Annotated in this window: 58 protein-coding genes, 3 tRNA genes and 1 pseudogene (1 of these 62 running past the window's edge); 46 read left to right on the top strand and 16 right to left on the bottom strand. The window is 52.2% G+C overall.

The window, feature by feature from the left end; genetic code table 11:
• From hisA to hisB, 3 genes are all read right to left on the bottom strand, one after another.
• Positions 1 to 536, bottom strand: the 5' portion of a protein-coding gene (hisA, locus tag INT33_RS13170) for a 1-(5-phosphoribosyl)-5-[(5-phosphoribosylamino)methylideneamino]imidazole-4-carboxamide isomerase (protein WP_192537748.1). Its footprint begins 211 nt before the window's first position; the window shows 536 of its 747 coding nt (coding positions 1–536); the start codon lies at positions 534 to 536; its stop codon lies off the left edge, out of view.
• Positions 537 to 547: 11 nt separating this feature from the next.
• Complete coding sequence (hisH, locus tag INT33_RS13165) at positions 548 to 1,189, bottom strand: imidazole glycerol phosphate synthase subunit HisH (RefSeq protein WP_192537747.1); 642 nt, start codon at positions 1,187 to 1,189, stop codon at positions 548 to 550.
• A gap of 64 nt (positions 1,190 to 1,253) precedes the next feature.
• Positions 1,254 to 1,847, bottom strand: a complete 594-nt coding sequence (gene hisB / locus INT33_RS13160; RefSeq protein ID WP_192537746.1) for an imidazoleglycerol-phosphate dehydratase HisB — start codon at positions 1,845 to 1,847, stop codon at positions 1,254 to 1,256.
• A gap of 204 nt (positions 1,848 to 2,051) precedes the next feature.
• Here hisB and INT33_RS13155 point away from each other — a divergent pair, with 204 nt between their 5' ends.
• The 21 genes from INT33_RS13155 to INT33_RS13060 all read left to right on the top strand — a co-directional run bounded on the left by INT33_RS13155 (position 2,052) and on the right by INT33_RS13060 (position 18,662).
• Entirely contained in the window at positions 2,052 to 2,534 is a 483-nt protein-coding gene (locus INT33_RS13155; RefSeq protein ID WP_192537745.1) for an acetyl-CoA sensor PanZ family protein, read from the top strand.
• Between the two features lie 9 nt (positions 2,535 to 2,543).
• Entirely contained in the window at positions 2,544 to 4,883 is a 2,340-nt protein-coding gene (locus INT33_RS13150; protein WP_193092093.1) for an AsmA family protein, read from the top strand.
• A gap of 114 nt (positions 4,884 to 4,997) precedes the next feature.
• The gene (mutY, locus tag INT33_RS13145) at positions 4,998 to 6,092 is read left to right on the top strand and encodes an A/G-specific adenine glycosylase (RefSeq protein WP_192537743.1); all 1,095 of its coding nucleotides are present in this window, start codon (positions 4,998 to 5,000) and stop codon (positions 6,090 to 6,092) included.
• Between the two features lie 55 nt (positions 6,093 to 6,147).
• Entirely contained in the window at positions 6,148 to 6,423 is a 276-nt protein-coding gene (locus INT33_RS13140; protein ID WP_193092092.1) for an oxidative damage protection protein, read from the top strand.
• 156 nt (positions 6,424 to 6,579) lie between these two features.
• Positions 6,580 to 6,655: transfer RNA gene (locus INT33_RS13135), tRNA-Phe, on the top strand.
• A gap of 5 nt (positions 6,656 to 6,660) precedes the next feature.
• Positions 6,661 to 6,735 (top strand) — tRNA-Gln (locus INT33_RS13130).
• A gap of 72 nt (positions 6,736 to 6,807) precedes the next feature.
• Positions 6,808 to 6,883, top strand: a tRNA-Thr gene (locus INT33_RS13125).
• A 55-nt stretch (positions 6,884 to 6,938) separates the two neighbouring features.
• Positions 6,939 to 7,802 (top strand): ParA family protein, encoded by an 864-nt coding sequence (locus INT33_RS13120; protein ID WP_319643929.1) that lies wholly within the window; start codon positions 6,939 to 6,941, stop codon positions 7,800 to 7,802.
• Positions 7,789 to 9,210: a replicative DNA helicase gene (dnaB, locus tag INT33_RS13115; protein ID WP_193092091.1), complete on the top strand. Its 1,422-nt coding sequence runs from the start codon at positions 7,789 to 7,791 to the stop codon at positions 9,208 to 9,210. The genes INT33_RS13120 and dnaB overlap by 14 nt, the downstream gene beginning before the upstream one ends.
• On the top strand, positions 9,207 to 10,046 hold the full coding sequence (locus INT33_RS13110; protein WP_193092090.1) for a hypothetical protein: 840 nt from the start codon (positions 9,207 to 9,209) through the stop codon (positions 10,044 to 10,046). The genes dnaB and INT33_RS13110 overlap by 4 nt, the downstream gene beginning before the upstream one ends.
• On the top strand, positions 10,043 to 10,273 hold the full coding sequence (locus tag INT33_RS13105) for a hypothetical protein (RefSeq protein ID WP_193092089.1): 231 nt from the start codon (positions 10,043 to 10,045) through the stop codon (positions 10,271 to 10,273). The genes INT33_RS13110 and INT33_RS13105 overlap by 4 nt, the downstream gene beginning before the upstream one ends.
• Positions 10,266 to 10,490 (top strand): type II toxin-antitoxin system HicA family toxin, encoded by a 225-nt coding sequence (locus tag INT33_RS13100; RefSeq protein WP_193092088.1) that lies wholly within the window; start codon positions 10,266 to 10,268, stop codon positions 10,488 to 10,490. Before INT33_RS13105 ends, INT33_RS13100 begins: the two co-directional genes overlap by 8 nt.
• Positions 10,490 to 10,810, top strand: coding sequence for a hypothetical protein (locus INT33_RS13095; RefSeq protein WP_193092087.1), 321 nt, complete (start codon positions 10,490 to 10,492; stop codon positions 10,808 to 10,810). The genes INT33_RS13100 and INT33_RS13095 overlap by 1 nt, the downstream gene beginning before the upstream one ends.
• The gene (locus INT33_RS13090; protein WP_193092086.1) at positions 10,803 to 11,351 is read left to right on the top strand and encodes a hypothetical protein; all 549 of its coding nucleotides are present in this window, start codon (positions 10,803 to 10,805) and stop codon (positions 11,349 to 11,351) included. Before INT33_RS13095 ends, INT33_RS13090 begins: the two co-directional genes overlap by 8 nt.
• A 333-nt stretch (positions 11,352 to 11,684) precedes the next feature.
• Entirely contained in the window at positions 11,685 to 12,392 is a 708-nt protein-coding gene (locus INT33_RS13085) for a DUF2786 domain-containing protein (RefSeq protein ID WP_193092085.1), read from the top strand.
• Positions 12,393 to 12,448: 56 nt separating this feature from the next.
• On the top strand, positions 12,449 to 14,371 hold the full coding sequence (locus INT33_RS13080; protein WP_193092084.1) for a ParB family protein: 1,923 nt from the start codon (positions 12,449 to 12,451) through the stop codon (positions 14,369 to 14,371).
• Entirely contained in the window at positions 14,368 to 14,997 is a 630-nt protein-coding gene (locus INT33_RS13075) for a DUF2857 domain-containing protein (RefSeq protein ID WP_193092083.1), read from the top strand. The genes INT33_RS13080 and INT33_RS13075 overlap by 4 nt, the downstream gene beginning before the upstream one ends.
• On the top strand, positions 14,985 to 16,352 hold the full coding sequence (locus INT33_RS21575) for an STY4528 family pathogenicity island replication protein (RefSeq protein ID WP_407648092.1): 1,368 nt from the start codon (positions 14,985 to 14,987) through the stop codon (positions 16,350 to 16,352). The genes INT33_RS13075 and INT33_RS21575 overlap by 13 nt, the downstream gene beginning before the upstream one ends.
• Before the next feature lie 134 nt (positions 16,353 to 16,486).
• Positions 16,487 to 17,317 (top strand): PFL_4669 family integrating conjugative element protein, encoded by an 831-nt coding sequence (locus tag INT33_RS13070; protein WP_193092082.1) that lies wholly within the window; start codon positions 16,487 to 16,489, stop codon positions 17,315 to 17,317.
• A 347-nt stretch (positions 17,318 to 17,664) separates the two neighbouring features.
• Positions 17,665 to 18,159, top strand: coding sequence for a DUF3158 family protein (locus INT33_RS13065; protein ID WP_193092081.1), 495 nt, complete (start codon positions 17,665 to 17,667; stop codon positions 18,157 to 18,159).
• 89 nt (positions 18,160 to 18,248) lie between these two features.
• The gene (locus tag INT33_RS13060; protein WP_193092080.1) at positions 18,249 to 18,662 is read left to right on the top strand and encodes a single-stranded DNA-binding protein; all 414 of its coding nucleotides are present in this window, start codon (positions 18,249 to 18,251) and stop codon (positions 18,660 to 18,662) included.
• Between the two features lie 345 nt (positions 18,663 to 19,007).
• Here the strand turns inward: INT33_RS13060 and INT33_RS21360 are convergent, their stop codons facing one another.
• The 3 genes and pseudogenes from INT33_RS21360 to INT33_RS21175 all read right to left on the bottom strand — a co-directional run bounded on the left by INT33_RS21360 (position 19,008) and on the right by INT33_RS21175 (position 19,700).
• The gene (locus INT33_RS21360) at positions 19,008 to 19,385 is read right to left on the bottom strand and encodes a winged helix-turn-helix domain-containing protein (protein ID WP_407648093.1); all 378 of its coding nucleotides are present in this window, start codon (positions 19,383 to 19,385) and stop codon (positions 19,008 to 19,010) included.
• A pseudogene (locus INT33_RS21355) lies at positions 19,371 to 19,532 on the bottom strand (response regulator); the annotation flags it as partial. The gene INT33_RS21360 and the pseudogene INT33_RS21355, both read right to left, overlap by 15 nt.
• Before the next feature lie 12 nt (positions 19,533 to 19,544).
• Positions 19,545 to 19,700, bottom strand: a complete 156-nt coding sequence (locus tag INT33_RS21175; RefSeq protein ID WP_226940185.1) for a response regulator — start codon at positions 19,698 to 19,700, stop codon at positions 19,545 to 19,547.
• A 185-nt stretch (positions 19,701 to 19,885) separates the two neighbouring features.
• On the opposite strand from INT33_RS21175, the gene INT33_RS13050 reads away from it, so the two are divergent.
• Together INT33_RS13050 and INT33_RS13045 are read left to right on the top strand one after the other, a co-directional pair.
• Positions 19,886 to 20,332, top strand: a complete 447-nt coding sequence (locus INT33_RS13050) for a hypothetical protein (protein ID WP_226940184.1) — start codon at positions 19,886 to 19,888, stop codon at positions 20,330 to 20,332.
• Positions 20,333 to 20,335: 3 nt separating this feature from the next.
• Complete coding sequence (locus INT33_RS13045; RefSeq protein WP_193092079.1) at positions 20,336 to 22,597, top strand: ATP-binding protein; 2,262 nt, start codon at positions 20,336 to 20,338, stop codon at positions 22,595 to 22,597.
• 178 nt (positions 22,598 to 22,775) lie between these two features.
• Here INT33_RS13045 and INT33_RS13040 read toward each other — a convergent pair whose 3' ends face one another.
• The 4 genes from INT33_RS13040 to INT33_RS13025 form a co-directional block, all read right to left on the bottom strand.
• A complete protein-coding gene (locus INT33_RS13040; RefSeq protein WP_193092078.1) occupies positions 22,776 to 24,191 on the bottom strand; it encodes a sigma-54-dependent transcriptional regulator in 1,416 nt (471 codons plus the stop codon).
• Between the two features lie 349 nt (positions 24,192 to 24,540).
• On the bottom strand, positions 24,541 to 25,047 hold the full coding sequence (locus INT33_RS13035; protein WP_193092077.1) for a hypothetical protein: 507 nt from the start codon (positions 25,045 to 25,047) through the stop codon (positions 24,541 to 24,543).
• Between the two features lie 62 nt (positions 25,048 to 25,109).
• The gene (locus tag INT33_RS13030) at positions 25,110 to 25,790 is read right to left on the bottom strand and encodes a hypothetical protein (RefSeq protein ID WP_226940183.1); all 681 of its coding nucleotides are present in this window, start codon (positions 25,788 to 25,790) and stop codon (positions 25,110 to 25,112) included.
• 81 nt (positions 25,791 to 25,871) lie between these two features.
• Positions 25,872 to 26,687 carry a CsgG/HfaB family protein gene (locus INT33_RS13025; protein ID WP_193092075.1) on the bottom strand — a complete coding sequence of 272 codons (816 nt, stop codon included), beginning with the start codon at positions 26,685 to 26,687 and terminating at the stop codon, positions 25,872 to 25,874.
• Positions 26,688 to 27,657: 970 nt separating this feature from the next.
• Between INT33_RS13025 and INT33_RS13020 the strand changes: the two genes are divergently transcribed.
• The 4 genes from INT33_RS13020 to INT33_RS13005 all read left to right on the top strand — a co-directional run bounded on the left by INT33_RS13020 (position 27,658) and on the right by INT33_RS13005 (position 32,607).
• Positions 27,658 to 29,670, top strand: coding sequence for a DNA topoisomerase III (locus INT33_RS13020; RefSeq protein ID WP_193092074.1), 2,013 nt, complete (start codon positions 27,658 to 27,660; stop codon positions 29,668 to 29,670).
• Positions 29,671 to 30,431: 761 nt separating this feature from the next.
• Positions 30,432 to 31,025, top strand: a complete 594-nt coding sequence (gene pilL2 / locus INT33_RS13015; RefSeq protein WP_193092073.1) for a PFGI-1 class ICE element type IV pilus protein PilL2 — start codon at positions 30,432 to 30,434, stop codon at positions 31,023 to 31,025.
• Positions 31,026 to 31,126: 101 nt separating this feature from the next.
• Entirely contained in the window at positions 31,127 to 31,840 is a 714-nt protein-coding gene (locus tag INT33_RS13010; RefSeq protein ID WP_193092072.1) for a hypothetical protein, read from the top strand.
• 20 nt (positions 31,841 to 31,860) lie between these two features.
• A complete protein-coding gene (locus INT33_RS13005; protein WP_193092071.1) occupies positions 31,861 to 32,607 on the top strand; it encodes a TIGR03759 family integrating conjugative element protein in 747 nt (248 codons plus the stop codon).
• Between the two features lie 201 nt (positions 32,608 to 32,808).
• On the opposite strand, the gene INT33_RS13000 is transcribed toward INT33_RS13005, so the two are convergent.
• Positions 32,809 to 33,381, bottom strand: a complete 573-nt coding sequence (locus tag INT33_RS13000; protein WP_193092070.1) for a hypothetical protein — start codon at positions 33,379 to 33,381, stop codon at positions 32,809 to 32,811.
• Between the two features lie 36 nt (positions 33,382 to 33,417).
• Here INT33_RS13000 and INT33_RS12995 point away from each other — a divergent pair, with 36 nt between their 5' ends.
• From INT33_RS12995 to INT33_RS12975, 5 genes are read left to right on the top strand one after another with little or no spacing between them, the layout of a single operon-like run.
• Complete coding sequence (locus INT33_RS12995) at positions 33,418 to 34,116, top strand: lysozyme family protein (protein ID WP_193092069.1); 699 nt, start codon at positions 33,418 to 33,420, stop codon at positions 34,114 to 34,116.
• A gap of 15 nt (positions 34,117 to 34,131) precedes the next feature.
• Positions 34,132 to 34,734, top strand: a complete 603-nt coding sequence (locus INT33_RS12990) for an integrating conjugative element protein (RefSeq protein ID WP_226940182.1) — start codon at positions 34,132 to 34,134, stop codon at positions 34,732 to 34,734.
• 12 nt (positions 34,735 to 34,746) lie between these two features.
• The gene (locus INT33_RS12985) at positions 34,747 to 35,298 is read left to right on the top strand and encodes a hypothetical protein (protein WP_193092068.1); all 552 of its coding nucleotides are present in this window, start codon (positions 34,747 to 34,749) and stop codon (positions 35,296 to 35,298) included.
• Positions 35,295 to 37,475, top strand: a complete 2,181-nt coding sequence (gene traD / locus INT33_RS12980) for a type IV conjugative transfer system coupling protein TraD (RefSeq protein ID WP_193092067.1) — start codon at positions 35,295 to 35,297, stop codon at positions 37,473 to 37,475. The genes INT33_RS12985 and traD overlap by 4 nt, the downstream gene beginning before the upstream one ends.
• Positions 37,465 to 38,163, top strand: coding sequence for a TIGR03747 family integrating conjugative element membrane protein (locus INT33_RS12975; RefSeq protein WP_193092066.1), 699 nt, complete (start codon positions 37,465 to 37,467; stop codon positions 38,161 to 38,163). Before traD ends, INT33_RS12975 begins: the two co-directional genes overlap by 11 nt.
• 39 nt (positions 38,164 to 38,202) lie before the next feature.
• Here INT33_RS12975 and INT33_RS12970 read toward each other — a convergent pair whose 3' ends face one another.
• Together INT33_RS12970 and INT33_RS12965 are read right to left on the bottom strand one after the other, a co-directional pair.
• Positions 38,203 to 38,574, bottom strand: coding sequence for a CCDC90 family protein (locus INT33_RS12970; protein ID WP_193092065.1), 372 nt, complete (start codon positions 38,572 to 38,574; stop codon positions 38,203 to 38,205).
• Between the two features lie 118 nt (positions 38,575 to 38,692).
• The gene (locus tag INT33_RS12965; protein WP_193092064.1) at positions 38,693 to 38,968 is read right to left on the bottom strand and encodes a hypothetical protein; all 276 of its coding nucleotides are present in this window, start codon (positions 38,966 to 38,968) and stop codon (positions 38,693 to 38,695) included.
• A gap of 340 nt (positions 38,969 to 39,308) precedes the next feature.
• Between INT33_RS12965 and INT33_RS12960 the strand changes: the two genes are divergently transcribed.
• From INT33_RS12960 to INT33_RS12895, 14 genes are all read left to right on the top strand, one after another.
• Positions 39,309 to 39,662 (top strand): integrative conjugative element protein, RAQPRD family, encoded by a 354-nt coding sequence (locus INT33_RS12960; protein WP_193092063.1) that lies wholly within the window; start codon positions 39,309 to 39,311, stop codon positions 39,660 to 39,662.
• A complete protein-coding gene (locus tag INT33_RS12955) occupies positions 39,662 to 39,913 on the top strand; it encodes a TIGR03758 family integrating conjugative element protein (RefSeq protein ID WP_193092062.1) in 252 nt (83 codons plus the stop codon). The genes INT33_RS12960 and INT33_RS12955 overlap by 1 nt, the downstream gene beginning before the upstream one ends.
• 79 nt (positions 39,914 to 39,992) lie before the next feature.
• Positions 39,993 to 40,364: a TIGR03745 family integrating conjugative element membrane protein gene (locus INT33_RS12950; protein WP_193092061.1), complete on the top strand. Its 372-nt coding sequence runs from the start codon at positions 39,993 to 39,995 to the stop codon at positions 40,362 to 40,364.
• 34 nt (positions 40,365 to 40,398) lie between these two features.
• Positions 40,399 to 40,779 (top strand): TIGR03750 family conjugal transfer protein, encoded by a 381-nt coding sequence (locus INT33_RS12945; protein WP_193092060.1) that lies wholly within the window; start codon positions 40,399 to 40,401, stop codon positions 40,777 to 40,779.
• On the top strand, positions 40,776 to 41,414 hold the full coding sequence (locus tag INT33_RS12940; RefSeq protein ID WP_193092059.1) for a PFL_4703 family integrating conjugative element protein: 639 nt from the start codon (positions 40,776 to 40,778) through the stop codon (positions 41,412 to 41,414). The genes INT33_RS12945 and INT33_RS12940 overlap by 4 nt, the downstream gene beginning before the upstream one ends.
• Positions 41,411 to 42,244 carry a TIGR03749 family integrating conjugative element protein gene (locus tag INT33_RS12935; RefSeq protein ID WP_319643928.1) on the top strand — a complete coding sequence of 278 codons (834 nt, stop codon included), beginning with the start codon at positions 41,411 to 41,413 and terminating at the stop codon, positions 42,242 to 42,244. The genes INT33_RS12940 and INT33_RS12935 overlap by 4 nt, the downstream gene beginning before the upstream one ends.
• Positions 42,234 to 43,667, top strand: a complete 1,434-nt coding sequence (locus INT33_RS12930; RefSeq protein ID WP_193092058.1) for a TIGR03752 family integrating conjugative element protein — start codon at positions 42,234 to 42,236, stop codon at positions 43,665 to 43,667. Before INT33_RS12935 ends, INT33_RS12930 begins: the two co-directional genes overlap by 11 nt.
• Positions 43,630 to 44,142, top strand: coding sequence for a TIGR03751 family conjugal transfer lipoprotein (locus tag INT33_RS12925; RefSeq protein ID WP_193092057.1), 513 nt, complete (start codon positions 43,630 to 43,632; stop codon positions 44,140 to 44,142). The genes INT33_RS12930 and INT33_RS12925 overlap by 38 nt, the downstream gene beginning before the upstream one ends.
• Positions 44,143 to 44,163: 21 nt before the next feature.
• Positions 44,164 to 47,085: a conjugative transfer ATPase gene (locus INT33_RS12920; protein WP_193092056.1), complete on the top strand. Its 2,922-nt coding sequence runs from the start codon at positions 44,164 to 44,166 to the stop codon at positions 47,083 to 47,085.
• A gap of 236 nt (positions 47,086 to 47,321) precedes the next feature.
• A complete protein-coding gene (locus INT33_RS12915; RefSeq protein WP_226940181.1) occupies positions 47,322 to 47,822 on the top strand; it encodes a TIGR03757 family integrating conjugative element protein in 501 nt (166 codons plus the stop codon).
• Positions 47,819 to 48,814 (top strand): TIGR03756 family integrating conjugative element protein, encoded by a 996-nt coding sequence (locus INT33_RS12910; RefSeq protein ID WP_456065541.1) that lies wholly within the window; start codon positions 47,819 to 47,821, stop codon positions 48,812 to 48,814. The genes INT33_RS12915 and INT33_RS12910 overlap by 4 nt, the downstream gene beginning before the upstream one ends.
• 17 nt (positions 48,815 to 48,831) lie before the next feature.
• Positions 48,832 to 50,277, top strand: a complete 1,446-nt coding sequence (locus tag INT33_RS12905) for an integrating conjugative element protein (protein WP_226940180.1) — start codon at positions 48,832 to 48,834, stop codon at positions 50,275 to 50,277.
• Positions 50,277 to 50,639, top strand: a complete 363-nt coding sequence (locus INT33_RS12900; protein WP_193092055.1) for a hypothetical protein — start codon at positions 50,277 to 50,279, stop codon at positions 50,637 to 50,639. Before INT33_RS12905 ends, INT33_RS12900 begins: the two co-directional genes overlap by 1 nt.
• Complete coding sequence (locus tag INT33_RS12895) at positions 50,639 to 52,168, top strand: conjugal transfer protein TraG N-terminal domain-containing protein (protein ID WP_193092054.1); 1,530 nt, start codon at positions 50,639 to 50,641, stop codon at positions 52,166 to 52,168. The genes INT33_RS12900 and INT33_RS12895 overlap by 1 nt, the downstream gene beginning before the upstream one ends.
• A gap of 113 nt (positions 52,169 to 52,281) precedes the next feature.
• Here INT33_RS12895 and INT33_RS12890 read toward each other — a convergent pair whose 3' ends face one another.
• The 3 genes from INT33_RS12890 to INT33_RS12880 form a co-directional block, all read right to left on the bottom strand.
• Positions 52,282 to 52,773, bottom strand: coding sequence for a hypothetical protein (locus INT33_RS12890; RefSeq protein WP_193092053.1), 492 nt, complete (start codon positions 52,771 to 52,773; stop codon positions 52,282 to 52,284).
• 510 nt (positions 52,774 to 53,283) lie between these two features.
• Complete coding sequence (locus INT33_RS12885; RefSeq protein WP_193092052.1) at positions 53,284 to 54,699, bottom strand: aspartate ammonia-lyase; 1,416 nt, start codon at positions 54,697 to 54,699, stop codon at positions 53,284 to 53,286.
• A gap of 25 nt (positions 54,700 to 54,724) precedes the next feature.
• On the bottom strand, positions 54,725 to 55,471 hold the full coding sequence (locus INT33_RS12880; protein WP_193092094.1) for a Na+/H+ antiporter NhaC family protein: 747 nt from the start codon (positions 55,469 to 55,471) through the stop codon (positions 54,725 to 54,727).
• Between the last annotated feature and the right edge of the window lie 70 nt (positions 55,472 to 55,541).

Below are 55,541 nucleotides of genomic sequence, written 5' to 3'. Positions count from 1 at the left end.
TTAACCCCTTGCATCATGCCGTCGCGAGCGATATCGGTGTACACGATGCTGGAAACGCCGTCATCGGCAAAGCGCTTGGCCAGATCCACTGCCTTCACGGTAGAGACTTCCGCCCAGCCGTCGGTGGCCACAAAGCCGTCTTTAGCGTCCAGCCCGACAATCACATGGCCGGGGAAGGCGCGGCACATCTCGCCCACAAACGCGGGTTCTTTAACGGCCTTGGTGCCAATGATCACGTAAGACACGCCTGCATTCAGGTAATGCTCGATGGTCTCGGCATTGCGGATGCCGCCGCCAATTTGAATAGGCAGGTTGGGATAGGCACGTGCTATAGCCGTGACGGCATCGCCATTCACCGGCTTGCCTTCAAAAGCGCCGTTCAGGTCGACCAGGTGAAGGCGGCGTGCACCGGCTTCTACCCAGCGGGCGGCCATTGCAACCGGGTCATCGCCGTAAGAGGTCGCATCGTCCATACGCCCTTGTTTCAACCGCACACATTGGCCGTCTTTGAGATCGATCGCAGGAATTACCAACATAAATAAACCTCTTAGGGCGTCCAGGTGACAAAGTTTTCGAGTAAGCGCAGGCCTGCTCGGGAGCTTTTTTCCGGGTGAAACTGTACGGCAAAGGTGGCATCACGGCCAATCGCCACGTGGGCGCCTACCTTGCCATAATGTGTGGTGCCAAATACCTGGGCATCGTCGGCAGCATTCACGTAGTAGCTGTGTACGAAGTAGAAGTGCTCGTTATTATCGATACCGGCCCACAGCGGGTGATCATGGTGCTGCTCAACCAGATTCCAGCCCATGTGGGGTACTTTCAGGCGCTGCTCGTGTTCGTCGCGCATGTCGGTGGGGAACTTATCAACGCTGCCTTTGAAAAAGCCCAGACAATCAACGCCGCCGTTCTCTTCACTGCGCTCCAGGAGCATTTGCTGGCCTACACAAATTCCCAGTAGAGGCTTTGCCTGACGCGTCAGCATATCATCAACCAGGCCTCGCAAATCGGTGCGTTCAAGCTCGCCTACGCAGTCGCGGATGGCGCCCTGGCCTGGCAATACCAAACGCGTGGCGCCTAAAATGCGCCGCGGATCGCGGGTAATAATGACGTTTTCATGGGTAACGTGTTCGAGCGCCTTCGCGACAGAATGTAGGTTTCCCATCCCGTAGTCGATTACAGCAATGGTCATGAAGCGCTCCTTAATCGAGTGAACGAACAGTTGCTTGCACTGTTGCCTATCCTACAGCGCGCCATTATAGGCTCCCTTTGGTGGAAGGCATCTGCCCCGCCATACGTGGGTCTTCGGCGACAGCCATACGCAGAGCACGCCCAAAGGCTTTAAAAATTGTTTCGGCCTGATGGTGAGCATTAAAGCCTTTAACGTTGTCGATATGCAGCGTTACGCGGGCATGGTTGACGAAGCCCTGGAAGAACTCCCAAAACAGCTGGGTATCCATGCGGCCTATCGTATCGCGAGTGAAGTCGACATTCATATAAAGACCGGGCCGACCTGAGAAATCAATCACCACGCGCGAGAGCGCTTCATCAAGCGGTACATATGCATGCCCATAACGATAAATGCCGCGCTTATCGCCAATCGCTTCGTTAAATGCCTGGCCTAATGTAATTCCCAGGTCTTCAACGGTATGGTGGTCATCAATATGCAAGTCGCCCGTCGCCTGGATATCAAGGTCTATCATCCCATGGCGCGCAACTTGATCAAGCATATGATCTAGAAAGGGAACGCCAGTTTCGCAGCGAAGATGGCCTTCGCCATCCAGATTGACGCTGACAGTAATCTGGGTTTCATTCGTATCACGGCTAACCGTGGCAATACGCGCTGCCATGTTGTATCTCCTGCGCTCTAGCGCATTCTGAGGGTAAGGCGATGGGCTACATTGTCTCACCACCGTATAATCAGGACGTAAATCTGTGGCAAAGCGACCATTATAGAGAATCGGTGCACTCATCCGCTACAATGCGCGAAAGGTAGCCGCCGTTTAGGGCATTAAAAACTGCAGCCTGTCTGCTTTGGCGAAGAGGAATTCACCATGCCGGTGACACTAGAGCACGTCGACTTGGCTCGTTGGGACGCCGATGAGCAAGTGCGCCTCGACCTGATACGCATTTATGAAGATGCGCCCAAAGAGCGGGTGCCTGCCCAAGACGTCCTGCCGTTTATTGAGCAGCATCTGAATGCTCACCATTTTTTTGCCTGTGCCCACTTTAATGATCATTTATTGGGGGCGGCGGCTATTCAAGAGGGTCCCGACCGGGCCTGGTGGCTCTCTGAGCTATGCGTTCGCAAAATCACCCGCCGCCGGGGCGTAGGCTCGCGGTTGATGGCACTGCTCGGAGAGCAGGCCAAGCAGGAAGAGCGTAAGCTGCGCATTGAAACCACGCACCTACCGCTGGCCGATCAGGTTCTGCTTTCCAAGCTTGGCTACCGCCCTGGCACCAATGCCGAAGGGCCAACATCAGGCAAGCCGCTAATTAGCAATTTTGTTGAGCTAGACCCACAAGGGAAAGGGTGAGGTAATGCGATGAAACAGTTATTACGTATTTTGCTGGCTGCTGTCGGTATTCTCGGCATTGTGGCAGTGGCGGCGGTGGTCTATGTCACCACCTTTCTGGATCCCGAGGACTTCAAGCCGCGCCTGACATCGGTGGTGGAAGAACACACCGGGCTGCATCTGGCGCCTGAAGGGCCGATCACCTGGTCATTCTACCCGCGTATTGGGGTGAGCGTGGAGCAAGCCCGCGCTTGGCTGCCGGAGCAGTCTGAAGAGGACACCTCGTTTGCTGCCATCAATCGTGCTGAAGTCAGCGTTGCCTTTGCACCTCTGCTGCGCGGGGAAATTGCCATTGATGGCTTAACGCTGGATGGTATGCGCTTGAACCTGGAGCGAGACGCCGAAGGAGAAGGTAACTGGGAGCCCTTGCTTGAGCGTCTGGCTGAAAGCGGCGACGAAACGGCGGAAACGGTCCTGGCCCCGGCTAGTGCCGGGCCGCATGCCGATGCGGGCAGCCTATCGGTGGTGCTGAATATTGCCAGTGTCGAAGTCAGAAACGCCGATATCCGCTTCCGTGATGTCCAAAGCCAAGCGCTGTGGCGCCTTCAGTCGCTTAATGTTTCAGGCAGCAACGTCAATCCGGTAAGTCCTTTCCCGTTAAAGACCATGTTTACCTTAACCAAGCATAACCGCCTGGATGCCGAAGCGCTGGAGCGCCCACCTGAGCTAACCAGTGATATTGATCTTGAAACACGCATGCGTCTCCAGCTTGCTGAAGACCGCGTAGTGCTGGAAAACACCCGGCTAAACACCCAAACGCGTATGGGAGCAGAGGGTGAACCACAGCGGCTTAGCTTAAAAGCCGCTGAAATGATCGCCCGCATGGATGAGAAGCAGCTAAGTATTAGCGAAGGCGTTTTAGAGGCGGGTCTGCAGAATGCAGAAAAATGGCAAGGTAGCCTGGCGCTAGCGCTCGCCTTTGGCCTGGAAAGCAACTGGCAGGCGCAAACGGCGCAGCTGAAAGATTTTCAGCTCACCGGGCCTGACGGACTGCGCATGAGCGGCCACCTTAATGTTGAGCAGATGTTCGATGCGCCCGAGTACCGTGGGCAGATTACGGCCGCGCCCTTTACGCTACGTCCCTGGCTAACGCGTACAGGCATTGAGCTTAATACCACCAGCGAAGCCGCCCTTAGCGATATTGCCATGACCAGCCCCATTGAGGGCAATGCAGAGCAAGTGTCGTTATCCAGCCTGTCGTTGGTTGTCGACGACAGTACCTTTACGGGGCAGGTGTCGGCCGCTCTGAATGGCTCGCAGGTAGCGTTTGACCTGGAAGGTGATCAGCTTGACATCGACCGTTATCTTCCTGGTCCCACGACCGCCCAGCAGGCCAGCTCGGGCTTGCTACGCAAAGCGTTTGCTCAGAGCTCGAATACCTTGCTGCCTCAGGTTTGGTTGAGTGAACTGTCACTTAACGGCGATTTAAGCGTTGAATCCTTTTTAATGGGCGGCCTGACCTTTAACAATACCCGCCTGCAGCTGCGTGGTGAGGACGGTCTTCAAGAGCTAACGGCGTTTGAGTCCCAGTTCTATGGTGGAGAGCTTAATGCCACGGGGCAGCTGGATGCCCGTGAGCGAGTGATGGAGTGGGCGCTTGCCCCCACCGTTAACAACGTACAAATGGCGTCACTCATCGAAGCCATCAGCAACGATGAGGATCCTTCACCGCTAAGAGGGCGCCTGCATTTGGATGGTGAGCTGACCTCACGGGGTAACAGCCGTGAAGCGTTAACCAGCAACCTTAATGGGCAGCTCAATGCCCGCCTTAATGAGGGCGCTATTTTAGATATCAATATTTCTCAGCAGATGTGTGAGCTGGTCGCCCAGTTGGAAGGCGAAGGCACGCTGCGTGATTGGCATACCGACACGCGTTTTGAGCGCTTCGACGCGACGTTCCAGGTACGCAATGGCGTGGTAACCAGTGATAACCTGTTGATTAAGCTTCCGGGAATTGATGTGAACGGTGAGGGCGAGCTCGATTTCAACAGCCTGAACTTCGATACCCGTGCTAACGCGCGCTTGGTGGATACCGCTGACGCCGCATGTAAGGTGAATCCACGTTTGGAGCAGTTGCCGCTACCGGTACGCTGCGAAGGCCATCTTGGCGGTGCCACCAATGAGTGGTGCCGTTTCGACCGCTCTGCCTTTCAAACCGCTGTGGTTGACCTGCTGCGTAATGAAGCCGGTAATCGCGTAGCAGACGAGCTGGAAGAGCGTGTAGAAGGCTCTTTGGACAAAATAGATGAGCGCCTTGGCGAAGGTGCCGGTCAGGAACTTCGTGAAGGCATCCGTCGTCTATTTAACTGAGCATTCATGCAAGACACTCTGCGCCGGCCTCAATGCCGGCGCTTTTTTATTGCCCCATGATTAATTGGCACGCTGCGCCAAGTATTTTACGAACGCTCTATCGAAGGAAACCGCATGGCTGATATGCCCACTCCCAGGCTTACGGCAGAAGAGTTCTATCGTCGCCTGATCGCCTGGTTCGACGAGTATGGCCGTCATGATCTGCCCTGGCAGTCGCCCCGCAGCGCTTACCGCGTGTGGGTGTCAGAAATCATGCTCCAGCAAACCCAGGTAACGACGGTTATCCCTTATTTCGAACGCTTTATGGCGCGCTTCCCTACGCTTGAGTCGCTAGCGCTGGCCCCTCAGGACGAAGTGCTGCACTTATGGACAGGGCTTGGCTATTACGCTCGAGCTCGCAACCTACACAAGGCCGCTCAGTTGGCGCTGGAAGAGCACAGCGGCGAGCTGCCAACTACAAGTGTTGAAGCGCTCACCGCGTTGCCGGGCATTGGCCGCTCAACGGCGGGTGCGATAATTGCCCAAAGTACCGGCCAGCGAGCGGCGATTCTGGACGGCAACGTCAAACGCTCGCTAACGCGACTGCACGCTATCCCTGGCTGGCCTGGTAAGCCAGAGGTAGAGCGTAAGCTATGGACGCTTGCCGAATACTACACGCCGTCTAACCGCCTGGCGGACTTCACTCAGGCGATGATGGATTTTGGCGCCACGCTATGTAAGCGTAGCAAGCCTGACTGCAAGGTCTGCCCGTTTAATGATGTTTGTCTGGCATATGCCCAGGGCGAACCTCAGCGCTACCCGGAGTCCAAGCCTAAAAAAGCCCTGCCTACCCGCAGCACTATCATGCTGCTGCTACAGGATAGCCAAGGGCGGGTCTGGTTAGAGCAGCGCCCGCCTAGCGGATTATGGGGCGGCTTATGGAGCCTGCCGCAATTTGAAAAACACAGCGAGCTCAATGACTGGCTGGAGATGCATGCCGTATCGCCCAAGCGCCAACCCACCATGCCCAGTTTTCACCATACCTTTAGCCATTTTCGCCTTGAAATTACCCCTCAGCCGGTTTCGTGCGATAGGCTGAGCGAGGTACGTGAAAGCGGCGTATGGTATGACGTTGAAAATCCGCGTGAGCTGGGCTTGGCAGCCCCTGTAAAAGCGCTGCTTAGCCAACTAACGCCCTTTACGCTTAACTTAACGCCAGGACGCGTATAGGTGCCTGGGCCTGTAGATCACAACTCGATCAAGACCAATCCAATAAGGAGCATCCATGAGTAACACGGTTTTTTGCCGCAAGTACCAAAAAGAGCTGCCGGCTCTCCCGTTCCCGCCGCTACCCGGCAAGCAGGGCCAGGAGATTCAAGCAACCGTTTCCAAACAGGCCTGGGAAGAATGGCAGGCACTGCAGACTCGGCTGATCAATGAAAAGCATCTTAATATGCTCGACCCGGAAGCCCGTGCGTACCTGATGGAGCAAATGCAGCGCTTTCTGGATAACGAAACAACCGATCAGGCGGAAGGTTATGTGCCGCCTACGCAAGCGTAAACGAACACTCAGGCTGGCAGAAAACGCAGGAATTACGGGCGTTTCAGCCCTGCGCCGTTAGTCGTAAAGTTAGCCTAAGCGACGGTTAGAAAAGAAAGTTTCACAAAGGTGTTGACGAAAAGCTGAATTTTTAGTTTAATACGCACCGTTGGCAAGGGCCAGATAGCTCAGTTGGTAGAGCAGGGGATTGAAAATCCCCGTGTCGGCGGTTCGATTCCGTCTCTGGCCACCAAACGTTGGGGTATCGCCAAGTGGTAAGGCACCGCTTTTTGGTAGCGGTATTCCCAGGTTCGAATCCTGGTACCCCAGCCATTGCCAACAAGATTTCTTGTTGACTGATTAGCTTAACCGCAACCCAGTCATTTTCTCAAGAAAATGTGAAGCGCCGACATAGCTCAGTTGGTAGAGCAACTGACTTGTAATCAGTAGGTCCCGGGTTCGACTCCTGGTGTCGGCACCAAGCGCGCAATCATCGACTTCCTCTTGTTCTGTTTCTTCAGGATGGGAGTTTTGTCGTGAGCGTGATTCTAGCTGTGTTATCGACCAAAGGTGGGGTCGGAAAAACCACCACTACCGCTAACTTAGGCGGGCTATTAGCCGATGCAGGCTTTCGAGTGCTGCTTGTCGATCTTGATAGTCAGCCGTCCCTATCAAGTTATTATTCCCTGGCCAGAGAGGCCCCAGGCGGCGTTTATGAGCTGATGGCTCTCAGCGAAACGCGCCTAGATCGGATTGTTTCCACCACCACTATCGATGGGTTGGATCTCATCGTATCGAATGACTATCAAGGGCAACTCCCTCAGCTGCTGTTGAATGCTCCAGATGGTCGCTTTAGGCTCTCGCATCTACTCAGCACAGGCTCGCTGGCAGACTACGACGTCATTCTCCTCGATACGCAAGGTGCGCGCTCCATTACCCTTGAAGCCGCCGTCCTAGCTTCCGATCAAGCGCTATCACCCATCACGCCTGATGTATTGTCTGCACGGGAATTCGTGCGTGGTACTCTGGGTATGTTCGATGAGCTCGAACGACTGACGGCATATACCTCGCTGTCGGTTCCTCCGCTATCACTTCTGCTTAACCGGCTTGATGAGACTCGCAATTCACAACAAGTCGCGCAAAGCCTACGCAGTATGCTCAGCAACGACATACGCGTTACGGTGCTAAATAATGCCTTCCGAATGTTGTCGGCGTTCAAGTTAGCAGGCGCGGCCGGTGAGCCGATTCATCGTTATGAACCCGTAAAACCCTACCGTCGAGTCACGCCTGCAGGTGCTGACCTAATTAAAGCTGTTGCCTGTGAGTTGCATTCAGATTGGGCGGATGCAATTAAAGAGATGCCCTCACAGCATGGGGGGGCTTCCGATGTCAGGCACTAATGCAGCTAATGAAATTATACCGTTACCTCATTATGAAGCTTCACTTCATGAGGTGCTTCCACCGCATAGCATTGAGGCTGAACAGTCGGTGTTAGGTGGGGTGATGCTCGATAATCACGCCTGGGATGAGGTATCGGATCAACTGACGGCAGACATGTTTTATCGTCCTACGCACAGGATGGTATTTGATGCCATGCGTACGCTGGCTAGTGATGACTCGCCATTGGACGTGGTGACGGTTTCTGAGGTTTTAGAGGCTCGTCACCAGTTGGATGCTGTTGGCGGCCTTGGGTCACTTGCTGAGCTAGCGCGCAATACGCCGTCGTCAAAAAATATTGTTGCGTACGCCAATATTGTTCGCGATCGCTATCAGCTTCGAATCCTTGCACAGACCGCCTCTGACATGAATCGCCAGGCACTTAACCCTCGTGGGCAGACTGCCGAGTCGATTATCGAAGCGGGGGAGCAAGCCCTTTTCCAGATCGTTGAGAAGCGTGGTGGCCAAGAGCTCAGCAGTGTCACCGATATGCTCAACCGCGCTGTCGATAAGATTGATGCCGCCTGCCAAAGCGATGGTGGTGTTACAGGTGTTCCGACGGGGTATCCAGATCTGGATCGTATGACAGCTGGCCTGCAGCCGAGCGATCTGATCGTTATTGCCGGACGGCCGAGCATGGGGAAGACGGCCTTCGGACTCGGGCTGTGTGAAAACGCTCTGTTCTCTAAAGCAGCCTCCGCTTCTGGGCCTGTCTTCGTGTTCTCACTCGAAATGCCGGAAGATCAGTTAATGCTGCGTTGGCTGGCTAGCATTGGGCGTATATCCCTTCAGAAACTGCGGACCGGTGATCTGAAGGGAGAAGATTGGTCGAAACTGGCTGCCGCGACGCTGCGCATAAAGGAACTGGAAGGCAGGCTGTTTGTTGATGACGCTGCTGGGATTTCAGCGTCGACCCTCAAGGCACGAGCTCGCCGCTTAGCTCGCCGTCACGGAACCCCCTCTCTAATTCTGGTGGATTATCTGCAACTGCTGTCGGAAGGCAACAGCGAAAACCGAAACCTTGAGATCAGCGCAATCAGCCGAATTTTGAAAGGCATTGCAAAAGACCTTCGCTGTCCGGTGATCGCTCTTTCTCAGCTCAACCGCGGAGTGGAGACCCGCCCCAACAAACGACCAGTAATGGCAGACCTGCGTGACAGTGGGGCTATTGAGCAAGATGCAGATGTCATCGGCTTCGTTTACCGCGACGAGGTCTACCACCCTGATGATCCCGACAACACTGGCCTCGCCGAACTCATCATTGCGAAGCAACGCAATGGGCCTCTTGGCACGGTGCATCTCAGCTTTTTGGGAGAGTCGACACGATTCGAATCGTTGGAGTGGAAACACCAGCAGGGGGAATGGTCATGAAACAGATAACTCTAAGTGTACCCAGCACAATAACTTACGGTTGGTGGGAGGCGGATAATCGCCAGTTCCATCAACTCTGGGTACACGTTGATAACTGTGTCATTGAGTTGCCAGATTCATTCGTGGCGTGGGTAGATGGTGTCGACCTGGAACTTTCAAAGACGTTAGGCGAAGTGCCTCATGATGCCAGACCGAACTGGTATCCAGTAATGATTGAGGATGATCGCGGTACGATTGCAACCATCGTAGCCGAACATGATGCACGCGATACCGAGGTAGGCCCCCTAGAGGCGTTTGTTCGCCACGAAGTTGACTCGAAGTTGGAGTCGTTACAGCAATTAGGCCCACCGCCAACGGTTCCACTCAAATGGTTTAAGCACGGCGACGAAAGTGGCTTATTTTATCGTGCTGAGGCCTGCTACGACGGTGTGCTCGTTAATCCAATCCTTCCGTATTGCTTTGAAGAGCCTGGTCTCACTACTGAGCTTACAGAGAATGAACGCTTGCTCTGGTGGAATACACCCTTTATTCGATCTCGCCGCCTTGAATTCGGTATTGAGGACTATGAGTGTTATCTCCGCCGCACCGAAGCAGTGGGTGGTACCCCGATGACTGCTCAGGAGTGGGAAGACAATCAGCAGAGCATTCGCAAAAAGTGGCTAGAGCGCTTCCCCAGCGGAGAGGCATTTGATGTGCGCTGTTTCGACGGTCGGACTGGAAACACACCTACCTGGTGGGGTGATGCAGATAGCTTGGGTGGCGCGCTAGAGATCGCACATCGAAAAAAACCAACGTGGGGGGATTCGGATGTCCTGAAGAGTGGGGTGATGTCATGACCCGTGATGCTAGTAACCCCAATTCGAGACCACCACTTCAGGAACTAGAAGTAGTTGAGGCTCAGCTTCAGGCAAGCCGTGAAGAGCTTCGCATCATGGAGCAAGAGTGTTCAGCTCTCCGAGAGCAACGCCGACAGCTTATCCGCAGTTTGGAAGGTCAGCTTGATCTGTTTAAGGATCAACTATCGCTGAGCGAGCAACTGCTCAAGGAGGTTCGTCATGGCTAAGTTGTTGAAGGGTGCCCGGGGGATTGAGAAGGTCATTCGCTATGCAGCGGACAACAATTGGGCGGTTAAACGTACACGAAAAGGTCATGTGCGATTGACCAAACCTGGCTGCGCCTCGGTCTTTACCAGCTTTACCGCCAGTGATAGCAAATGGGCCGCGCTGAATGCTATTTCGCAGCTACGCCGTGCCGAACGTGACGGACAGGAGCTTCACTGATGTCGAATCCACATACTTCTTTATCACTAGCTGATCATGTGCAGCTTCGCAGATTTCTTAGTGCCTATGCAGATGCTTATACAGGTGTGCCGCCTCAGAATGACGAGAGGGATCTGGTGTTGAGGTGGGCGAATCATTACCAGCAGTTAACCTCCGCAACCTCCGTTGAGCCCGATGAAATAGAGCGGCTGATGATAGCAGTCTACAGAGACGTCACGCTGGGCCTGAGTAGCCTGGGTATTGGACGTGAGTACATCAGGCTGCTTTTGAGGGCGCAAGAGCAAGACATGTTTGTGCTTATGGAGGTGTTCGATGAGTGATGAACAACTTGATCTAGGTCGGTTGCAGGGCATGGTGTTGGCAGCGGGGATGATCGCCCGATCCTGCCCCGTCGAGGCTGAAGAAATACTGAAGGCTGGGGGGGTATTTGCCGGTGACGACCTGGATGGCTGTGCGGCCTTCGATATCAAGCAACTGATTGAGGCACGTATTGAGATGCCAGGTTTGCATGCTGCTTGGCAGAAAGCACGCCGTGAGGAAAACGCAGAACAGTCGGAGAAATCTCTTAAGCGTCTCTCGCCACGTGCGCGTGGGCTTCTGGCCGACTTGATGGAGCCTATGAGGTCGAAGGATGGACAGGTCTATAATCTGCCCAGCTGTACGCGACACTGGTACCTCGCACATCAAGCATTTCCTGGTATGCGAGGTAGGTGTGAGTTAACTGTCGACCAGATGATTGTTCTTAACTGTTCCGTAAGGGACGCCCTCGGGTATCTCGGGATTACATCGGAATGGATTCGTGATCGGTTAACCGAACGGTCACCCAGTGATGTTGCAGATCCCCGAGTGGACCAGGAGTGATTCCGTGAAACACAGCCTTAACTCTCAGCCACTCTGCATCGCAGGACAGCAAGTCGCTTTTGAAAGCTACATACTCCCCTTGCTTTGGAATAACCGGCGGTTGATCCAACGAGTAATGGAGATGCCGAGCACGTTCCAAGATATCAATGGGTTCAATCCGCCCATCAGACATTTCCAATTCGTAGTTCACACGGTAGACAGGCTTTGCCTCTTCCGTCATGTCGGGCCTCCTTTGGCCAGTAGCTTGAAGGGTGCTCGTGGGGAGCCCCATCAATCTACCATGGGATGCGCCCGGCACCCTTTCGAGGGCATCTCCACCACTGGGGGTGCCCAATGATCCCTGATCGCATCATGCGGAAAATTGAGCGCTGCATTGCACTCTCTAAAAGCAGCAACGGCAACGAAGCAGGGATAGCCTTGCGCCAGGCTCAAGCGCTGATGGCTCAGTATGGTGTTCACCATGAGGATTTGGCGTTAGCCGATTTCGATGTCACCACTGTGGACACCCATACCGGTTTAAAGCCGCCGCGATACGTAGAGCTGCTGGCCCAGTTAATCAATCGTTCGTTTGGAACAAGCACTGTGTACTCTTCCCGGCGTGAATACTCTTCCTCCGGAAGGCTCAAGGCGTGCGGTAGTTACGACTTTATTGGCCCCAAAGATGCTGTCCAGATTGCTGGTTATGCGTACGAGGTGCTGCAGCGGCAAATGATTCGCGATCGACGCACGTTTCTAAACACTCTAAATAAGCGTCTCAAGCGTGACACGAAAGTACGGCGTGGTGATGCGTTTGCTGAAGCGTGGGTGGCCGGGGCTCAAAACGTAGTCACACCGATCAAGATGGCTCCGGAAGTCATAGAGCTGCACAAAAAATACCGAGACCGGCGTTATCACAATCTCAGCCAGCTAAATGCTCGTGGGCATAAACCATTGAAGCGGCATGACTATGATGCTGTCTCCGCTGGGTTTAAAGCAGGGAGTGAGGCGCGCTTGTCGGATGGCATCGCAGCGACACACAGGGAGGTTCTAACACATGGATAAGTATTCCTTCGATATGAAATTGATAGGTGTCGCTGTTGTTCCAGGGAGGGCTTTTAATGAGTAAAAAACATTTATCGCAAGAAGAGATGCTACAAAAGTTGCAAGTAGCGGGACCATCTCTCAAATCGCCTCAGGTTCAGCGGTTGGGCGCACCACTACGTGAAATGGGCATCGAGATAACTCTTGACGATGTACGCCCGTATGATCGGAACCCGCGTTCGGAACGTAATCCTCGCTACGATGACATCAAAGCATCCATCAAAGCGGTAGGGCTCAAGCATCCTCCGATTCTGACCCAGCGCCCTGGCGATGATAAATATATGATTTCGGATGGCGGGAATACCCGTCTGGAGATCCTGACCGAACTCTACGCTGAAACAGGTGATGAGCGCTTTTATCGGTTTCATGCCATTTACCGGCCTTGGGTTTCTGAAGCCGCCGCGATGGCGGGGCACCTGTCCGAAAATGAAACACGCGGCGATCTAAGCTGGATAGATAAATGCCTTGGGGTACAAGCCCTAAAGGGTGAACTGGAGCAGCAAGAAGGCAATACTTTGTCCCAGCGAGAGCTGGCTCGCCGGGCAAAAGAATTGGGTTTTGTGCTGGATCAGAGTCATATCAGCCGGATGCTGTATACGGTAGAACACTTTTGGCCTACGTTGCCGTTGACTCTCAAAAGTGGTATGGGTCAGCCTCAAATTAAAAATTTGATCAGCTACCGTGAAGCGACACTGCTGATCTGGAACTACTGCGACATCCAACCCGAAGAGGCGTTTTCCCCTGCCTGGCATGCCACGATGGCCACCTTCGATCGAGAAGACCAGACTGTCTTGCCCTGGTCGATCGTTGAAGACCGTCTCCTCGGCATGCTCGAAGATGAGATGGCAGTGCATCTATCGCCATTGGATCATGCACTCAGGACCATTTTGGATTATCGGCAGCGACGTTGGTCATTAGAACAGTATCGGGATGATATTTGGGGGCCACTGGATGTTGAGCTGGGGCGTTCGGAAGGATTACCCAGAACTACCTATCCGCCGTTGCCTGAGTCGCAACCTGATTTGAAACCCAATGTATCACCGGTAATGACAAAGGAGCCGCCACTGGAAGCTGGCTCTCAATCAACCCAACAAGTCGCTGGTAGCAGCACTCTCCAGCCGTCAGAGCCTTTAGAAAGTGGTCATGGTGATGATGACGAAGCTGGAGGAGAGCTTGCAGCGCTCCGCCGCCAGGTTGAGGAACTACAGGAAGAGAACTCTTCATTGGCGCAGCAATCCTTCGTGCCTCCATCCTCGACCAGCGAGAACACACCTCCACGTTCTACTGAGCAAGAGAACAATGATGCCGAAAGGGGAGTGGTGCATTCCTTAAGTGAGGAAGAGCGACAGCAGCGCATTGCCGACCAGACTCTATCACCGGTTCATGAGTCAGAAGGTCACCGGAATCTGCGTGAGATGCTAGCTCGCCAGGAGGGCGGTGAGCCAATCAATTTTGAGGCCAACGCTGTTCGCAGTATCCCGCTAATGAGCGATGGGCCCAGAGATGGCCCTGTCCACCCAGTAACAGATATCTGGACGGTAGAGCCGCAGTATTTAGCGCCCGATGACTTGCGGTTGCAGATCAACCTCTTCGCTCAAGGACTCGCACGCTGGGCGGGATTCTGTCGGCCCGACGATGATTTTTATCCCGTCTCTCGTTCTCATGACGGCGTTGGTTACCAACTTGAGCCGCTGTCGGATGAACAGGCTCAGTCTCCACGAGCACAAAAAATGTGGCAATTGCTAGCCAGCTTGGCCGGAGAACCACTGCATCCTATGTACCCCGATGCATCTCTGCTCGGAGAACTGCTAGGAACCAGTAGTGATGAGGATGCATTACCGGATGAATTGCTGGTTCGTTTCTACCGCATGGTTCGGCTAGTTCGCGTTCTGCGCGATGAGATTCAGCCTAGTGAGAATACTGGGGAGGGAGACCAATGAGCCAGTCATTGAATTACGCGATACTGAATCAGGCCATTGCTCTCATTCGCGACGGTAATATGCGTCGCGCTCGTGCGCTTGGATTTAGTGAAGCCGAGTTACGAGCGTTACGCCGTATGTCAGCCAGTGATTTGGAGGAGTTGGCGAGAGAGAAGCAAGTCATCTGCCGGGTCTCTGTCGACCATGAAATGCTGTTAGCTCGCATCCGCAGGCTAACGCAAGATCAAGACCGTGAGTCAAAAATTGATCGCTGCTTGGAACTGGGCGCATCTGTGACAATGATGGGTAAATTTTTTGGTCTGACTCCTAACGACTGTTCAACGCGTCGATCGTTACTGGGATTGGAGACTCGACAGGGACGCCAGGCATTACCTCCTGAGAAAGAAGAACACGATGCTTGGCACCGGTGGCAGTCAATATCCCCTGATGCTAAGGATCCAACGTACGCCCCTGATGATCTCAATGGGATGATGGCATTGGCAGAGGAAACGGGGCTGTCTCTAACAGCAATTTGGAGTCTCGTGAAAACGTGGGTCAATGCTGACCCCTCAAAAGACCCTGATGAAGATGCGCCTAAACCGAGTGCTGATATAGACAGGCGAGGAGGCTCCCCATGCCGAGCATAGCCGACTGGGAGGTACTCGTAGGTCGTGCGACGGCAGCGATCACCCAACGCCGAGGCTCTGATGCCTCGGCGTTGCCGCATGAAGCTGATCCTAGCGACGGGCTTTTATTTTTAGGCAACGTACATGAGACAGTGCCAAGAGCATTGCTGGTAGATCCGCGTTTAGGTGCTGTGGATGTACTCGGTTGGCAAATCATTCGTGTGTTGTGCAATGCAGACAAAACGACTGCGTTTCCTACCTACGATGAGTTGCAGCCACTATTACGGAGCTCAATGGGTAAGCAGGCGTCACGAGGCAGTGTGTCGAGGGTGATGGCGACACTCCGTTTAACACGGTGGTTAAGCCTGAGTCATCGTGCCCGGCACGCGTCAAATGGACGGGTGATGGGTAATGTGTATGTGCTGCACGACGAGCCAGTGAGTCCGTCTGAGGCCAATGTTCTCGATAAGGAGTATTTTGACTTTGTTGAGTCGTCACTCAGTCATAATAACCGTGCAGTACGAGAGGTTGCATCGGCAATACAAAGCGAGCTGGTACAGCAGGGCTACATAACCAAGGAGAGCAGGGACGATACTCCTCCGGCATCGATGGATCGACTGAATCAACGTGCGCGTCGTTTCCAAGAGATGCAGTCTCGGCCCCCTAGTTCTCAGAGAGGACTAGGGCGGTACGCAGAGGATACCCCCCAGTTCCCAGAGAGAACTAAGTCTAAAAACAAACACTTAGCTAGCAGTTCTCAGAGCGAACTAAGCGGAGGTCAAGCGAGAACTACCCGCAGTTCCCATAGCGAACTAAGTCTAAAAACAAGCACTTACCGCTTGGTTCCCATAGCGAACTCAGGCCTTACTACAGTACGTAGTAGTTATAATAACTTACGTACTTGTAAGGCGAGTCAGAGCGGTGAGGAGCGGAAACTCTTCTGGTCTGACAAATTGGAGCTCCCTTCTGGAGAACGTCATTCGATTCTCCGGTCTATCGAAAGACTTCCGTTTGACCTCCAGCAGGCGGTGCTAGACGAAACGGCTGGAAAGGTAGCGGTTGGCAAGAGTTCAAGCCCCATGGGCTTGCTGCATACGTTGATCAAACGAGCTGCAATGGGAGAGTTTCGGCCCACCCAGCATGCGCAACAGCAAGCAGAACGACGAGGGGAGCGATATATCCAAGACTCCTCAGAGCAGGAGAACCATGTGAGTCGACCAGAATCGGCAACTCGATCAGCCCGTTCGCAAACACCCAAACCAGCAGTGTCGCCTGAAGAACAGGAGCAGTCGAAACAATCGGCACGTGCGGCGCGGGAAGCGATGATGAAAGCAGTGGGGCTCAAGAGGGAGAAAGTGCCACCGTCGTTGCGATAATTGATGAGTGAATGGCAATGCAAATATCTAAATGCTCACAGTGTGGGATTACTATTTTGACTGGTGTCAGGTGCAGCCATGAAACAGTGTTTGCGGTTTAGGAACACTAATCAATATCAGACGTGAGGTCGGCTATGGCAGTAGACATTAATTCAATGGGAGCACTACGTAGCAAGATTAACTTGAGTCTGCATACGTATCATGCGACCAGGCTGTGGTGGGGACGCGGCGTTGAGTCTGGCAAGCCTCAGATTATTGGGATGCGTCAATTCCTATTTTTAGTGGGTGCCGTCCAGAGGAATGCCACACGCGATGACCCCTATGCTGATCACTGGATGTTACAAATTGATGCCAAGCTTGAAGATGTACGCTCTAGAGTAGATGTACTGTTGGCGGATTCAGAAAAATTGCTCAAGCAAATTCCAGAAGAGCTCACTATCGAAGAAAACGTTAACCAAAAACCATTCATGACGCCTGTCTATACCGGTGGCCAGCAAGGATGGTTAGCCCTACGTTTATTGATCGACTTCGATCGTTTGGCTCGCAATATATTGCTGGCTAGTCATGTCGCCCTGATCTCACGTAATGATGCTTTTGATTTGCTGCGTTCAGCGAACCATGACCTGCGTAGTTTATGTGCGTTTCCTCAGCGCTACCCAGGCTATAGCGGCGTTACTCGTGATGATTTCGCGGCAAATAACGCGAAGGCACGAGAGGCACGAGAGAAGTTTGGCGATTTACCTAAGGATGTGTTGGAGGGCACGCTAAGAAGCCCCTACGCTCCCATGATTCAAAAGTCAGCTTCCGCGGCATCGCCAACGGTGGCAAACGTCTCGGAAAAAAATACACAGATTCCCGAGGCTGATGACCCTAAACAAGGGGAGCCGGATCTGTACGCAGATTTGAACTACGACGATGACCCAAGTGAAGACAAAGACACTGGCACAGCAGATGCAAAGAAATAAGTGTAGGGTGATTTCGCCGAAATAAATTTTAAATAGGAATGAGAGGCCCGCTCAGAGTAGCGAAAGTGATGGTACTACCATCAATTTTAATTAGGAATGTGAGACCCCTCAGAGTAGCGAAAGTGATGGTACTACCATCAATTATAATTAGGAATGAGAGGCCCGCTCAGAGTAGCGAAAGTGATGGTACTACCATCAATTATAATTAGGAACGAGAGGCCCGCTCAGAGTAGCGAAAGTGATGGTACTACCATCAATTTTAATTAGGAATGTGAGACCCCTCAGAGTGCTGGGGGGTGATTCCGCCGGAATCAATTTTAATTAGGCATCTGGTGTGGACATATTAAATGGGTGAAACGATGACTTTTGAACCGGGAAACCTCCCACCTAATAACGTTGACGGCTTCCCACTTAATCCCTACGCAAAGGGCCTTTTAAAACCCTTTTATAAGGGTAAGGGGGGAATGATCCGTTTGAGAGATGAGTTGGTGGCCGAGTCGGATGCTATGGGGCAGGAGGCCGTGAACTTCGAGCAGCGTTATAACCCTTGGCTTAATAGTATCGGTATTGCTGTTAAGCGCCATAAGGATAAGCAGCAGACGGCGACTTACTTGCGTTGGCGAGATCGTGGTTTAAAAAAGATGGGCGACTACTTTTTTGAGCGAGCAATGCTATGGGGTGATCTCTCTGAGCCTTTGCGTCAACAGCTGTATGACATTGAAGTGAAACGTTGCCAATTCAATGGGCGAGCGGGAGCAATCAACCAGGAGTTAAGAAATTTACGCTTAGCAATTGAGCGGCTGGAGCGTGCTGAAAGGCTGTTAAATCGCGAAATAGAATGATGATAACTTGTCATTAATATTTTATGGCGACAGTCGAACGCCTTGACGCGACATTGGTGGCTCACCAATCAACGTAAGGATCTTAAACAATGGGCACGCGATTTTTCGGCGAGGGAAATATTGGGTCTGACCCAGTACTCAAAATGTTCCTAGGCAATGGTAATCAAGCACCACGCGGTGTTCTGAGGCTGAACGTTCGATTTGATAACTTGGTGCCTAGTGACAACGGCATGGTTGATCGAGGTGGTTTTTGGGCGAATGTCGAGATTTGGGGGCGCTACGTTGAGCAGTGGGCTTCGTTATACCAACGCGGTCAACGCGTATTGGTATCTGGACGAATGGTTGAGGATAGCTGGGAGAAAGACGGCGAAACTCAAACAGCATTTAAGGTAATGGCAGATCGGGTTGGTATTCTGCCGTTTCGTGTTAGTCAGGTGATTATGGAGGCAGGGCCAAATCAGGGATCGCCGCCTCCTTCAAACATGGATAGCTCCTTAAGCTGACTGTGCTGGTATATGAGCTTTGGGTAATGTAATTACATTTTGTAACGTCCTTGATTATACATTGTATGCATGTTGATAATTCTGCAACTATCTGTTTGTAAGAAGGAGTTTTTTGGAGTGCTGGTCTACAATGCTACCAAGCAGCAGTTCATAAATGATGTTCGCGTCAATGCCCTAACCGATGCCATCGAGAACTAGGTGACATACAGACTGAACCGCAACTCCCTACACAGTGAGCTGGCCTCGTGGGAGATTTTCCTGCGCTTCATGACAAGTGTGTAATTGGTCGAAGCGTTCCGCGTGATGGCCTCTGTTGAATATTATGCAGTTTAGCCAGACAACGGTTTAGTGCCGGCTTACTTCAAGGCGGTAGCCCTGCTGATAGACGCTCTTGAGTCGATCATTCTGTTGTCCGTCTAGCTTCAGCTTGCGCCGAAGGCCACTGATATGGGTATCTACAGTACGGGTATTAAGGTCACCACTGACACCCCAGATGCGCTCAAGTAAATAGGCGCGCGTGAAGAGTTGCCCGGGGTTCTGGAGAAATATGGCAGCTAGTCGATATTCCCGATCCGTAAGCTCGACTATAACGCCATCAAGGCGGATGTATCCAGCTGCCAGGTCGATCTCGAGGGGGCCGTATTCTAGCAACGTCGTCTTATCGCTGTCGACGTAACCTAGCCGGCGACCCAAAGCTTCGACTCGAGCCCTGAGCTCGGGTATGCGCAGTGGCTTGTTAAGAAAGTCATCTGCTCCTGCTCCGAGGGCTCGTACGACGTTATCTTCAGCGTCGTCGGCGGTAATGAAAAGCACCGCCCCTGGCCATTGATACTCATTGCGCAAGCTCTCAAGTACTTCGAGCCCATCGACCTCTGGTAAACGCTAGTCGAGCACCAGCAGTTCGAAGCTTGTATTTTGCATTGCCCGAAATAGGTCGTGGGCTGTGTTGAAGGGGGTCAAGGTGGCTGACATGTTTTTTAGAGCCGCGGCAATTATGGCCTGCTGGTCCGGGTCGTCTTCAAGAATGGCGATACGCATACAGAGTTACCTGTCTTAGTGCCTCGCAGGAGTAGGTTTGACAAAGTTTTACAAACCTACATCCAAAATTAGCATATACCGAATAGATGAGTCCGCAAATTTTCGGAGGTGCGATAATGAAGACTTTGATGTGCAAGATCCTTATCTTCTTGATCCTGATGGGGGGACTGATGGTGAATCAGGCAATGGCTCTGGACCCTCCTGCTGGCAAGACGATACTGGTGGTAAGTGGTGACATCACCCAGACCAACATGGGTAACGAGGCACATTTCGACATGGCGATGTTGGCCAGTCTTGAGCAAGGCGAAATCGTGACAAAGACTCCCTGGCATGAGGGGGAAGTGTTATTCAGCGGGCCGCTGGGCGTCTCCCTGCTGGCAGAGGTAGGCGCACAAGGGAGCGGTCTGCGCGTCACAGCGCTAAATGATTATGCTGCCGATATTCCAGTCTCTGACTTTGCTGAACATGGGGTTGTGCTGGCGACCCACAAGAATGGCGAGCCGATGAGCATTCGCGAACAGGGGCCTATTTTTATCGCCTATCCGTTCGACGACAAGCCCAACCTACTGACCGAGACCTATCTCACCCGGTCTGTTTGGCAGGTGGCCGTCATTACTGTATACGACAACTAGTCGATGAAGGTGGCCCGCGGTCTCAAGTTATCCGCGGCAGCGGCACTTTTGCTGTTCGCTGCCTGTCTTGTCGTTGGTGTGACCGCTATTCAGCGTTACGATCGATTGCGACATGAAGGGCTTGAGAATGTAACTTGGGCGATCTATCAACTGGATCGACAATCACGAGAAGTCGAAGTGGCGCTAGAGCAGGTGGAAAGCGGGCTGACGTTCGGAGTTTCAGATGCGCATGGTGAGCTTTCTTCCTGGAAACGGCTGATGGAGCGCTTTGATATTCTCTATGGCAGGATAAAGCTACTACAACAAGGACAATATCGGGAATATCTTGCTTCACAACCTGAGCTTCTCGAAGCATTGTGGCAACTTGATACTCGTCTTGAGGATAGCGATTTACTGCTTCAGCCACTCTATCAAGAAACGCTGGCATTGCTGCCTGCTCAGCGCCGGCAATTGTCGCAGCTGATCAGCGCCATGCGCGACGATGCCGAAAGGTTGCTGCTTGACCATAACAAGGCGCTCGCGAGCGTTCGTGAACAAACTAGGCAGGGAATGCTACGTGTTTACGTCCTGCTGTTTGTTTTGATAATACTGATTATGCTGGCAGGGACCTATCTTGTCATGGCATTGTGGCGTGAGGCGCGCTCCCGTGCTCGCCACGGTGAACGTTTGCTGCAGCAGTCTCAGGAGCTTCAACGTGCTGTGCAGCAGGCAGAAGCGGCAAGTCAGGCCAAGTCTGATTTCATGGCAATCATGAGCCACGAGGTTCGCACACCGCTGAACGGGGTGGTAGGCATGCTCGATGTGCTTGAGGATGAGCCCTGTCAGGAAAAGCGTGAGCAGCACTTCGCGACCCTGAGAGAAAGCACCGCTTCGCTGCGCGCGGTAATCAATGATGTACTGGACTACTCGAAGATCGAGGCTGGGCGTCTTGATCTTGATCATTCACCGTTTCCTTTGAAGCGAATGGTCTTACGGCTTACTGAAGGATATCGATCACGACAAACGAAAGACGTGTCTCTCAACGTGCAGTTAAGTGATGACTTGCCTCCCGTGGTGATTGGTGATGCGACCCGCCTGCGGCAAGTGTTGATGAACCTGATGGACAATGCTTTCAAGTTCACCCAGTCGGGCAGCATTACCCTCTCTGTCCTATGGCAAAAGCCGGCATCGATCTTTTTCGAGGTGCGTGATACTGGAGTTGGTATCGACAAGCAGGCACAGGCAGCGCTGTTCGAACCTTTCACTCAAGTAGACACATCTCTCTCACGCCGCCACGAGGGGACAGGCCTTGGCCTAGCAATTTGCTATCGGTTGGTAGAGGCCATGGGTGGAAGCCTAGAATTAAACAGTGTGCGAGGCCTGGGCAGTGCCTTTCGTTTCTATCTTCCTCTGAGCGTCGCTGACGATGTTAGCGAGAGTCTGTTTGACCATCCGTCTGAAGCATTGGCACCGCGACACTTACTGGTGGTGGAAGACAATCCCGTTAATCGAGACCTGGTGGCCGCTTTGCTCAAACGCCTCGGCCAGACTTTTGACCTTGTCGAAGACGGAGAGCAGGGGCTTGCAGCGATGAAGTACAAGGAATATGACCTAGTACTGATGGATATGCAGATGCCTCGCATGGACGGCGTGGAGACGACTCGGCGCTTTCGTGCTGAAGAGGGCGAGAGCCACTTGCCCATCGTCGCCATGACGGCCAACGTCATGCCGGAGCATCGGCAGGCATGTCGTGAGGCGGGAATGGACGATATTCTGAGCAAGCCATTCACTCGATTTGAGCTGGCGAACGTCCTTCGCGCTTACCCACCTCGCCGTCATCAGGCCACACCTGTTGTCGTGCAGCTCGTCGAAGTGCCCGAGCAGGTTGTTGATGTCAGCTCTACCAAACACCCAGAGGATCGGATAAGCGTTGATGTGGGTGAAGGTCTGGATGATGAAATCGTGACCGAACTCGAGCAGAGTCTTGAATATGAAACGTTGAGGGCGCTGCTCGCAGCGTTTTTCTTACGTCTTGAAGAGCGTGTCGAACTGTTGCTAGAGGCTGTTGTTGTCAGTGATCGTGAGCGGATCAAGCGGGAGGCACACTCGCTCAAGGGCGCGGCAGCCTCGATGGGCTGTCGGCAGCTTGCCGCGGAAGCGGCGCGCCTGGAGCAGCTAGCACCAAATGCTGCAATGTCGCACTGTCGCGAGCAAGTTATCCGTATCGAGCGAAGGGGTAATGACGCGCTTTACCAGTGGCGTTTTAGGGGCGGCGGTTTGTTTTGAGCTGCGTAGCGGTAACTACGTGTTAGGTTTCGTGCTATTGCAGTGGACCTCGACGATTTCTCTTCACGTTCGAGCGATGCATGTCAGTATTGAGGAAGCGGGTGCGGGCACATTTCCCCGTTCGTCTGCGGACAGCGTGGAAGTTTTCTAGTGTCTGGGCAACTGTCCTTGACGTTCCTTAAGCAGCACTGCGCCTGCGTCGACGGTGAAGGGTGGACGCCGCTACTCCCAGTTGCCGGGCGGCGCGTTCCACGCAGCCGTCGCAAGCTTCTAGAGTTGCTTCGATGGCCGCGTCTTCTATCTGGCGTAAGGTCATGCGCCCAGGGTTAAAGTGGATACCGACACCGGATGGTGCTTGCGAGGGGGCTAGTATGGACGCAAGGTTCTCATCATCACTCAGCATAAGGTTATCGACTGCTATCGTTTTTCCATCACACAGCAATAGGGCGCGCCTCAGTCGGTTTTCCAGTTCTCTGACATTGCCGGGCCAGTCGTGCTGTTGGATCCAGGTTTTGGCCTCCTCATCCAGTGGATAGGGGCCGGTACGCTCTTCCCTGGCCAGTGACTCTATCAGGTGATCTGCTAACATCAGTGCGTCTCCCTGACGTTCACGCAGGGGTGGCAAAGCAAGACTTAAAACGTTGAGTCGGTAGTAAAGATCCTCGCGAAACGCTCCTTCACGCACAGACTGCGCTAGATCACGGTGGCAGGCGGTGATCACCCGGCAATCAACGTGAACGTCTCTTGTGCTGCCCACGGGTGTAATGGTGTTGGTCTGAAGTGCGCGCAAAAGTTTGGCCTGGAAGGGCAGAGGCATATCGCCGACTTCGTCAAGAAACAGGGTGCCTTGGTCGGCCGCTTCGAAGAAGCCCTTGTGATCCCGAGTGGCACCACTGAAGGCTCCCTTGACGTGACCAAAGAGCATGGATTCAATCAGTGCCTCGGGAAATGCTGCGCAGTTAACGGCCACAAACGGGCCGGCAGATCTTGGGCTGCAGTAGTGCACACTGCGCGCCGCTAGTTCCTTCCCAGTCCCGCTTTCTCCGTGTAGCCACAAGGGAGAATGCGACTGCGCCAAGCGTAAGATAAGTTTACGAAGATGTTGCATTGGGATACTCTGCCCGATTAGCAGGTTTTCTGGGGCATAGTCGGAGCTGGCTTTGCCGCGAGCCACAGCCTGTACCTTGTCCACGAGCTTAGCAGTCCACTGCAGCAGCGCCTGACAGCCGAGCGGCTTGGTCAGACGTATTACCTCGCCGCATCCCCCCTCCTGGGCATTCAGTTGGTCTGCGGACACCATCATGCAGGCAATAGGGTGCTCAAGATCACGGCAAGTGGTCATGACCTCGATGCCAGTCATGTCGGGTAGGTGGTAGTCCAGTACCGCCACGACTGGTCCCTGGTGGCTGATCAGCTTGGCAACGGCTTCACTGCCGCTGTGGCAGACAGCCACGTGATGGTAGCGCGTAGCTAGGATGGTTTTATAGAGGTGGGCGGTATCGGTGTCATCCTCGACCACGACGACTAATACTTCAGTCTCATCTATATCTGCGGGAGAAGTTAGGTAGTGCTCCTGCGCTTTGTCATAAGTCATAGCAATACCCCTTGGCAGGCTCGTAGCCGTTATCAAAGCTTGTACGCGTTGTCATTCGAGGTGCCCTTGGGCGTGTGCGCTGCCAGTTTTTGGTGTACTAACTGTTCAGCGCTTGTCTATCGAGTTGGGTGATAACTATGGCTTCGTTATAAATCCGTGTTCCGGTCACCCGAATTCTTTCTGACTCGTACAAGAGTTAATTATCACTCTAGCCAGGCTCTAAGGAGCTTTCCTTGTTTCATAAGTTGTTTTAACAGTGTTTGACATTTCCTGCCGTTTTCCAGAACTCCTTACGTAGTCATTCCATTGTGATTATCGGTTCTCTCACTATTGCTTGTGAAAGTTTCAGCTATTTTGCTGTTTGTCCGTTGGACAGTACCTCGCTTGAGCCCTCGTCCTCCAGGTTTAGCGTGGTATTGATTTTTGAAAGAGCGTTGGCTTCGGCCTTATTGGTTTGATGGTTTTCGGTCATGATCAGTCCCTCTGCACCATCGCCAAGGGTCATTTCGATCTGTTGCCAGTTGCCCACGGCGATCGATGTAGAATTGTTGTTAATGATGGCACCTGCATTGATGTTACCACTGCCGCCTGACCCCGAGCCGACACTGCCGCTGTTGCGACGCCGCGCCTCCTGCAGGATGAGTGATCCCTGGATGCTGGCTCGCGTGGGGAAGTCATATGGGTAGGGGCCTACGAGCGGATCCCGATCTCTCGCCTCAGCCGGTCCACCGGCAGATAGAAGTGCTGCGCCAAGGGCTACGGCCATCCAACTGGCCCGCAGCCAAGAGGGAAGGACGCCAGTGTCGAGCGGGAAAGTGTCAGTGTTGGGAACAAGTCCATTATCTGTGCGTGTCATGAGAGAACTCCTAGGGCATCCGTGGAGCCCACGGATGCCCGAGCCAGGGTTGAGATGAGGAATCAGAAGTTGCCATCCACTTTGACCGACAGGTTGTTGCCTACGGCGGTGGCGGTAGAGGATACGGCGGCGGTGTCGCCTCCTCCCATACCGTTGATGCCGTTGAACAGCACACCATCGGCAGTGGCGGTACTAGTGACCAGTGCCACCGAAAGCTGCTCATTGTTGGTGATGGCGAATGCGTCGTTGTCGGACAGGGTCGTCAGATCAACGGTCATGTTGTTGCCTACGGCCGTGGCGTCCACGTCGACTGTGGCGTTGAGGATGGCGAGTGCTGAGGCGGTTGCGGTGACGGCACCAGGCAGCGCGGCATCAACCAGTTCACCGGTCAGCGGCGTGCCGACCGAAGCGTCGAGCCCCGCGTATACCTGAGAGTTATCGGTTTGGGTCGACACGTCCGACTCGATCGCGGCGTTGTTACCTACTGCGGTCGCGATGCTTTCTACCGCCGCTAGGTCCTCAAAGGCGTTTCCATCAAGTAGCGGTATGATGGTATTGTCGACGGCGGTGACCAGGCTGGTTGCAGTGATAGTACCCAGTGTGGTCTGATCATTCTCGGTCATATTTAGGCCTTCGGGAGCGACATTAATTTCAGACAACGCTGTGGTATCTACTGTGCTATTGACCGTGGCATCCCACACCCAAGTCACCGAGTCGAAGGCCATGGCTGAGGATGCAGACATCAGGCCGGAGAGGGCGATAGCAGCAGACAGTGCAGTTTTTTGTAGAGTTTTCATGATGGCATTCCTTGTTTTTTGGAAGTTTTAAGCCTCAGGGTAATGCCCGTCTGCCACCTGACACGCTTGGGTGTCGTTGATCGGCAGGCCGAGCCCTTCCGTCAGGATCTGGTATGCAGCCATTTCCACGACGGATCGAACACCGAGCTGGAGAGGTTCGTTCCTCACCGTCCCGGCATCGAATTCAACAAGCTGATTGTCAAAGAAGCGATAGACGCCCGCTTCCACCTGGTTGCCGACAATCTGCTTTTGCAAACTGGTTACGAAAATGGTCTGAAAAGTAGTAGCGTCCACCACCCGAAGATCTAAGCCCACGTTAATGACTGCTTCTCGGTTGCTCGCGCCGATCATTCCCACATAAAGGCGTGCCCCCTGAGTTAGGATGTTGTAATTGAGCTCGGTAAGTGCGCCGAGAATAACGAAGTTTACGGGCTGTACGTTGAGTGCTACGGGTGCCCGCTGCATGGCCCCAGCTTCCATGAGTTGACGCTCGGCTAGCGGAATACGGATGTCGAGCCGCTCGGCCAGGCGGACCTTACGCGTCTTGTAGAGGGCACTAATCAGCATTTCTGACACGCCCTGTGTCAAGGTGCGGCTCTCAGTGATGGTCGAGTAGCTGACTTGGCCAGTCCGATCGAGGATCTGCCCGACGCTGACCACTGGCAGGTTTTCACCGGATTGCTGGCTGAGGGCGCTCAAACAGCGAGTGTAAGGCGTGTGGTTGGTCATCACCCGCGACCCTTCTCGGGGTGCCACTGGGTCGGTACCGATGGTGGCGCAGCCTCCCAGGATTGCAGTGAGTGTTAAGGCAGTGGTGATTTTGTGGGGCAGCGAGACCTTCATCTTGGTATCCTCCTGTTCTTGACTTGACTATTGCTCAATTCGTGCCAGGAAGATGTATTCTCTATTTATTTCAAATGTTTGCGTAAGTAAATCGCAGCGAGACGGTAGCTTGAGTTAGCCGAGTTAGGCCAAGTGAAGCGTTTTGCTCGATAGACATCGTGGCGAATTGCCAGACTCTAGCGTTTTGCATTAGGGAACGCATATAAAGCCTAATCCGAAGATAGCCTTCGGAAGTGCGCTGGATGCTAAGGTGCTGTACCGTGAAGTGGACTGGCGCGTGGTTGAAAGTGGTTTTATTATCAGTTATTTCGGTACACTAGTGGTACAGAGGATAGTTTTTGGTGCTACTTTCAATCTTCGCTATGCTACTGATTGTATAGAACAGTACCTTTTGTTCGGTTACAGTCTTTTTCCCTTTTTATTTCAATAATTTATTGTTTTAAAAGTCAGTGAATAATACAAGGGCTTAGTTTTTACTCCCTAGGTAATCTGCAAACAGGACTGCGTTTAATCGTCACATTCACTACTCCAACCGCTACCCTGGCGTATCTAGTTACTAACATCGAAAAATTCAGAAATGCGTTCAGCGACAGAGCAAAAAAGAAGTGGAACGCTATATGGCCAATAAGGAAAAGACCGGGTCGCAGGTTAACACCACGGAAAACTTACTGGTGCAGTATGGACTCGTTACCGAAACCGACGTTGAACATCGTCGTGCCGAAGTGGAATGTCGAGCCACTACGTTAAGTTGCACCTCATAGAATCGTTAATTCAGATAACCATTTTATCCATCTCGACTCCTTCGGTCAGGCCAAGTTATTTTGCTTGCTGTTGTCTCTTTTTCATCAACTTAATATTTTGATCTCTATGGCAGGGTGTCCAAAATCACTCAATCCTGTATTACGGATTCTTCTTCATCACCGTGCCTCGTTCCTTAATCCTGTCTCCTATCATTTGATAGGAGATAAACATGCGACTTTTTCTATGTGAAAAACCATCTCAAGCGAGGGATATTGCGGGTGTCTTGGGGGCAAACCAGAAAGGCGATGGTTGTCTGAGAGGTGCTGGAGCTATCGTCACTTGGGCTTTTGGTCATTTGCTGGAGCAAGCTACGCCAGAAGCATACGATCCTGCTTATAAACGATGGGCGCTTGAGGTACTTCCTATTGTGCCGATTGATTGGAAGTTTGAAATCAAGACGAGTGCCAGGAAGCAATTCAATGTGATCCGAAAGCTACTCAAAGAAGCATCATCCGTGGTGATAGCCACCGATGCCGAGCGAGAAGGTGAGCTCATCGCCCGTGAAATACTGGATTATTGTGGCTATCGAGGGCAGGTGACACGCCTTTGGGTATCGGCCATGAACGAGCCATCAATCCGTAAAGCTCTAGCTGATATTCGACCAGGTGAATCAACCTTACGGCTCTACCAGGCTGCGCTTGGCCGCAGTCGTGCTGACTGGTTGGTCGGTATGAATATGACGCGCGCTTTTACAGTACAGGCACAGCAGCAAGGCTATGATGGTGTGCTGTCGGTCGGGCGTGTGCAAACTCCTACGCTGCGTTTAGTAGTAGATCGTGATCGTGAGATTGCGAACTTTGTGCCAAAGCCATTTTGGGAGGTCGTGGCTAAGTTTAACGCTGAGGGTGGTGTGTTCAGTGCCAAGTGGAAACCACAAGATGACTCCCTACTAGATGATGCAGGTCGCTGTATCAATGAGCAGGCCGCACGGTCACTGGTCCAGCGGGCACTGAATGGCCAAGGGCGTATTGTTCACCTCGAAACAGCCCGAAAGAAAGAAGCCCCGCCGTTGGTGTTTGACATGGCGACATTGCAGCAGGAAGGGTCGCGGCGTTATGGCTATGGTGCCCAACAGGTGCTGGATATTGCCCAAGCGTTGTATGAGACCCATAAAGCGACAACGTACCCTCGGACGGATTGCCGTTACTTACCGGAGTCGATGCTGGACGAAGCGGAAGTGGTCGTGACGGCGCTACTGCAATCGGATCCGTCGCTTCAGTCGCTTCGCAACCGATTGGAACTGACGCGTCGGAGTCGCGTTTGGAACGACAGTAAAATTACCGCGCACCACGGCATCATTCCTACGACGTCGCCTTGCAATTTATCGCGTATGAGCGAGCCGGAGCGAAATCTCTACGATTTGGTTCGGCTGCACTATCTCGCCCAGTTTATGCCTCAACATGAGTATGATCAGACAGATGTAGTCGTAAAGCTTGAGGGAGAGAACTTTGTAGCGACGGGGAGACAGGTAAAAGTGGATGGATGGCGTGAGCTTTTTCAGGGTGCGGCTAGAGAGGACGATGAGGAGAATCAAGAGGGAAGTAGTCAGGCGTTACCAGTGCTGTCACGAGGTGAGATTTGTCCTGTCCGCACTCTTGATACGCTGACCAAGCAGACAACGCCACCCAAGCCGTTCACGGAAGGCACGCTAATTGCCGCAATGAAGAATATTGCTCGTTTTGAGCCAAACGAGATGCTGAAGGCTCAGCTCAAGGCGACAGCAGGTATTGGGACGGAAGCGACACGTGCCGGGATTATTGAAACACTTATCAAACGTGGTTTTTTAAAACGCCAAAAACGTGCATTGCGATCAACGCCAACTGGCCAGCAACTGATTGGGGCGTTGCCGGAGCTATTGACCGCTCCTGGCATGACCGCACTTTGGGAGCAATCGCTGGATGAAGTTGAAGCCGGACGTTTGAGCCTACAGGCGTTTATGCAACGTCAAGAGGCCTTGATTACGAAACTGGTTCAACATGCGTCTGGCGTGACGATGGCGCTACCGCAACAGCCATCCAAGAAATGCCCGTTGTGTGGATCTCCCATGCGGAAGCGTAAGGGGGGGAATGGGGTCTTCTTGGGATGTAGCCGCCACCCCGAATGCAATGGAACCATCAATATTGAGTGTAATAGCAAACGGGGTACTGATAAACGTCAGACAGCAACAAAACGTTCGACTTAATATTCTCGTGATTTGTGGCTCACATCGTAAAAATGCTCACTTAAACGGCGGGTGAAATGTTGACCAATGTGACTGGGGTGCCATAATAGCGGCGAACCCCGTTGGTTACTGTCGGTCATCAGTAACGCCCTTTGAGTGTTTTGACGCTCACTGTCCCGAAGTCTCCCAAACCACATGCAAGGAGACGTCCTCACGATCGCGCAACCGTGATCACTTGTTAGCACTTGGGGGATTTGTGGTTCATTTTTCTTAGGCTAACCTGGTGCGTTGGCCATTCCATATCTTTTCAGTCCGGCCAGCAAGCAGTCTTATGGGGTGCTCGCTGGCCGGACTGACCGTGTTTACATTAGCGGTACCCGCCGCTTAACCAATGGGTGCCGTTTGTGCGGGGAGAAGCCGCGCAATATCGCTTAGTGCGGTATGCCGATCACGTCGCCACCATAGGATCGGATGTTTGTTATTAAATGTATGGTAAATGAGGGTCATACACGCAATAGTCAGCATTGTGGCAACTTATGGTAATCACCTATCTCATCCGGCGGTAGGTGCTGAGCTTTCCTTGATAATATATCGATCTATACATAATCCAGGCTGAGACGCTCTTATCAAGCGTCTCGGTTAATGGTTCTAACCTCTAGTTAACATTCCTTATCGACCACTCTATTTGCTAGCGGCATCGTAAGCCAGATTCTGTCTGTTTTCACGAGGCTAACGCGATGCATTTCCCCCTTCGTTTATTTTCAGGTTGCATGGCTGCTCTCATGCTATCTGGTTGCGCTTCTCATCAGCACACTATTATGGAAGAGGACACGTCAGTTGACGCCGCTGCCTCGCTGGCCATTACTCCCCAAAAAAACACTGAGTTTGTTCGCCGTGAGCATCAGGTAATTACCGGCCCCAATCCCCCAAAAACGGATGTGGTTGATCCAGATGTCTACCAGGAAGAACTGATCCCCGTCGAAGTGCTGCGTACAGGTCGGTACCAGCTAGTAACCACTCGTGCCCCGATAGGCCAGCGATACCTACTAGAACAGACTATTCATGTCCACATACCACCAAGTGTTGTGACAACGGTTGGCGATGGAATTCGGTACACCCTCAATAATACGGGAATCTCACTTTGCGCTGGCCACGAGAATAACCAGCGCTTGTTATTCAATAGTCCTCTGCCAGCAACACACTATCAGTTAGGTCCAATGTCACTGCGTGAAGCGCTGCAAGTACTTGCTGGCGAGGCATGGGAGTTGGAAATCGATCCGGTGCGACGCGAAGTCTGCTACCAACAGCGTGACATTCGAACCGTTGAAACCTGGGGCTTGGTCAATAACGCTGCAGGTGAGAGGGGAGATCAATGAGCAGTACTAACGATGAGTCTCCAAATACGATAGTTGCTGATCCTGAAGATAGTCATGCGTCGCCTAAGCGTTCTCATAACAACGGTAAATCGAGTTCAAAGATGCCGCTATCCGTCAAAGTGGTGGTAGGCGGTGTCGTTCTCGTGGGGGGATTTCTCATTCTTGTTGCACTGACTGGTTGGGGAGATAACCGTGGTGAGGATGAACTCAAAAATTTGAGCAGGGACTTGGCTGGTACGCGGGCAGACCTTCTACTCGTAGAGGAGCGTCTGGCAGAGGTTGAAGGCTATGGAAATCGTCTCCAGCGCTTGGATGAGGGGGACAAATTAGTTCGTGAGAACCTGGAAAACCTGAACGGTTTTGTAGATCGCTTGGATACGCTGGAGCAGCGAATCACTCTGTTTTCCTCTCAGATGGAAGTGCGCATGTCAGCATTCTCAGAGCGGTTGGATAACGAGCTTGAAGAGGCGGAAGCTGCGGTTGATGCAGCCGAGCAGCAAGCTCAATTGGCTCGCGACGAAGCACGGAGGGCAGCATCCGCTCAGGCAGAGGCAGAACGGTTGGCGGCTCGGTCAACCTCACAAGCACCAACAAGGTCTGCATCTCCGCCACGACCGCCATTCAGTATTTCTGGTGTGGAATACAGGGGAGGACGGAAATTTTTAAGCATTGCGGTAGGGCCGGTGAGTTCACTCTCTGAAGTGAAAATGTTGGGTGAGCGCGAAACAGAGGGTGAGTGGCAACTGGTAAGTATCGGAAGTGCGTCTGCTGAATTTTATCACCGTGGTCGCAGTGTGTCGGTACCACTGCCGTGAAGCGTTGGAGGAACCATTTTATGAAGCCTGACTTAATGCGAGTGTTGAGGCTGCCCCTCACGGTGACCATGTTCTCGATAGTGGGAATGGGCATAGTGCAAGCTAAGTCGTCCTCGGCACTGCAGGAACTTTCAGTGAATGAGACTGCAGTGAATAATTCGCTTCGCGCTGACGCTAAGGCGTGGGGACTCAATGAACAAGAACTGGATCGTTACGAGCAACTGATGGACGGTGCTCGTGGAATTTGGTCGCCAAACCTTGATCCAGTAACGGCGTTGGGAATCGAGGCCGAAACTGAACAGGAGCGTCAACGCTATGCCGAGCTGCTCGTAGAGATCGAGAAAGCGAGGGTGGAGCGTGAGCTGGCCTTCCAACGTGCGTATGACGAGGCGTGGGCACGACTGTATCCCAATGACATGCCGATCAATCCGTTCCTAGTAAATGAGGATGGACAGGGAAGCGTTTCTTTCTTTCCTGAGAGCGGGGCTTCTGCGACGAATCAAGTCTCGCGGCTAAGTGTTCATGTGGCTGCAGAGGGCTGCGTTAGCTGTGAGGAAACAATTGGCCAGCTACTAGACAGCGGAGTCCCGATGGATATTTTCGTTATTGATACTGATGGTAATGACAACCTAATCCGCTCATGGGCACGTGAGCAATCTATTCCTGTTAGTCGTGTGCAGTCGAGTGAGATCACGTTGAATCATGGGCAGGTGAAACCTGCCCTAGGAGTGACGCTGGACAGTGTTCCTCAAGTATTTATTCAGTAGTGAGGTGATAGCTGATGGGAAATTCTCGATTGAAAATCACCTCGCTCTATATCGGCGACCGATGCTCCGAATCATCGACTGAGCATTTTCTGTATTTGGATCAACGGTTCGAGACCTTCTATCTCGCGCTGTATGGGTGGCCTTCTCAGGAGATCATCGGCTACGCCGAGTATCAGTTTGTGTGCTGCGAGGAGGGAAAATCTATATCCCCCATGCTGCACGCACTGACGAAATTGCTGCCGGCAAATGCTCAATGCCCCGGCCCAATAATTCCGTTGACAGCTGTTTTATACCGTTCGCAGGAAGTCCTGCTATCGCTTCAAGCATCTTCTTCTTCACTTCTTGGGGTAAAGCTTTCGACTCTTCCGTCCGAGTCAGAAGAAGCGAACGGAGGGTCTCCTCATGAAATTTGACGGTTACCACTCCCAGGATTGCACTGAGTCCGCCGTCGTCGCTAAGGAAGTCCATACCTCGGGCTGTGATTCGTGCCTGCCCATATCTAATCACTGGCATGTTATGAAAGGGGCGTTGTGTTTCCACATCAATCAGGCCGTGCTCCTTGAGGTAGTAAAGCAGCCAATGATCTTGCTCTTCAGCGAGGTCGTAGGGACTCACATCCAACGGATAGTGTTCAGCCAGATAGCGCAAAATTTTCAGTTGTTTTTCTCGCGGCATGTTCATCGGCTTGGCTCCACTGATGATGTTCTTAATAGGAAGATTGGTATATCCAGCCTGTTGCTCTTCGGGTTGGTATGGTTGTGGAGTCCGGTTCATGCAGACTCGGGGCTAGATATTCCCGAGGCGTATCACGTGGCGTCTGGAATACACGGTGTTCCGCCTGAAATTCTCTATGCTGTGGCACTCAACGAATCGAAGGTTTCACTGGAACAAGGAGTTCGTCCCTGGCCGTGGACGTTGAATATCGCGGGGAAAGGGTACCATTTTGAAACACGTGATGAGGCATGTGACGTTCTGTTCCGCTCAGTATTCGATACCCAGGTGATCGATGTAGGCATCGCCCAGTTGAATATACGGTGGCAGCCGCAACTGTTCGGTGCTGGCAATCGTTTTGTGGATTACTGCGATGCACTGGATCCGTATGCAAACCTGGAAGAGGCCGCCAGGCTATTACGACAACACTATGATGCCAGCGGTGATTGGCTGATAGCGGCAGGTCGTTATCATCGTCCGGCGGGTGGTGAACCGGCTGCCCGGTATCGGCGAGCTATCGCCGCTAATCTAGCGGAACTGGAGGTGAGTAACTCGACGCCTCATCGTACAGCTGGCCGCTCTAATGTGCAGTTTTCCTCTGCTGAAGAGATTGATATCCCCTCAGTGGCAGCGTCTCATTATGACGCAACCCCTCAATACTCAATTGCTCCTGCATCAGAGCAATACCAGCCGATTGTCATTGATCATTCACTTAACTGGGTGACTCCATCGGAGCCAGACCCTGTGTCATGGATTGATCCGCATTTGCGTTGGGACCGGCTGGTAGCGGCTCAATAACCAAGGAAAATCTATATGAAACGAGTAGCGTTTATGCGATTGGCACTCTCATTCGTAGGTGCGCTAGCCACGGTAGTGGTTTGCTCACCGGCAATGGCGCAGCCCGCAATGATGGCAAGTCAATCATCTGAGGTGGGTGATGTGGCCGCTGACTTAATGCCGGAATTGACGGTGGTGGCTGATCATGGGGGTGAGCCAGCTAGGCCATATTTTGTTGCCATTGGCATGGCAGGTGTACCTGAGTCGGAAGGATATGTTTCAGAGCCTCAGGCGCCGTTTTCCATGAGTGAACAAGACATGGTGCCTGTGATTAGTTCGTTACTGACGCCGGGACGGGTTGAGTCGCGAGCGTTAGAGCTGCCGCCTGGAACAACCCCCTTCTTTTTAGTTGGGGATGATGCGCTCTCTCTTTCTTGGCTAGAACAGCGAGGTGACATTTTGCGCTCAATGTATGCGGTAGGGTTGGTCGTAAATGTCGATGATTTACAAGGGCTTGAGCGATTGAGACGTGCTGCAGTGGGGCTGGAGCTTAGGCCCGTATCTGGGGATGACTTGGCAGGGCGAGTTGGGATTTCTCACTATCCCGTTCTCATTACCGCGTCACGTCTTGAGCAATAAGGACTCTATTCTATGACGACCTGTCGACTACCTGCTTCTGTATTTGATGCTCTGGAAGTACCTCGGTACAGCCATTCGAACACTGGAGATAGTGCATTTCAATTGCTGTTTGCTGAACGGATAATTCGCATGGCGGCGCTATCGTTTCGCCGCTTGAGCCGACCGCTTGATTCTGAAGCGTTAATTGATCAAGTAATGTCCACTGAGCTGTTTGATGAACTGGTGATAGCCGTTGCTACCGAATCATTATCGACTAAAGACTGGCAGTTAGTAGACGCATTGACGCATAGCCTAGGAGAGAATGCGATTCCAAAAGCCTTCCAAGGCCGCGATAAGCATATCTGTGCGCTGATCTTAGTTCTTCGTGACATGCCCGATAATGAAGACGAGTTAGGGGGCTTATTTAAAGGCTTTGCGTCAGTGTGTCGCTATGATGCTCAACTCTATACCACCATTCTAGGCCACATTAGTTATGAGCGGCTGCAAGATATAGCGTGTCAGGTAATAGCCAATCTGAACCTATCATCAAACAAAAATAAATTTCCTGCGGAGGAGGGCCGGTGAAACAGCAGCATCCCTTAGAAGCGCTATTGCGTCCTGCTGTGGAGTTGAATACTGCGGTTGTCTGTTTCTTGTGCGCCCTGTTATGTGTCTTTGCCCCCTGGGCATTCGCGTTGACTCCGAGTGTTGGTATCGGCATGGGGATAGGTTTTTTATCGTTTGGGGTTTATCGCTGGCGGCAGGGGTGGATTGTGTTGCGTTATCGCCGCAACATGCGTCGCTTGCCGCGCTTTGCTCTGCGTAGCGACCAGATACCTGTCAGCACACGGAGCTTGTGGCTTGGCAAGGGGTTCCGTTGGGAAGCTCGACACACTCAACGCTTGCATGAAAGTCAACAGCCCGAATCTGCGAAGTATGTGAGGCCTTCGGGGCTTTATCGTTGGGCGCGTCGGATGGAAAACCGGTTAGAGCGGGTGCGGTCACTCTACTTTGTCATCCGTTTGTTGAGCGCGGACAGCGCCTTGAATCCATTCCGACCTTTACCTCCCGTTGGTGGTATTGCGGCGTTACATGCCGTTGAGTGGAAAGAAATTGATGTCAGGCTCCCACTGGGAGAGCGAGTTGGCCATACCTTGGTTGAGGGGACGACGCGGGTTGGAAAAACGCGTTTGGCTGAAGTGATGATCACACAGGACATTGCACGCGCCACAGACGAAGTAGTGATCTGCTTCGATCCGAAAGGTGATGCGGACTTGATGATTCGAATGTACATCGAAGCGCTTCGTGCCGGTCGCGGCGATGAGTTTTATGTGTTTCATCTTGGGTACCCAGAGATGAGTGCTCGATATAACGCAGTGGGTCGATTTGGGCGAATCTCGGAAGTGGCGACTCGTATAGCTGGTCAACTGTCCGGAGAGGGCAACAGTGCAGCTTTCAGAGAATTTGCCTGGCGTTTCGTTAACATTGTTGCACGTGCTAGGCATGCGTTAGGGCAACGTCCAAACTACGAACAGATTCTTACAGACGTAGTGAATATCGACGGCGTCTTGATTGAATATGCTCAGAATACGCTGACCAAACACCATCCTAATGCTTGGGAAGTCATCAGTGGTATTGAAACTCAATTGAATGACAAGAACATCCCGATGGCGATGAAAGGTCGTGACAAGCGTGTCGTCGCGATTGAGCAGTACCTGCAGCAGTTTAAGATTCGTGATGTTGTCTTGGAGGGGCTGCGATCTGCTGTTCGCTATGACAAGACCTACTTTGACAAAATTGTTGCGTCATTACTGCCACTGCTGGAAAAGCTCACGTCAGGACGAATTGCTGAACTGCTATCTCCTGACTATCACAACATCGAGGACCCTAGGCCGATCTTCGATTGGCAGCAGATCATACGCAAGCGAGGAATTGTTTATATTGGCCTTGATGCCCTTAGTGACTTTGAGGTGGCTCAGGCGGTGGGCAACTCCATGTTTGCCGACCTGGTGTCGGTCGCAGGTCATATCTACAAACACGGTATTGATGATGGATTGCCTGACGTGCCTGGTGGTAAGTCCGGCAAGGTCGCAATCAATCTGCACTGCGATGAGTTCAACGAACTGATGGGCGATGAATTCATTCCGCTGATCAATAAGGGGGGCGGTGCGGGAATACAGGTAACGGCCTATACCCAGACGATATCTGATATTGAGGCACGTATCGGGAATGCTGCAAAAGCGGGGCAGGTGATCGGTAACTTTAACAACCTCTTCATGCTGCGAGTGCGGGAAGAACGCACGGCTCGTACCCTGACCGATCAGCTTCGTAAAGTGAATGTGGCTAGCCGAATGATGGTGTCGATGGCTGGTGATAGCTCAGATGTTGATTCGGGCGTCGACTTTACCAGCTCCGGTGGAGATCGTATTAGTACGGTGCAAGTGCCAATGTTGGAGTCCGCTGATGTTGTGAGCCTTCCTAAGGGGCAATGCTTTGCACTGATGGAAGGCGGGCAGCTGTGGAAAATTCGTATGCCTTTGCCACTACCGGATAAGGGCAAGAATATTCCCAGTAATATTCACGACATTGCCGAAGGAATGCGTAGTCAGTACAGCACGGGGGAACGCTGGTGGGAGGAGGTAATGCCACCGCCAGTAAGCTTTCAGGTGCCAGCTGAGTTCCAGAACGGCAACCGTACTATCTATCATCCCCCGGGGGGCAGCACTGGCAGTGAGATAGAGGAAGAAGCTAATGGCGACTGATTCGGCTAGAAGCACCCAAGAGAAGCGCGGGGGGCTATTCTCAAAGACGCTCGGCATTCCCTTCCAGCTGCTAGCTATTTTGTTGGTATCGCTCTTTTGCTCCATCCTGATTGAATGGGTTGGCATTTACTTTCAATGGTGGTCACAACCTGGGGCTGAACATGCACGCGTGACTATGGAGCGAGAAATGGGCTGGCTTGATAGTGAGTTTAGCCGGTCACTAATCGTTTCACGGCCGATTGAAGCTGCAACCTCTTTCGTTGGGCTTGTGTATGAGTGGAGCTTTGTAAAAACAGGCATTATTAGCTTGTTGGAGAGTAACCGAAACAATGGCGGTTGGCTTGGAGCTCTTGCCGACTATGTCCAGGCGGCTATCTATGTAACGTTAATGACGCTGACTAGAGTGGTGATTCTGGTACTAACATCGCCGCTTTTTGCGTTAGCCGCGTTGGTGGGATTTGTTGATGGGTTGGTAAGGCGAGACCTGCGCCGGTTTGGGGCCGGACGTGAGTCTGCCTTTGTGTACCATCATGCAAAGAAAATGGTGGGGCCAATCTTTGTGATTGGGTGGATTTGCTACCTCAGCGTACCGTTTGCCATCCATCCCAACGTCTTCTTGTTGCCATGTGCTGCATTATTTGGGGTATTGATTAGTATCGCGACGGGGTCGTTCAAGAAGTATCTGTAGGGCAGAGAAGCGCTCCAAAGAGGAGCGCTTTAGGATAAATTATAGAAAGCGAATAGCGGCCAGCAGAATACCTGTCGTTGCTACCATCATGGCACCCAATCGGGTCGTTATACGCAACTCCAAGCTTTTCATATCCTGTTTGAACTCAGATCTAACCTCAGCAATATCCTGTTTTAGTTCAGACTTGGACTCAGCCAAGTCCTGCTTGGTGGTATAGGGTCGAAGGAGTCGCTCCACATCTTTAGTCGTGGGGTGGCTAGTCAAGTCCTGCTTGGTGGCCAACGTATGTTCGGCCGCTTCGCGAAAGGCTTGGCCGTGAGCCTCCGCTATCGCCTCAGATTGCTCTTGTGATAGTCCTGCGGTGCGTAGTCGCTTCGCAAATTCCAGTGTATCGATGGCGTACATCGTCATCTCCTGTCTCCTTTCATCAGTATAGAGGAGACTCAACCCATTGGAGAGATGTCTCCCCAATGGGTTGTTTGAACTGAAAAGCGCTCCGAATGGAGCGCTTTAAGAGTGAGTTAAGGGTCTAGCCTATTAAAGACAGTAAATCCCTGAGTGCGGGGATCAGGACAGCAGCGATCACTATCCCCATTCCCCATTTCAAGACCTTCAGTTCAGACTTCATATCAGCCATTTCGACCTTTACATCAGCTATATCCTGCTTGGTGGCCAAGTTGGCTAAATCGTTTTTGGTCATGATGCGCTCCTCACGCTCAATCTCCAGTCTGGCAAGGTGCCTTGCCTGTTGCTCTGTGAAGCCTTCTGACTTCAAGCGTTCCGCAAACGCTATTGTGTCTATCATAGTCTCTCTCCATAAAAATGGGGAGACATCCACCCATTGGGGAGATGTCTCCCCAATGGGTGGTGTGTGAAGTCTTACCTCAAATCGCCTAAACGACGCTCCTTTTCATGAGGTTGAGGGAGCTTTGGGTGGGTGTCTCTATTGGTGCCGGTTGAGACCACCGGGCTGCCTTCGACAGCACGAGCAGACTCCATGCTATCGAGACGGTTATCAGTGTCAAGAATCCGTTAGTTCGCGTGCAAAAATTAAAAATACATTTGATGCGTGATTAACATTATCGCGTTTACAGACATTGCAGTTAGCTCACCATGATTCGCACACACATTGTAGAGCTGACCCAATGTTGCACTCACTCTCCCTGATACGTCGTCCATTCGTGTTTGGATTGACCTTCGCGCTTGCCGCCGTATTGCCTGGTGTCGTTTTAGGCGATGAGGTGCGTGACGAAATCTTGCGTCGTGACTTGGCGATAATCCAGACCCAGCTTGATCAGGTCGATGTGGTCGTCAAACGGTTAGAAAACCGTCAAGCCGCTACTGACCCCGCGAGCCACCGATTTTATCTCGATACGGATCAATTGCGTCGAGATCTGCAGCGCATTGGCGAGGGGATTGATGGCTATCTCGCACCTCCACGATTGCCTCCCCGGACTCCTGTCCCACTGTCAGGGGACTATTTGAAGGAGTTGCGCTAATGGCGGGGGAGAATGCTAGTCAACCGAGTGACTTTTTTGAGGCTGCAGCCGGTTTTGATACGTCCACCATCTTTTTGGTGTTGGCTGGAACTGGTTGTGTCGTCGCCATTCTGTGGGCGATGTGGGCGGCGCTGTCCGCGTACAAGGGCTGGGCCAAAGAACGAGTTGATGACAACACATTCGCGCTCGCGTGCCTGCGAGCCGTGTTGCTACTGATCATATTTTACTGGGTGTTTTTGCCGAGCGCATAAGCCCCCAGTGAGTGTGAACGCTGCTGCTTACCAAGTGAGTAGCTAATCAATAAAGCGTAACTAACGGAGTAAGTTACTTATGAAGCGACATTTAAAAGCTATTGGATTTAATCGTGTTAAGCAGTTCTTGTCATGGGGTGTGGCGCTAGTCCTAAGTTTGCCTGCATTGGCGATGGCACAGCTTCCTACTCTGGAAGAGCCCTCTCAAGGAGATGGTGGTCTGATTTCGACTCTGCAGGGGTATTTGTATGATTTCGGGGCGCTGATCGGGCTGATCCTGTGTGTAGTGGCGTTTCTGATAGTCGGGGCCTCTTCTATTGCGTCATTCAAAGAAGCCAGGGAGCGTGAAACCTGGGGCAAATTTACTGTGACTGTCGTCGTCGGGGTTGTACTGATCGTAGCGATTATTTGGTTGGCTACCGAAGCCCTGCCGATTCTGTCTCAGTCATAGTAATTCCAGTTAATCAGGAGCAGGAGTAGGCATCATGTCGACGATTGCGTTTATCCCCAAACGGCTGAATGAGCCACCTGTTGTCTTCCGAGGGATGACCGGACGAGAGGTTGGATTGATGGCTCTAATGGGATTTGGGGTTGGGTTGCCCGTTGGGGTCGCTAGCGGCTGGCTACTGGGAATGCTTGCCATGGTGCCTACAGTTGCGTTCCTGACCGCTGGGGTTTTTCTATGGTTCGGTGGCACGGTAATGCGCAGGTTGAGGCGCGGTCGAAGCACCGTTTGGCTCTATCGTCATATTCACTGGAAGTTGGCTAGTGCGGGCTTTCCTATCGGTAATGGGAAAACGCTGATTACTCGCTCCAGCGTTTACAGGATACATAGAGAGAGAAATAAACAGGGAGGTCGTGTATGAGTCGTTACCGCCATGCTTTATTTGCTCGGGACTCTCATATTCTGACATTGCGCTTGATCATCGCTGCTCTGCTCGCCCTTTGTACGATGATGTGGTGGGGGTGGAAATCAGCACCTACAGACTTAACTATCCATAACCCACCTGATCTGCGTAGCGGTAGCACAAGGGCTTGGTGGGAAGTAGATCCATCGAATGTTTATGCGTTCTCATTTTACGTGTGGCAGCAGATCAATCGGTGGCCCTCCAATGGTGAGGAGGATTACCGCCAGAATCTTTACTCCTATCAGAATTTTCTCACTCCGTCGTGCCAGATTGAGTTGAACCGTGAATATGAGCGGCGACGTAATAGTAACGAGTTGAATAACCGGGTTCGTGGGATCTACGAGATACCTGGACGGGGTTATCGGCCCGAAGCTGTTGACGTAATCAGTCGTGATTCGTGGGTCGTCACGCTGGATTTAGCTATCGACGAACAGTATCGGGGGACGCCTGTACGAGATATTTACATCCGCTACCCGCTGCGAGTGGTGCGTGCTGATGTTGATCCTGCGTCAAATCCCTGGGGTCTCCAGATTGATTGTTTTGACGAGATTCCCCAACGTTTATCAATGCCTAAGGAAGGAGGTGCTTCGTGACTCTATTTCACAGGGGAGTACTATTGGCAGTGGGAATGATGCTGTCGTTGCCAACGTTAGGTGTTGAACTTGTTGAGTGGGACCGGCGGCCGATGGACATTCCCCTACCCGTGGGTACTGAACGCATAGTTGTTCTGGATAGAAATGTTCGTGTTGGGCTTCCAGGTCCGATAGCGAGTGCGGAGACGCTTAGGGTTCAAAGTTCAGGCGGCGTATTGTACCTACTCGCTCATGAGGCTTTCGATAGCCAGAGGGTTCAACTGCAAGATGTTGAAAGTGGGGAGATACTGCTAGTAGATCTGTCGGCTCGTGAGGGGGCTAGTGACGAGGATATCCGGATAGTAGAAGAGTCACAGCCGTCAACGCCGAAGAAGACTGATCAGCAGGAATCGGAGCAGGAACAGGCAGGCATTGCATTACCTCCAGTGCCTGTCGCGCTAACGCGTTACGCAGCACAGTCCTTGTATGCACCTATGCGAGCAGTGGAGACAATGCCAGGTGTTCGTCGGGTTCCCATGCGCCTACCAGAGACCTTACCAACGTTAATCCCCGCCTTGCCGGTGACGGCTAAGCCATTGGCAGCTTGGACTCTCGATGGATACACGGTGACGGCGATACGTCTCACCAACAATGATCCTCGGGCATTTGAGCTGGATCCACGCTGGTTGCAGGGAGAGTTCTTTAGTGCATCTTTTATGCATCCAAGTATCGGTCCCCAGGGGAGTGTAGAAGATACAACATCACTGTTTATCGTGACGCGAGGAGCTAGCTTGGCTCAGTCGATGTTGCATCTCTCTGCAGTGGAAGATGGGGTAGAACATGACACTTAAGAGCAATGGGTTACTGAAAATTCTAATTCCCGTGTTCATGATCATTGTGATCTTAGTGATGCTGCGGGCTTGCAGCAGCGGCTCAGGGACAGGATCAACTCAAAACCAGCAGGGCGACCCGACTTTGCAATTGACCCAAGATGAACTTCGGGCGCTGGGTGTTGAGGGTGACACGCCTCAGGACACGGTGGCCACGTTGGTTGGGCAAGTGCAAGCTATGCGCATCGAGCTGGAAAATTCTCAAGCTGAGAGCGAGGCCCTTCGTATTCAAGCTGAGCGAATGACTGCACGTAATCAGAACATTGATAGGCAGATTGAAGAGGCCCTGCGTGTTGAGCGAGAGCAATTGCAAACAGCTGAGAGGCAGCGCAGTCGTCAAGATCAGAGTCTGCTGAGTTCGGTTCAGCGGGAGTTGAGCCAGCTTAGGCAGAGGATGGATTCGACAGACGAGGAGTTGCCCATTGGTCTGGGTTTAGAAAATGGAGGAGCAACACCGAGACCTGAATCAAGCATGCTATGGGTCGATCCAATCGATGCACGAGAAGCCCCAACACGTGGTCGTAGCAAGGATGAGATGATCTTCCCTTCATCATTTGGAGAAGCTGCTAATGCAGTTGGTAGCGCTGCTCAACGTGCTGCCGATGCGGCAGAGAGTAGAGTCACCGGTCAACCTCCGGAATCGACCATTAAGCCCGTGTACACAGTGCCACAGAACTCTACCTTAATGGGGTCGCTATCGATGACGGCCTTAATTGGCCGTGTTCCTGTCGATGGCACAGTGACAGACCCTTTCCCATTTAAAGTGATCGTTGGCCCCGATAACTTGACGGCGAATGGCATTGAAATCCCAGAGGTACAGTCAGCCATTATGAGTGGGACTGCTACGGGGGATTGGACACTATCGTGTGTTCGCGGTGATGTTCATTCCATAACGTTTGTTTTCGAAGATGGCACTGTTCGAACATTGCCTGAACCTGAGGATGTGAACTCAGGGGGTAATGAGTCGTCACGCGTAAAAATTGGATGGCTTTCAGACCAAATCGGTATCCCGTGTATTGCTGGTCAGCGCAGCAGTAATGCGAAGCAGTATTTGGGCACTCAGGCGTTGTTAACTGCCGCCGGTGCTGGTGTGGCCACACTCATGAGTGACGATAATGATATTTCCACGACATTTAACACTGATGGCAGTGTGAGTACAGCGATGTCAGGGAGTCAGGCTGCTCAGCAAATCATGGCGTCTGGTGTAAATGATATGTCTCGCTGGGTTAACCGTTTGTACGGGGAGGCATTTGCATCTGTCTTCGTGCCGCCAGGCCAGGATGTGGCTATTCATATCGACCGTGAGTTGCAGATCGATTACGAAACCCAGGGCAGGAGAGTCCATTATGAGCGCGATTTTTCGCTCGGCTATGACATGCCGTAAACCGATTAGTGGTGTGGTGTTGTTGGCGATGAGTATCAGCCTGCTGAGTGGCTGTGCAACGTCAAAAGGCGACATGTGGGATGTAGAAGGTGCGCCTGCAATGCAAGAGCTGTGGCGACAAGGCGGTGCCAGTAGTGCGGGCAATGATTTGACGCAACGAGGGCTGCTGGACACGCGTAGTGAGCTACGCCGTGGCATCGGCGATGGTGCATTGACTGATCAACGGATTGATTACACCCGTTCAGCCGCTAACGAGATTTATAGTCAGTTTTCACGGTTACCAAACCCTGATTTGGTGATGTATGTGTTTCCGCATTTGGCGGGGGCCGACCCTGTGCCAATACCCGGATATTCAACTGTCTTCAGTCTGTATTCACGCCCTCAATACGCGATGCCAGGTGAGACAGCGCGACCTAGTCTTCCTAAGCCAACACGTGGCCATGTCAGTTTTGAATTGGTAGAAGCAAGCAGGTAGCAATGATCACAGGAGAGTGTGATGTCAGCCATTAATACGTTTATGAGCAATTTATTTCCACCAACTGGTAAAGGTGAGAATACGGCTGGCCAAAGTGATAAAGCTGCGGCTAGTCAGATGGCAATGCCGCTGTTGGAGCAAGTAGAGTCGCTATTGACGGATGAGAATAGTCGACCTCTCTCATTACCGCGAGGTAGGCCGATAACCGAAGAGAGCTTGCGTTTGGCTTACCGTAGAGCGCCTAGTTTTGCGTCACGTTTGCCTTGGGTTGAGTATCTCTCCGAGTCAGGCTGCTTTTTGCTAGAAGATGGCGTATCAGTGGGAGTTGTGGCGGAGATTATTCCTGTCCCAACAGAGGGCCGTAGTGAAGAGGCATTGGAAACTGTCAGAGACACTATTTGTTCAGCACTTCAAGACTGTCTGCCTGAGCACGATCACCATCCGTGGGTTCTGCAACTGTATGTGCGCGATGATACTGATCCGCGTCCCGACTTAGAAAACTTACGCGCTTACGCGCGTCCTGGATTGTTAGATACCGAGTTTACAAAAGCATGGCTGGCGAGCATGGATGCTCATATGCGTGCGATCGCAAAGCCTGGTGGGTTATTTGAGGATGATCGAGTCACTCAAACTCAGTGGCGTGGCCAGACACGGCGCACTCGTTTAGTGCTGTATCGTCGACTAGGTAGCGCTAAAGTAAAAATGGGAGAGCGAAAGGCGCGCTCGACTAACCCAGAAGATGCTGTGAATCATGTTTATGATCGCTTGGTGACTTCGCTTCAGCCGGCTGGTTTGTCATTTCGACGCTATGATGGCCGAGACTTTCATCGTTGGTTGATGCCACGCTTTAATCCTCGCCCCCGTATTTCTCCAGAGGATCCTCAACGTTTTTACAATGTGTTTGATTACCCTGATGATGATGGTCGCCTGCCCCAATACGACTTAGCAGAGGGTATGCTGGCCAGTTCACCTCATGGGGATGTTGAACGCGGGCTTTGGTACTTTGATGGAATGCCTCATGCCGTTGTACCTGTTGAAGAGATGCGACAGGTGCCCAAAATTGGACACATCACCGGAGAGGTAACTCGCACTAATGGTAAAAGCGGCGGAAAAATATCAAATGCGTTGCTGGATTTATTGCCTGAAGGTACTGAGGCTTGCTTGACTGTCGTTGCGACGCCCCAGGAGCGACTTGAAGATCAGCTTGATAAGCTTCGCCTGAAAGCCGTTGGCGGCACTGTGCAGGCTCAAAAAGTTCGAGAGGATTGCGATAAGGCACGGGGTTATTTAGGTGACGATCATAAGCTGTATCAGTCGTCTCTTGTGTTCTACGTAAATGGTGCCAATGAACGTGAGTTAGAGAAGCGATTCCTTGAATTAACGACGCGATTGACCAGCGCCCACCTAAAACCGGTCGATCCTGAAGATGAAGTAGCTGCTCTCAATAGTTATTTGAGATGGTTGCCTATGGCGTACGATCCTGAGCTAGATCGCTCTAGATGGTACACACAGATGAATTTTGTGCAGCATATTGCCAACTTGGCGCCCCTTTTTGGGCGTGCCAAGGGTACAGGGAATCCGGGGATTAGCTTTTTCAATCGTGGTGGTGGGACGTTTAATTTTGACCCGCTAAACCTGGATGACCGAGCGGCCAATGCGCATATGTTGATTTTTGGGCCCACCGGTGCAGGTAAATCAGCAACGTTGAACGGTATTCTCAGCCAAGTGATGGCCATTCATCGTCCGAGGCTCTTTGTCATTGAGGTCGGCAACTCCTTTGGCATGTTAGGTGACTACTTTCAGCGCAAGGGAATGACGGTAAACAAGGTGCGCCTGGCACCAGGCTCTGGTGCGTGCTTGCCTCCATTTTCAGAGGCTCATCGACTGCTGGATGCAGAGATGGAAGCTGCTCGATTAGAACGTGACCGCGAAGATCATAACCCCTACGAAGAAGCCTCTGTTGATACCCTCGTTAAGGATGATGATGACAAGGAGAGTGACGAACGAGACTTGATGGGGGAAATGGAAATCGCCGCCCGTTTGATGATCACAGGGGGAGATCCCAAGGAGGAAGCTCAGTTCCGTAGGGCAGACCGAAGGATGGTGCGTGATGCAATTTATCGAGCTGCTCGTACGTCTCATGCGTCTGGCCGTGCTTGTCTGACAGAAGATGTACGGCAAGCATTTCGTGAGATCGCAATTGACCCAGAACTGCCGGAGTCGGCCCATAATCGCGCTTATGAGATGGGCGAAAGCCTTGGCCTGTTTGTAGACGGTTTTGACGGTGAAGTATTTAACCGTGCTGGTAATGCGTGGCCTGAATGCGACGTTACTATCATCGACTTGGCCCACTACTCGCGGGAAGGCTATGAAGCCCAACTAGCTCTGGCCGTTATTTCGATCACGAATATGATCACCAATCTGGCTGAGCGCGAGCAATTCTCTGGTCGTCCCATTGTTCAGGCGATTGATGAAAGCCATATCGTGACGGTGAATCCACTGCTCAGCCCGTTCTTTGTCAAAGTTGGCAAGATGGGCCGTAAGCTTTCCCACTGGCTCTGGTTTGCCACTCAAAACTTAGAGGATTTCCCTGCTGCGGCAGAAAAACTGCTGAACATGGTTGAGTGGTGGATTTGCCTAACGATGCCGCCTGATGAAGTCGAGCAGGTGGCCCGTTTCAAGAGCCTGACACCTTCCCAGCGACAGTTGATGCTGTCGGCCACCAAAGTCAATAAGAAGTACACCGAAGGCGTCGTCTTATCGACACGCTTAGAGGCATTGTTCCGCGTTGTACCTCCCAGTTTATACCTGGCGTTAGCAGGTACGGAGGGAGATGAAAAAGCCGAACGTGATCGCGTGATGCGTGAGCTTAATTGCTCCGAGCTTGATGCAGCCATTGAGATTGCTCGTCGACTTGATGAAAAACGCGGGATTAGGGGGTGAGAACAGCTGCCCGCTACGGCTAGGCGGCAGTGCTGATGAGCATTTTCAATTATTGCTCCAGCCAAACGGAAAGGATAGATCAATAGAGTAGCAGTTCCTCACGTCCAGTCAGAGCAACATTACTTGAGCCATTGAGACTGTGTCAGAAAACCTATCGACTCCAATTAACGTTTTCTGCTGTGTCAGTACCTATGAATAGGGTTTGCTGGATCAGTCAATTTGCTGGAGTGATGGACATGCTGAGACAACCTTTCAACCTTTCTTCTTCGCGGTCTTCGGGGCATTGGCTGACCTCGCTGGCCGTCAGTGCTTTGTCCTTGTCACCGATGAGTGTACTGGGACAAGCAGCAATGATCGATGTGGCTCCGGCGATCAGTGACCTTACCAACAGCATTGAAGTGTTTACCACGGCAGGGATGCCCATGAGTAACGTTCCTGATGATGTCGCGGTCATTGAGCTTGATGCTCCAGCTCGTCTTGATGCTGAAATCTCGCAAGGGCTACCCAAGGATTCAGCTGCTGCGAAAGATGTGATGCTTGAGCGTATGCACTCTCCAGAGTGGGAACATGTGGTCATGCGTTATGGAGACCTCTATACAGGAGTGGCCCGTGCCTGGCTGCTGCGCGTCGAGAAACTCCCTGCTGTGGTCGTGGATGGACAATTTGTCGTATATGGCCAGCCTGATGTCACCGCAGCGGTCATGGATATCATGAGCCAGCGGGAGAGTACGCGATGATGAATAAACTGAGGCAGCTACTGCCCACAGTGATGTTTGCGGGGCTATTCGGGTTACTAATTAGCATTCACTCCCCGCAGGCTCATGCGATCAGTACGCAGTCAATTGTCAATTCTTCGTTGTCGAGCCAGTGCCTAGATTACAGTGTTGTTGGGGTCTGCATTTGGCTCGAATGTGACGAGAGTGGTTGCTGGGTTCAGACGTCGCTGCTGGTTCGACATTATGTGCCGGAACTAGTGGTCTCCAGCTATGAAAATACGGGGGAGAACCCGTGGTCTGATTTGATCGGAGAGTCGTACAACTTCTTTCCTGACTTGTTACTCGACTTGGCTCCTAACATTAGTGCTATAGGCGGTGGGCAAAACACCACGGAAGGGGAAGCTAGGTACCACCAAACATTACGATTTAAGAACACGGATGCAATCGGACACCCAGGAGCAACAGTTTTCAACGAATTCGCACGAGAGTTTGGATTGACCTGCCAAAGTGCCTCTCAACCATTCCGCCCGTACCACCTCTCAACGCTGGATGCTCTGGCATGGCGGTCAGGTATACCTGAGACCGTTTATCCAGAGGCGCTGATTCCCGGCAGTCGGGAGCTGGGGCAGACCGGAGACGTTTGGGGCAATGTCTATCCACGAAGCGGTTTTATTGGTCAGACCCATGATTATAAAGCTGCAGCGCTGATGGCTCAGCGGAGCGCAGATATTGTGACCCGTACCGGGCAGCCACACGTCTATACCCCGATGGTCAAAAACGCGCGTGATGGCTGGTGGCCACCTGGCCCTATTGTAGAAGGCAACCGTAATCACCGGTGGCAGCAGCTGCAACCGAATATGAGTCGTTCCTGCCGAGTTTGGCCGGACCGGAGTCCCCAAGATACCTATCACGATCGGCTGGCTGAGGATGGAGATTACGTCTTTGCTATGTGGAGCCGCTATCGCTGTTGCAAGCGACGTGGGGAAGATCTTTTAAGTAAAACAGGATGGTAGGGAAGGAGAACCCGAACATGAAACGACTCTTCTCACGTAGTTTGTTGCCGCTCGCTGCAGCCATGACGCTGATTGCTAGCCAGGGCTCTTATGCTCAATCTGCTGATCGGCTTTACTACCAGATTGGTGGTGCATCGCCTTTTTCTATTTCAGCGGGTCGAGGCCATAACCCTCATTCCACCGGTATTGGCGTGAGCTGGAATATGAATGCGTCATGCGGAAATTTTGATATTGGCGCAACGGTGTCTAATCAGCTGAATGGTTTGACGGATGGTTTTAAAAACATGATGGGGCAAGTTGTAGAAAATGCTCAAGGAGCGGTTGCCTCGTTGCCGGCAATGATTATTCAGCGAGCGAATCCAGGACTATATGACTTGCTGAGTAATGGTGTTCTTCAGGGGCGTATGGATTTTGATCGGTCAAAGCTCTCTTGTCAGAACATGGCTGATCAGATGGCCGACCTTGCCATGGGACAAGGCTTGCATCAGATGGCCGTCGCTGAAAACTGGCAATCAACAGCGCAGGGAACCAGCGATGTCGTCGCTGCACAACGGCAGGTCGAGCAGAGCGGTGGCAATCGTGGCGTTACCTGGGTAGGAGGACAGAAGCGGGGTGGCGAAGGGCAGGAGCCAATACGTGTTGTGACAGATACCGCTCGGGCAGGATACAACTTGCTGCATGGCCGAACTGATCCGACGTCTAATGAGGCTGTCTCAGGTGGTGGAAATGGGTGGGGGTCAGTCCCGACGAATAATGGTCAATGGATTGGCGGTGGCGGAACACCAGGGGCGGGCGGTGGGGCCGGTGGTGCTGAGTGTCGAGGTGGCATGTGTACTGTTTGGGCTACCCCCGAATCTGCATCAGAATGGACACGCTTGGTTATTGGCGACGATGATTTACAGACCTGTGAAAACTGCGAACAGCGACAGTCGCAGGCAGGCACAGGGCTGATGAGAGAGCTGGAGCGAGAGCAGGAAGCCGTTTTTCAGCGATTAGTAGACTTGGTAAACGGTAGTGCTTCGCCAACACCCGAAAACCTGCGTAACGTCTCTGCCGGAGATGGGTTCTCTGTCTCCCGCGGTGTGATCGAGTCTCTTCGTAATGATCCCCAAAGTAGTTTTCTTATTCATCGCTTAGCAAGCGAAATGTCGCTGGCTAGAACGCTAACAAAAGCCATTTGGGCACGGCGTATCTTGTTAGCTGGATCCAGCGATCCAGGAATCGCTAACAATGAACCTGGAATGAGTGCGTTAGACCGCCGTTTGGCAACGCTTGATCGTGATATTGATTCTCTGCAGTCTGAGATGGAAATTCGCAAGGCACTCGCGTCTAGCGCTGCGGGTATTGCCCTTGATCGGGCCAGCAATCGTGCCGCTGGTTCAAGTCAAGGAGAAGGGTCACGTCCAGGAGCGGTGCTAGATAGCCGAGGGCGTCCTACTAATGACAACGAGGGCGCCCCCTAATGACTAGACTTTCACTGCATCCTAAACGATGGCCATCTCTGCTAGTTGCCCTTGTGGCGCTAGTAGGGCTGGTAATTATCAGCGGTGTTATTGCCTCAGTCGGCATTCGAATCGCCGGTAGCGTACCGGCATTTCAGAGTGCCTGGCGTGAGGCAGGCTGGTGGTTGTTCATGTGGCGTGTTGCACTCTATGCGGCAATAGCGTTCGTCTGGTGGCGTTACCGCAAACCCAGAGTAGTAAAGCGCTTAGGCGATGCACCTGATGCCACGGATCGACTTCGGCGATTAGAGCGTGCAGCCATACTTCTAGTGTTGCTATTTGAAGTCCTGAATCTGCCGCGCTGGCTAGGGGGGGACGCATAATGTTAAACGCTCCACTAATCGTATTCGATTTATTCTCTAATGCATTACTTATGCTGGGCTGGCTGATTCAAAACGTCCTATGGGATGTGTTTACCCAGACCGGGCTGGCCGCTATTCCGTTCATTGCCCTAATTGTCTCTGAGTGGTACCGAGCGCGCCAGGAAGGTGATGATGAGGGAAACAAAGGTGTATTGAGCGTTAATCGCATTGAAACCCGGTTCTATGCGATGGCGTTGGTACTTTTGTTTACCTGCCAACCTATCTTAACCGTACAACTAACGACAGTTGATCACGATTTACAGCGAAGTCAGCAGTGTGGGACGAAGCAAATATCGAAGGGGCAGTGGGGAGAGTCCACGCTGAACTCCTTAGATGGCAAAGTGCCAAGCATTCCGGTCTGGTGGGCATTTGTGCATGCAGTATCTCACGGCATTACCGGTGCAGCTGTGGCAGCGATGCCGTGTTCGACGGACTTTCAATCGATCCGGACGGAGTTAGACCTGACGACTATTGACGATCCCGTATTACAGCGAGAAGTAGGAGAGTTTCAGCTAAGTTGCTTTGGTCCCGCACGCAATAAGCTGTTTCAGGAATCAGGTAGCGTAGACAGTAACCGCAGCCAAGATGTGGACTGGATTGGCAGCAACTATTTCCTGGAAACAGAAGGTTACTACGATAGTTTCCATGCTGGGCGTCCTGTACAGGGATTCCCATATAACGAAACACGCGATGCCTCTCGACCCAATACCGGGCCAGGCCAAGATGGGTATCCTACTTGCTCTGAGTGGTGGTCAGCGGGTGATGTGGGGTTGCGTGATAGATTGCATAGCCAGGTAGATGCCGGTCTTTGGGATGATATACGCAGTGTCTTTACAAGCTCAGATGCTGAAGACTACGTCATTCGACGGATGGTGAGCCCCCGCTCTGGCGCTGCCAATGGCAATTTAAATCAGGCTGTAGTGGGATACAGGGACTTGGATGGTGGAAGTGGTTTTGGGGATGCTACTGTTAAGGCAGGTGCTCTAATTGGCGGGGGAGTGGCTGCATTGCCGTTCCTATCGGGCCTGGATATGCTGAAGCAGGCACTACCGATGGTGCAGTCGATACTGGTTATGGCCGTTGTGATTTGCTTGCCCTTTGTGATGCTGATCTCCGGTTACTCTTTTAAAGTAGCGGGAGTCGCCACCTTTGGGCTATTCGCTACCTGGTTCTTGAGCTTCTGGTGGGAAGTAGCTCGATGGATGAGTTCCAACCTAGTAGAGCTTATCTATAAAAGTGATGCCGCTAAAATGAGCTGGTTGTCAGCCGCCAACAATATGTATGACCGCATGGTGCTGATGTTTGTAGAAGGCACGATGTATATGGTATTGCCAGCACTTTGGGTGGGCGTGCTGGGCTGGGCTGGGATGAAAGTTGGAAGTAGTGTTGGTAATGCAGCTGGCGATGGTGGTAAAGGAGCTAAGGGGGCAGGAGAGGCAGGTGGAAGTAAGGCTCAGTCAATCGGGACTGGTGGGAAAAAGAGTCTGTGAATATAAACGTGTAACTGCCCACGACTGAGAAATCTTTTTATCGTGGGTGTACAAGTGTTCCAAGAAAAACTTAAAGCCATGGCCAGTAAAGCTGGCCATGTTCTTACTGTCTTCTAGAGGTACGTACGATCACCACCAATAGACCCATTTTCTATAAGATCGTTTTCAAGTAGATCATTTTCTATGAGGTCATTTTCCAGAAGCCCATGTTTCAAGTGATCAGGAGAAGAATCAGCAGCAGCTTGCATCATTCCATGCGCGACAACGGCTGCAACAGTGACACCACCACCGATCACTTTTCCAGTGCCACGTGCAATTTTCCACCAGCCTTCACGCGTAGTGGCAGTTTTGACAGTTGATTTGGCAGTGTCACAGACTGAGTCCCGCAATTCACTGAGGGAGTTCCGTGGGCTTGCGTTGGCATGACTGCCATCTGACCAGCCGTCTGGCTTACTTTCGCGATCTGGGGCGCCAGTGGTGACAGTTTTTACGGCTGAGTTAGCAACTCCTATTGCAGCATCACGCAATACTCTGAGAGAGTCCCCAGTATTGGCGCGTGTATGCCAGCCATCAGACCAGTCGTTTGTTTTGTCGTGTTCTTCCATATCACCACCTCTCTGGTGATCACAACCATTTTCCCTAGAGTAGCACACCGCGCCTGAGCGGCAAGCGGCGGTGCTGGTCTTGTAGGAACATCGTATCTGGATAATCCCCTTCTCCTTATTTCCTCTTTCAACCTTTTGCCTGAGCTATTTCCCTTCCCCTCGTTGGAGAGAATATCTGCGCATGTGAATTAACTCACGAGCGTAACAAGAACAAGTTAAAAGGCCTGAGTCCGGTGCTGTACCGAAATCAGGCCTTTTTTATCCGAAGCGGGATCCAGTGGTTTAAAATCTGATGGCCAAGCCACTCCTCCCCATGTCCCAGGGAGAGAACAACCTGGCCCTTACAGGCTATCAATTGCTTTGTCTGCAATGGAATAATTTAAGAATGCCAATACACGAAGACTAGCTATCTAACAATTTTTATATCAAGTTATTGATCCCTATGGCTATTATCAATAGCGAACGAAAAGATAGCTTCCACTGAAGACTTAAGGTATATCTGTCAAATCATCAGGAATGAATTTTTCCTTTGTAAAGCCGATGGAACAACTCTGGGCTGGTTAGTACTCTGGGATCCAGAAGCTTAGAAGCCTGCTCAACCGAAAGTAATCCAGACTCGACGACCACCTGATAGATGCTCTTTCCATCTTGTTCCGCTTTTTTTGCAATGTCTGACGCTGTCTTATAATCGAAGAGTGTTGCAATGACAGTGGAGAGTGCAAGAGAATTTTCTGCGTCCTTAGCGCAACTTTCCTGGTTGGCGATGAGCTTTTCAAGGCACTTCTTGCTAAATAGTGGCAAACACTCCGTCAGTAGGCGGCTGGATTCAGAGAAGCAGTTAAGAATTAGTGACTCCCAAACGTTAAGCTCCAGCTCCCCCTCACAGGCACGAGTGATACTGAGGTCATTGCCCAGGATCCGAAAATAGACCTGAATGGCCATCTCCGGTATGACGGGGTTAACTTTTCCGGGCATGATGGATGATCCCGGCTGGACCGCTGGCAGTTTGATCTCGGCCAGGCCGGCCCGTGGACCAGATGCCATTAACCGCAAGTCGGAGGCCAGCTTATTCAGCAAGTTTGCTGTCGTCTTGAGGGCGGCCGAGACAGAGACCCAGAAATCGGCGTTCTGAAGACCATCAAAGAAGTTGTGCTCCGGAGTAAAGTGGATGCCGGTATTTTCCGAGAGCGCTTGGTAGAACGCTTCTTTATATCCGGGAAAAGTGCCGAATTCCGTACCGATGGCCGTCCCTCCCATCGGGAGTTCCACACAGTGGCGACGTACTTCCGATACGAGGCGCGCCGATCGCTCGAAAGCGCAGCGGTAGCCGCTAAACTGCTGCCCCAGGGTTAGAGGCAATGCATCCTGCAAGCAGGTTCTTCCCAGCTTTACCACGCCTGCGAATTCCACTTCCTTCTGGCCAAGGTCTGCGGCGAACCGTAGAAGGCTTTTTTCGAGGTCGCCTAGTACCCCGTATGCAGTCATCTTCATTGCCGAAGGAATGACGTCATTGGTGGATTGGCACATATTGATATGAGTATTCGGGTGTACCGCTTCGTAACCTTTTTTTCCTGTCAATATCTCGTTCGCACGATTTGCGAGAACCTCGTTGACATTCATATTTGTCGAGGTTCCCCCTCCTCCCTGGTAGATGTCTAGTGGAAACTGGGCTGCTTTGTGCGAGTCGATAAATTCATCGGCGGCCTGGACAATCGCAGAGAGTTGCTCATCACTTAACGCCGCAACGCGGTGGTTCGCAATGGCCGCGGCCTTCTTGATTTGTAGTAAGCTATCGATATAGCGGGGTATATCGGCTACAGTCATTCCCGAGATCGAAAAATTTTCGAGAGCGCGCTGGGTCTGGATGCCGTAGTAGTAGTCATCCTCGATTTGCCTGCTGCCCAAGGCATCATTTTCGGTACGCATGTAGAATCCTCTGTTATCTGTAAGGTTAGAAAGGGCCATAGCCAATCATTGAGGCGATTGAAACAAGCGTAATTGCTGTAGAGAACAGAATGAGGTAAAGCGGGCCGAAGAACCTGAGCCACTTGAGGTAAGGAATACCCGCTACAGAAAGGATAGCGATCAAGGCACCATTGGTCGGGAAGATAAAGTTGGACATTCCATCACCGAGCTGCGAAGCCAGGATTGCGACCTGCCGATTGACCTCCATAATGTCGGACAGAGGGATAATGATCGGCATGGTGATCGCAGCCTGACCACTGCCAGATGGAATTAGGAAGTTAATCGTCGTCTGCACGAGGAGGATGAGCGTCGCCCCTGCTTGTCCACTGACTCCACCAATGAGCCCGGCAAGATAATTGATGACGGTATCAATCACCTGTGACTCATCCATGACGAACAGAATGGAGCGAGCGAAAAATATCACCATCGCTGCAATCATCATCTCTGACATGCCGCGAGAAAACATATGGCAGATACGATTGGGGCCTGCCCCGTATGCCAGGCCGACGAAGATGGCCATGGCAATGAAGGTGGCCGACATCTGCGAGAAAGAGAATCCGAGATTGATGCTTCCGTAGATCAGGAATGCAAACATTCCCAGAAAAACGATCGCTGCTCTTTTCAGTGCTGGCGACATATTGGAGTTTAGGGTCTCAACCTCTTCGAACTTGATGGGAAGGTCGTGGACAATAGAGCGAGTAGGATCAGACTTGACCTTCTTGGCATCCTGAATTCAACTAATAAGTGCAGCACCTGCGGTTTCTAGTGCTCCTGAATATTCTCCTAAAAACACCTGGGCTGGG

Origin of the sequence: Halomonas colorata (assembly GCF_014897985.1) — a bacterium.
In the GTDB taxonomy this organism is placed as follows: domain Bacteria; phylum Pseudomonadota; class Gammaproteobacteria; order Pseudomonadales; family Halomonadaceae; genus Vreelandella; species Vreelandella colorata.
This window is presented reverse-complemented; position numbering and strand designations above follow the sequence as displayed.

What these genes read in the sequence shown, in the direction of transcription:
- hisH (WP_192537747.1), bottom strand. Translation starts at nt 1,189, where the DNA reads ATGACCATTGCTGTAATCGACTACGGGATGGGAAACCTACATTCTGTC.
- hisB (WP_192537746.1), bottom strand. Translation starts at nt 1,847, where the DNA reads ATGGCAGCGCGTATTGCCACGGTTAGCCGTGATACGAATGAAACCCAG.
- INT33_RS13155 (WP_192537745.1), top strand. Translation starts at nt 2,052, where the DNA reads ATGCCGGTGACACTAGAGCACGTCGACTTGGCTCGTTGGGACGCCGAT.
- INT33_RS13150 (WP_193092093.1), top strand. Translation starts at nt 2,544, where the DNA reads ATGAAACAGTTATTACGTATTTTGCTGGCTGCTGTCGGTATTCTCGGC.
- mutY (WP_192537743.1), top strand. Translation starts at nt 4,998, where the DNA reads ATGGCTGATATGCCCACTCCCAGGCTTACGGCAGAAGAGTTCTATCGT.
- INT33_RS13140 (WP_193092092.1), top strand. Translation starts at nt 6,148, where the DNA reads ATGAGTAACACGGTTTTTTGCCGCAAGTACCAAAAAGAGCTGCCGGCT.
- dnaB (WP_193092091.1), top strand. Translation starts at nt 7,789, where the DNA reads ATGTCAGGCACTAATGCAGCTAATGAAATTATACCGTTACCTCATTAT.
- INT33_RS13110 (WP_193092090.1), top strand. Translation starts at nt 9,207, where the DNA reads ATGAAACAGATAACTCTAAGTGTACCCAGCACAATAACTTACGGTTGG.
- INT33_RS13105 (WP_193092089.1), top strand. Translation starts at nt 10,043, where the DNA reads ATGACCCGTGATGCTAGTAACCCCAATTCGAGACCACCACTTCAGGAA.
- INT33_RS13100 (WP_193092088.1), top strand. Translation starts at nt 10,266, where the DNA reads ATGGCTAAGTTGTTGAAGGGTGCCCGGGGGATTGAGAAGGTCATTCGC.
- INT33_RS13095 (WP_193092087.1), top strand. Translation starts at nt 10,490, where the DNA reads ATGTCGAATCCACATACTTCTTTATCACTAGCTGATCATGTGCAGCTT.
- INT33_RS13090 (WP_193092086.1), top strand. Translation starts at nt 10,803, where the DNA reads ATGAGTGATGAACAACTTGATCTAGGTCGGTTGCAGGGCATGGTGTTG.
- INT33_RS13085 (WP_193092085.1), top strand. Translation starts at nt 11,685, where the DNA reads ATGATCCCTGATCGCATCATGCGGAAAATTGAGCGCTGCATTGCACTC.
- INT33_RS13080 (WP_193092084.1), top strand. Translation starts at nt 12,449, where the DNA reads ATGAGTAAAAAACATTTATCGCAAGAAGAGATGCTACAAAAGTTGCAA.
- INT33_RS13075 (WP_193092083.1), top strand. Translation starts at nt 14,368, where the DNA reads ATGAGCCAGTCATTGAATTACGCGATACTGAATCAGGCCATTGCTCTC.
- INT33_RS21575 (WP_407648092.1), top strand. Translation starts at nt 14,985, where the DNA reads ATGCCGAGCATAGCCGACTGGGAGGTACTCGTAGGTCGTGCGACGGCA.
- INT33_RS13070 (WP_193092082.1), top strand. Translation starts at nt 16,487, where the DNA reads ATGGCAGTAGACATTAATTCAATGGGAGCACTACGTAGCAAGATTAAC.
- INT33_RS13065 (WP_193092081.1), top strand. Translation starts at nt 17,665, where the DNA reads ATGGGTGAAACGATGACTTTTGAACCGGGAAACCTCCCACCTAATAAC.
- INT33_RS13060 (WP_193092080.1), top strand. Translation starts at nt 18,249, where the DNA reads ATGGGCACGCGATTTTTCGGCGAGGGAAATATTGGGTCTGACCCAGTA.
- INT33_RS21175 (WP_226940185.1), bottom strand. Translation starts at nt 19,700, where the DNA reads ATGCGTATCGCCATTCTTGAAGACGACCCGGACCAGCAGGCCATAATT.
- INT33_RS13050 (WP_226940184.1), top strand. Translation starts at nt 19,886, where the DNA reads ATGGCTCTGGACCCTCCTGCTGGCAAGACGATACTGGTGGTAAGTGGT.
- INT33_RS13045 (WP_193092079.1), top strand. Translation starts at nt 20,336, where the DNA reads ATGAAGGTGGCCCGCGGTCTCAAGTTATCCGCGGCAGCGGCACTTTTG.
- INT33_RS13040 (WP_193092078.1), bottom strand. Translation starts at nt 24,191, where the DNA reads ATGACTTATGACAAAGCGCAGGAGCACTACCTAACTTCTCCCGCAGAT.
- INT33_RS13035 (WP_193092077.1), bottom strand. Translation starts at nt 25,047, where the DNA reads ATGACACGCACAGATAATGGACTTGTTCCCAACACTGACACTTTCCCG.
- INT33_RS13030 (WP_226940183.1), bottom strand. Translation starts at nt 25,790, where the DNA reads ATGTCTGCATCCTCAGCCATGGCCTTCGACTCGGTGACTTGGGTGTGG.
- INT33_RS13025 (WP_193092075.1), bottom strand. Translation starts at nt 26,687, where the DNA reads ATGAAGGTCTCGCTGCCCCACAAAATCACCACTGCCTTAACACTCACT.
- INT33_RS13020 (WP_193092074.1), top strand. Translation starts at nt 27,658, where the DNA reads ATGCGACTTTTTCTATGTGAAAAACCATCTCAAGCGAGGGATATTGCG.
- pilL2 (WP_193092073.1), top strand. Translation starts at nt 30,432, where the DNA reads ATGCTATCTGGTTGCGCTTCTCATCAGCACACTATTATGGAAGAGGAC.
- INT33_RS13010 (WP_193092072.1), top strand. Translation starts at nt 31,127, where the DNA reads ATGCCGCTATCCGTCAAAGTGGTGGTAGGCGGTGTCGTTCTCGTGGGG.
- INT33_RS13005 (WP_193092071.1), top strand. Translation starts at nt 31,861, where the DNA reads ATGAAGCCTGACTTAATGCGAGTGTTGAGGCTGCCCCTCACGGTGACC.
- INT33_RS13000 (WP_193092070.1), bottom strand. Translation starts at nt 33,381, where the DNA reads ATGAACCGGACTCCACAACCATACCAACCCGAAGAGCAACAGGCTGGA.
- INT33_RS12990 (WP_226940182.1), top strand. Translation starts at nt 34,132, where the DNA reads ATGAAACGAGTAGCGTTTATGCGATTGGCACTCTCATTCGTAGGTGCG.
- INT33_RS12985 (WP_193092068.1), top strand. Translation starts at nt 34,747, where the DNA reads ATGACGACCTGTCGACTACCTGCTTCTGTATTTGATGCTCTGGAAGTA.
- INT33_RS12975 (WP_193092066.1), top strand. Translation starts at nt 37,465, where the DNA reads ATGGCGACTGATTCGGCTAGAAGCACCCAAGAGAAGCGCGGGGGGCTA.
- INT33_RS12970 (WP_193092065.1), bottom strand. Translation starts at nt 38,574, where the DNA reads ATGACGATGTACGCCATCGATACACTGGAATTTGCGAAGCGACTACGC.
- INT33_RS12965 (WP_193092064.1), bottom strand. Translation starts at nt 38,968, where the DNA reads ATGATAGACACAATAGCGTTTGCGGAACGCTTGAAGTCAGAAGGCTTC.
- INT33_RS12960 (WP_193092063.1), top strand. Translation starts at nt 39,309, where the DNA reads ATGTTGCACTCACTCTCCCTGATACGTCGTCCATTCGTGTTTGGATTG.
- INT33_RS12955 (WP_193092062.1), top strand. Translation starts at nt 39,662, where the DNA reads ATGGCGGGGGAGAATGCTAGTCAACCGAGTGACTTTTTTGAGGCTGCA.
- INT33_RS12950 (WP_193092061.1), top strand. Translation starts at nt 39,993, where the DNA reads ATGAAGCGACATTTAAAAGCTATTGGATTTAATCGTGTTAAGCAGTTC.
- INT33_RS12945 (WP_193092060.1), top strand. Translation starts at nt 40,399, where the DNA reads ATGTCGACGATTGCGTTTATCCCCAAACGGCTGAATGAGCCACCTGTT.
- INT33_RS12940 (WP_193092059.1), top strand. Translation starts at nt 40,776, where the DNA reads ATGAGTCGTTACCGCCATGCTTTATTTGCTCGGGACTCTCATATTCTG.
- INT33_RS12930 (WP_193092058.1), top strand. Translation starts at nt 42,234, where the DNA reads ATGACACTTAAGAGCAATGGGTTACTGAAAATTCTAATTCCCGTGTTC.
- INT33_RS12925 (WP_193092057.1), top strand. Translation starts at nt 43,630, where the DNA reads ATGAGCGCGATTTTTCGCTCGGCTATGACATGCCGTAAACCGATTAGT.
- INT33_RS12920 (WP_193092056.1), top strand. Translation starts at nt 44,164, where the DNA reads ATGTCAGCCATTAATACGTTTATGAGCAATTTATTTCCACCAACTGGT.
- INT33_RS12915 (WP_226940181.1), top strand. Translation starts at nt 47,322, where the DNA reads ATGCTGAGACAACCTTTCAACCTTTCTTCTTCGCGGTCTTCGGGGCAT.
- INT33_RS12910 (WP_456065541.1), top strand. Translation starts at nt 47,819, where the DNA reads ATGATGAATAAACTGAGGCAGCTACTGCCCACAGTGATGTTTGCGGGG.
- INT33_RS12905 (WP_226940180.1), top strand. Translation starts at nt 48,832, where the DNA reads ATGAAACGACTCTTCTCACGTAGTTTGTTGCCGCTCGCTGCAGCCATG.
- INT33_RS12900 (WP_193092055.1), top strand. Translation starts at nt 50,277, where the DNA reads ATGACTAGACTTTCACTGCATCCTAAACGATGGCCATCTCTGCTAGTT.
- INT33_RS12895 (WP_193092054.1), top strand. Translation starts at nt 50,639, where the DNA reads ATGTTAAACGCTCCACTAATCGTATTCGATTTATTCTCTAATGCATTA.
- INT33_RS12890 (WP_193092053.1), bottom strand. Translation starts at nt 52,773, where the DNA reads ATGGAAGAACACGACAAAACAAACGACTGGTCTGATGGCTGGCATACA.
- INT33_RS12885 (WP_193092052.1), bottom strand. Translation starts at nt 54,699, where the DNA reads ATGCGTACCGAAAATGATGCCTTGGGCAGCAGGCAAATCGAGGATGAC.